Consider the following 57,671-nt stretch of genomic DNA (forward strand, 5'->3'; position numbering starts at 1 on the left):
AGGAGATGATAGGCTGCGAACATATCAAGGGCCGATTATCCGTAAGGACTGGCTGGATGAGCTTGGACTCGATGTACCGACTACGATCGACGAATGGCATACGGTGCTTCAGGCATTTAAGGACAAGCAGGGAGCTGAAGCTCCGCTTACTTTCCTCGGTGTTCCGAATCCGTTGTTTGGTATTGAAGGCGGCGGTTTTATTGGCGCTTTTGGCATAAAAAAGGGGTTTTACGTGGAAGATGGCCAGATTAAGTTTGGGGCACAAGAACCTGAGTATAAGGCCTTTCTCTCTTTATTCCGTGAATGGTATGCGGAAGGACTCATTGACAAAAATCTGGCTGCCGTCGATTCGGAGACTCAGGATACCAACATGACAACAGGACGCAGCGGCGCTGGTATCTGGAATGCAGGTGCGGGGATCGGTACATGGCTGCCTATCTTGCAGGAGACGGATCCTCAGGCCAAACTTGTGCCAGCACCATATCCTGTCATGAACAAAGGAGATCGCCCGAAATTTGGTCAGCTTGCTCCCGCGATCGGTTCCAGTGGAGTGGCTATATCCAGCAACAGTCATCATGTAGAAGAAGCAGCACGAATGCTGGACTACGGATATGGGCCTGAGGGACATTTGCTGTTTAACTTTGGCATTGAAGGTGTCAGTTTTAAGATGAAGGACGGGTATCCGACGTATACCGAGACTATTTTGAAAAACCCTGATAAGTGGTCGCCGGCACAAGCGCTTGCGATGTACACCAGAGCGAGTTATTTCGGGCCATTCGTGCAGGATACGCGATATATGGAACAATACTATACTTTGCCGGAACAAAAAGAGGCGGTACAGCTATGGTCCAGTACGGATGCAGTTCTCCATCAGGTACCGACCCTGCCCAAAACCGAGAAAGAAAGCACGGAGATGTCAGTCATCATGCAGGAAGTAAACAAAGTGGTGGACGAGATGTCGCTTAAAATCATATTTGGCATTGAGCCGGTGGACGCTTTCGATACGTATGTCGAGCAACTTAAGTCATTGCAGATTGATCGTGCGATTGAGATTCAGCAACAGGCGTTAGAGCGATATAATCGCGCCGTATCCTCTGAATAAATCCTTATATTGTATAAAATGGGCATTGAAGTGTCGTTTTTGTTCATATAATTTCGTTCCCTCGTGCTCTACAATCGGTTATGACATGCTGAGTTGGCATGCACTTGACTCTTGCTTGAGCAGGATCGGAGGTGACAATAGGGTTTCTTGAAACCGCTCACATACTCTGGAATCCAAAAGGAGGAGAACGAAAGTATGCGTAGAAAGTGGCCTTTTTTACTGTTGGCATTTACGTTGAGCGTTGGATTGTCTGTACCTGGAACCCAGGAGGTTCGAGCGTCAGAGGGTGACTCACGGTCATCTATTGATCGTGTCGGTGAGAATCTGTCTCTGGGTACGGATGGCAGAAGCAGGCTCTATCCAAACAATTGGTATCCGGGATTTAAAGATGAACAGGGAAGGTTTCTGCATGACTTTTCGTATGCCGGTTATCGGCGCGGGGAAACCCAATTACCGAAAACGGCTAAGAACAAACGTATTGACGTTACCAAATCACCGTATTTTGCCGATCCTTCAGGGAATCGAGATGCAACACAGGCTATTCAGAAGGCAATTGATGCTGCTGCTTCGTTAGGTGGGGGTGTCGTGTATCTTCCTAAGGGTACATATCAGGTTAACCCTCAGGACGGCAAGGATTATTCACTACACATTCCTGCAAGTCGTGTGGTCCTGAAAGGGGACGGGATGAACAAGACTCATATCTATAATGCACAGCAAAATATGAAAAACAAGGATATTATCCGGATCGGTAACGGAGACTGGAAGAAAACCGGAATTTCAACAAAACTTCGAAAATCCGTTACCGATCCAACCGTTCTGCTACCCGTTGAAGACACAAGCGGTTTTGCGGTGAATGATTACGTGGTCATTTCATTCGAAACGACGTCAGGTTTCTTACGTGAACTTGGCATGCAAAACAAGTGGTCGTCACGTCTTGGTAAAGTAGAACCGTTATTCTATCGCCGAATCGTTGGCATAGATCCGGAGAACCAAACGATCACGTTAGATATTCCGACGCGTTATCCAATGAAGCTGCGCGATGATATTACGATTAGTCAGACCGCAGACCCGATTGTCGAGGTAGGGTTGGAAGATTTCTCGATTGCAAACATTCAAAATGCAAAGTCGGGGCTCGGTGAAGATGACTTCAAAGTCGTTGGGACTGCTGGGTATGAAGCCGACAATGCTAAAGCAGTCAATGTGATTGCAGTGGCCAACAGCTGGATTCGAAATATTAACACCTATAAACCAGCTGGCAATGCAGATTATCATCTGTTATCCAAAGGGATTATTCTGGATCGTACGAAGAACGTTACTGTGGATCATGTAACCATGCAGTACCCGCAGTATCGTGGAGCGAATGGGAACGGTTATTTATATCAATTTATAGGCAATGATAATCTCATTAAGAATAGTAAGGCAATTGGAGCTAGACATAGCTTCACCTATGCCAACTTCTCTGCGAACGGGAATGTGCTGCAAGGTTCGTATTCTGAGAAACCTTCACTATTGACTGATTTTCATATGTACTTGAGCATGGCGAACCTGATCGATAACCTGGTCGTTAACGGGGACGGGATCTCTGCCATTACACGGGATTATGGATCATCCGAAACGAATCGTCATGGGGTGGTAACCACTGAAAGTGTGTTCTGGAATACGACCGGTCAGGCGGCACACCCTAGTAAATCCGGCGTTATTGTAGAATCAGAACAATTCGGGAATGGATATGTCATTGGAACAAAAGGAAAGGACACCGGCGTGAACGTCAACATTGTGGGTTCGATTCCGGATGCAAATACGCAGCCATTCGATATGGCGGAAGGTATTGGGGAGGGCGATCGTTTATCCCCGCAAAGTCTATATAAGGATCAGAGCAAGAAGCGAATCAAAGATATTCATCTGGGGCTTCAATCCCTGTTGGTGAATGGCGAAGCTATCGGAGGGATGCAGTTCTTAAGAACGGATTACGTTCATACTTTGCCTTATGGCACAACCAAAACACCGATCATCTCTGCAAAAGCTTATGACAAGGATGCAAAGATTAAAATTAAGCAACCGCAAGAGACTAATGGAACTGGAGAGATCACTGTATCCTATCGGGGTCACAAAAAGAACGTGCGAGTTAAGTTTAAGGTTGCTGAAGCACCCGTACTTCCAGAGAATATCTCCATCATTCCCAATAAAACAGTACCCGGCTGGAGAGTTGCAGGGAATGCGATCAGCGCAGGCGGAAGCGGTGAATTATCTTCGTTTCTAACATTAGATAATGGTGAGATCGTAAACATTGCAGAATTGAATGTTCCTGTGACGTATACATCAAGTGATGATACGATCGGATATATGGAAGGGACTACATTTCATGCGGTAAAAGCGGGAAAGGTCGACATCATCGTGAGCTGCGTCTTTAATGGCGTAACGGTCGAGGCACAGGAGAAATTTGAAGTCAAAGAGGCTATGGCTGAACCGGAAGGACAATTCGCTGTCGTAACCAAGGTTACGGCAAGTGCAGATGATGGCAATCTGCCGATCCATACGATCGACCGTGATCCAGACTCCAGATGGTCTGCAGATGGAAAGGGACAATACTTGCAGTTGGAGCTTGAGCAACAAACCGAAGTAGGGCAGGTAAGCATTCAATTCTATAATGGACATACGCGATCCAATTATTTTGATTTGGAGATATCAACTGATGGTATAAATTACCAGAAAGTATTGAGTAACGTGGCCAGTCAAAAACAGACGGCTTATGAAACATTTGAATTTGAACCGACTCAGGCCAAATTCATTCGTTATGTCGGGCAAGAAAACGAATCCAACACCTGGAACAGCATTATTGAATTTTGGGTGCACGGGGATTAAAAATGACGTAGGATCAAGATGATAAGAATTCGATTCAGATTTAGTCTCAAATATAATATGTGCTTATTTTAAAACTGAAATGAGCGCATATTATATTTGGATAGATTGGATAGCTGAATTGTAAACAGAATCACATATTTATCCATATGAAATTGAAAATTTCTCGGGGGTTATAAATTGAAAAAGCCACATTTATCCATGTTAATTGATCGAACAAACGGTATTAAATGAGTAAAAGACAAAAAGAAAAAGAAGATAATACCGTGAATACATATGTTGATTAGTTAATCTTTAATACTGTTTCACAAAACTCGTATTTTGTACATATGTAAAATGGCATGAATCACATCATCCCAACAAGTTCTTTGACAATTTCTGACGGTGGACAAAAACTTGTACCGTTAAAGGACAAGAACTTCTACCTATTGCCGTTTACGTTCCCCTATTCCTTTTCATTCTCAATTGATCCGGTCCGGGTTAAACACAAAAAACCGGCAATCTTTTCAGATTAACGGCTTCAAAAACTCAATTTTTTCACATATGTCTCGACTGTTTTTTGGAGGATCTTATGTTCATCACTTGGATTACTCATGTTCAGCATCGCAACTTTTTGTGGTGTACACGATATCATTGATTGAATATCTTGTTTAGCGGTTTCATGTTGATTCGGGCAATTGCATTTGTTAGTCAACAACGGTTCTTTGTTTTGCAAATGATAATATTCAATGCTGCTAGATGAGCTGCTCTCATCAAAGTTGTATTTGAAAGCGACATCTGGAAACGAACGATCCCTCATATTTTCAATTTCCTTCCAAGAAGGAACACTAATTTCTTTACTTCTCTTCCCTGCGGTCTCCATCCAAGCACAGAAGAAATTCTCACAGAACTGTAAGACCAGTTTTTCAAGAATCCAGGAAAGCCCCCCCATATCAATACTTCTACGGATTTTCATTTGATAATTGACGACCTGATCAGAGAAATACTCCAGAAGCTCCCTGATTAGAAGTGGCGCTACATCAGAAATCAAGCTCGTTCTCAAAGAATTAAAGCCGTAGAAATGCTCCTCCTTTAAAAGAGATTTTCTCCAAAAAACATAAGCATATGCATAGGGACAAATTTCAGGGAATTCAATCGTTTCATTCGATTTTCTAAGCTCCATCAATTGAGTTATGCAATGTTGATGAGACTTAAGTGAACTCTGAAATAATCGGTCTATAACTTGTTGAACAGCATTAGAAGTAACTTGCAGTAAATCTTTTTGGAAACGGTTAGAGAAGTAATCCTGTCTGTGCACGGATTCTTCCGTATCAAATATTTTTATCTCTTCAGGTTCATCCGTAACTAAACGCTTTAAATTGCAATGTTGTGCATGAATAATCCATTTGGAATGCATATTTGATATCTTCATGTTTGCCTGGTTTGCTTGAACCCAACGAAGGACAGCAGGATTCATTTGATCAGGCCCTCTCCATTCGTTCCAACTGGACATATGAAAAGTAGCAAAGGCATATCCACACTTGCACTGAAATGCATGCTCTAACTGTCTATTCGACAACAAGAACGGTATCGTTGATCTGCAGTTAGGACAAGCATTATTCAATTTGAGATCATGAAATGCGCATTCATCGAGAAGTTTAAACTGATGCAGCCAAGAATGATACCCCCCCTCCATACACTTCGAACACCAATGCAATTCACGATGAAACCAATGCTCCCACGAACTGAATATTCTTAAAATTGTGTTCTTGTAAGTTAAAATCCAGTGTTTGATGAAGCCTTTCGAGGTGGAAACCATTTAACTGTAACAGTTCTCTTTGCTTATCTCCAATGTGATTTTTAATGTTCTTTACATGTGTACTGCCAAAAACTTGTAGAATCTCGTTCCGACCCGTAAGGTTTACCAGAGCCAATTTTTCAAGTACAGACCAGGGCGATTCATATTCATTGATCCATTCTTTCCTCCACACGATATTCATTTATTAATCACCACTACCTGCTAAAGACATATAAATTTCTGACTCAATGTAGCCACTAAGCTTGATGGATTCTAACCAATGTTGAGCAGAGATCCATTCAAGCTGTTCCCCATGTGCCCCGTATATTTTCAGAGCGTTTTCAACAGCATACGTAAAATACTCCATAGGGATCTCAAGTTTTGAATGAACTCCATGTTCGCTGCGAAGATCTTGAAATTGTTGATAAATTAAAGCAGCATCATCTTCCAAGCGGTGCCCTTTCTCATATCCTTTAGGGAAAAAATGTCTAGTGAAGCTCCAGTCACTGTTTTCGGGATATGCAGATATTTCAGACGAATCGTAGCATCGAAGAACAGATTTGATATCGTCCAAGGAAGTAATACCGAAAAAACGATGTTCGTGTGTCATAAAGCGTCCAATGATTTGAGACTTACGTTGTCCTAGAAAGAATGTTCTTCTCGTGAGCAACTCTTCTTGACCGACACAAATCACTGTCATGCTGATTTTCGCACGATCCAGTTGATTGTATATGTCCATTAACCAAATAAAATGTGATTCTGTTAGACGATGTGCCTCATCCATAATTAAGATAACCCTTCTTAATCTAGACAATTCCGCTCTTTCTTTTAGCAAATTGACAATTTGATTCCGCATTTCTTCAGCTTTTCTTCTAGCTATAAACGGAAATTCAAAGTCATGGAGAAGATCTGCATAAAATCTCCCTTCGTTAGGAAACTTGTATGAGTTGCTGTTGGCTATAAAGATTGGTATGGGTGCATTCATAAAATGTGGCAGATTCTCCAAAGCAAATTTTAATGCAGTCGTCTTTCCTAGACGTGGACGACCATAGACAATCATTCCTGGTAATCGGTTCAGTACAATCTTTTTGAGGTTATCCATTAAACGGAGTACCTCTTTGGTCGGGAGTAAATAATGCCCTACTTCAATAGGATGTGTTCCAACAGGTATCAAGTGATTTTCCAATGTCATCTTCTCCTTTTTTAATACATCTTTGTTTTAAATTGTTTTAATAGGCGCTCATAGTTATCCATCTCATTTAGCTTTTCTCTATTCATTTGTTCTTCTCGAACTTTGTCTAATAATTCATGTTGTGCTTTTGCTTCTTCTAATGCTTTTGTTTGTTCTTCCGCTTCGTCTGTAAGCTTGTGTTTGCTAACCTCTTTCACCTGAGTAACTCTATTCGTTGTAGATTTCTTGGAATTTTCTTTACTCAATAAATAGTCAGTGTACACGAAGATAGGGTCGTCCCAAGTCGTGTAATGAATCAGCTTCCGCTGAACTAATGAATTGATCGCTCGTCTCGTTTGCAAGGAATGTGGAGTGAGTGACCACCTCCCACTAGCTGTTAAATAACCGAATTCGCTGCCATCGGGGAGATATGCTTTTATGAGACGCAGATCGTCAACATTCACATGTACAATTAACTCTTGCTTTATTAGATGGGCAGAGTTCGCAAGTTTTTCACTCCGGTATTCTACACCTTCATATTGAATGTAGGGTTTTCTCCCAGTCACTAGAGAGCCTCTTACGGTTCGATTAATTTGGGTTTGCATAAACAACATCTCCGATCGTTTCTCTTCTTCCAGGCGCCTTGGTAATAAGCCTCTTAGTTGTATCCTTTTTTCAAGAAGTTCAAGGGGCGTTTGATGATAAATCCCTCCATGTGGTGTGCCATTGTAATTTGAAATCATTACATCAACGAGTTGCAATAAATGTTCATATGTGATGTTAAAACGAAGAGCAGTCTCTTCAGGATTGTTTCTTCTAGGGTCATCCGGACCACTCCCCGTTGTATTTGGTAACCGATGAAACAGGCTTCCTGCTAAGGTTTTAAAATATCTCTCAATCACTCCTCTTCTCATTGGAAGTGCTACGGGACCAAAGTTCGGTGTGCATCCAATTAAATTTGTGAGTCGATCTTGCACCATTTTAGCGTAATGAGATTTCGCATTATCTAGACACATTACATCCCACACTGCCCACTCCAACTCAGGAAACTTTTCTGATGGAAACCCACCTGGGGGATGATAACTCAGGCCTGGGATTGTCAATTCTAGCCGTTTATGTGGCATAATTGCATTACGAGCACAGTGCATTACGTCACTTCCACCATACTCTCTATTCAGTGAAACAGAATATCCTAAAATGCTGCGAGTACTCACATCAATGATGGTAAGAATCCAGAAACGTTCAAGCGTCAAGGTCATAGGATCTCCATCTGGTGTATCGATATCTACCGTAAAAAAACCGTCAATTCGATGGGCGTCAAACTGAACTTTCTGATACGGGAATAAGTTTGAGAGTTGGTTTTGGTCTTCCTCCCCCGCTCGGTTTGCTCTATGAAATGCATCTTTACCGTATCGCGCCGCAGCCTTTCTAAAATTTTGCTCAGCTATTTGTTTAATGTAACGTTGTAGAGCCTTATACCCCATCCATTTTGTATTTAAAGGGTATTCAGAGAGAGTTATTCCCTTTTCACGGCACTGATCCACAAAGCGCTTGTGGATATGCTTCACCTTCATAACCGGCTCTAGGGAACGATTTTTTCTGCCTAAATATAAATCTTCTACCATGTCTTTAATATCCGGATGCAATTCCAAAAAACGTTTGAATTCCCCAGTTTTTTGATCTTTATTTCTTTTCTGACCTAATAAATCCAACTCGTAATTTTTTACATTTTTCTGAGGAATCAATCCACGGAAACCTAAAACAACGCCATCTAGATCATATTGAATACATCTTTGAACTAATCTTCTCAAGTTTCGAGGCGAGACTCCGGTCGTATGTTGAATACTATCTAAACTGTCTCTCCGGAAATACATTAAGACCGCATTTTTACGTTGTACAAACAATGTATGGGCAGTTTCGTTTAGTACATTCTCATCTACAGAGGGCCAAAGTTCAGGATTAGCTTGGTCGGGTTCTAATCCGTCCTGCTCATAAATTCGCGATCTGCTCATTGTCTCCAAACCTCCATTTCAAATCCGATAAGTTGATCTTCCATATTCGCTTTGATATCCCCCTCATAAAGGAGCCATTTTAGGCATAAAAGTACAGCCTCAATAGGAAGATTAGATAGTCCTCGCACAACTTCTTTAATCTTTATCCCTTCACCTGGAATAACACTAAGCACTTCCTTAGAAAAAACAGGCTTCTTACTATTAACTACTGCCATACATAACGATGTTCTGTTCTCAATTGAGTGACGACCTTTTCTTACATCCTCTTCTGTACGAACAACGTAATGTTTATTATTCATTCGGCACCATTCTCGTTGTGCTTCGATTTGCCGCTGAGTTCTCGCATGTTTTGGATGTTTAGATGTCAGTTCCTTCTTGTATTTGACTTCCACAAAAATTTCCGCCCCATCCTCTTTTAAGATCCACATATCAAAGATAGAAGTACGAAGGCGGCCATTTAAAACGTAGGAAATTTCCAATGGTTGCTCACAATATGTGATAACTTCAGGGTCCGCATCAACCAGAAGCCAATGATCGTATTCCAGATCACTATATAGTTCAACGATCCGCTTATCGACTTTATTTCCACGCGGGGTCCAATAGTTATTTCCATATTTTTTACTTCGAAGTATCTTGATGGGCTGGTACTTCATGAATTCGTTTCTACTCATCACAAGTTACCCCTTTAGATTTGTTTTCCTGTATAAACAAAAATTCAAGTTTTTATACTCATCTATGTATAATATTTGCCTTTCTATGAACATACTAAGAAGTAATAGAATGATAGAAAGGAAGAATTCGATATGTCAGAAGAAGAATTTTATAAGTGGTTAGGTGAGCGACTTCGGGATCTTCGCAAGTTAAAGAAGCAAACTCAAGAAGAGTTATGTCAGAATTATCATCTTGCTCGTTCTTCCCTTGCCAATATTGAGAGGGGAAGGCACGTGATCAGTGCGTATAACTTATATCTCTTATTACAAGTTTTAGATGCCCCTCTCGAATCACTATTGAAAAATCATCTTCAAAACAGTAATTCAACACACAAAATTTCATCTTGAACGTATTAAAGTAATGTTTTTTGGGCACACATCCTGAAAAGAGATCAAGGATGGTGTCTATATATATGAAAGTACAAGAATCCCGAGATTTAGCAATGCTATCAGAGCTCATTGACGAGTTACCTTTAGCCGTAAAATGTTTCATTGAACATAAGCTAGACCACGATCGGTCTCCTTCTTCTTTGTTAGAGTACACCAGAGATTTTCGTCTTTTTTTTAGCTGGATTGGACCCAATCTATGGCCCTATGTTACTGCGGAGAATGAACTTACGCTAGATATGTTCAATGATATAACCCGTGAACATGTGCAACAATTTTCGGATTATTTAACGCAGACAAGAAACTTGCAATATAGTTCCTTGGTTCGCAAAATCCATTCATTACGTTCGTTATTCGCCTACCTCCATATGAGATTTGAGTTTAACGAAACTCCTATTTTGAAGCGTAATGTCTTCGCTACATTCACCTTGGAGAGGCCTAAAAACCATATGGAGGTCGCACGTCATTTACAGAATAAGGTACTACGCGTCCATGAAATCCCTGAATTTGTTAAATTTGTACAGGAAGGCGTAATAGAGCAAAACAATATACAAGCTCAATGGTTCCATAATCAAAATCGCGCACGTGATGTCAGTATCGTCACCTTGCTCTTAGAGTCTGGAATTATGGTCAGTGATATTGTCAATTTGGATTTGGATGATATTAGCCTTCAGGACGGCTACGTTATCGTGACAAGGCAGCAAGCTAGCGTACGAACGAAACACCAAGTTATGTTTGGCGATAATGCCAAAACCTATCTGTACGATTACTTGAAAATTAGAACTGGCACCTATGCTCCTCAAACAGGTGAGCGAGCGTTGTTCCTGGCAAAGCCTAACGGGGAAACACAAGGTAAACGAATATCAAAGACTACGATTCAAGCTATGGTTAAGAAGTACGCTTCAAAATTTGGTGCCTCAGAAGTTACTGTACGCCAGCTCACCCATTCATTTGGAGTTCAATACGCAGCAACGAATACTGTCCGTAATATGAAACAACAATTGGCTCAACGTAATATGGATTCACTAGAGAAGTATCTTATCCTGTCGAGTCTTATTGATTAAATTCACCACCTATTACCTACGTCTTGTTCTCTTTGAACAAGGCTTTTTTTATGTTTTGAAGTGTTTTAGTTAATTTGTTTTGTAATGTTCTTCTTAAGCTGCTTTAGTTGGTTCAATCGATCGTGGTAATCATCCACTTCTTGAATGCTTCTCTTTTCTAATCTCACCAACGTAGCAACACTTACCTCTTGATATTTTAATGAAATGATCAGAATTGCTTCGTGATAGTCTTTGATATGAACGACAGGAATCTTCCATTCTCCTTGATCTCTAGCCACGTCAAACCACTGCTTTTTGATCACTTCTCGATTGGTATACATTCTTCCGTCAAACAAAATTCCTTCTGCCGTTACCGTAGCAATTTCAATACCTGCTTTGAGTTTTTCTTTCATCCTCTCCACCTCCCTTATTATTTATGTCCATTCAAAATGATATATAAACTAATCATTTGTTAAAAATAATCTATATACATTAATGTATCGAGGGTTTCGCATTGTTTAGACTAAATTAGAGGTGTGGCAATGAACGAACCTGTATTAAGATTAGTGGGACAACGTGTCCGTGAATTACGAAAAAAACAAGGATATTCTCAGGAAGAATTAGGTGAAATGGCCGGCTTCCACTTCTCCTATATTGGAGGAGTTGAACGTGCCGAGAAAAACATAACCTTGTTGAACCTTCAAAAGATTGCTGATGCACTCCAAGTTAATGTACACGAACTTTTTCATTACAGTAAGTATGTTAAAGCAGGGAATAATGACAAAGAGAAGTTAGTGAACGAGATCAATGAGAAGCTTTGGCCAATGAAGGCTTCTGATCTAAAAAAGGTTAACCTCCTCTTATCTGAACTTTTCGATAACTAGACCAAAAAAGCCGATGTCTTTGGACGTCGGCTTTTTATTGCAAATTCAATTTAAACTTCCCATCCCTGTTGGCTTCGTAAATTCATCCAGGAATACCGGTTAGATTGTTGAATCATTCTTTCCATCATATTACGTTCACTTGTTAATGTCATGAGAATGTACTTCGTCCTTACATCCAGTATTTCTAAGTGTTTTCGGACCTGAGTCATAGAAAAGTAGCCTTTGGCTGCGAATATCTTTACTTGGTCTATATCAATCTTTCCACAGCGCTGGAGTAGTTCTGATCCTCCCCATTGAAATGCAGCATTAGTATTGACGCACGGATCCGGAATAACCACACTTATCTTTCCTGCAGACAGAGGGATAGTGGATTGGCTGTTATTTAGCATCTCCTTTAGAGCAGTAACACGTAAAGCAGTCCACTGATCAAACAGCCTAGAGTAGATCCATTTTTGTTGCTTCCATTTATCTAATAAGCCGTAAATGTCATAGTTGGCCATATCATTTTTGTAGCTACTGAGTACCTCTTCATTTTGTCCTTGAGCGATCCTTTTGGGAGCAAATCGCAAGTATGGCTTGCTAGCTAAACGGCATTCCTGAAGTGAGTTCTGTTCCAACTCATTTAACCTATTCCATTTAATTCGGATAACCTTAGGAAGCACACCATGACTATCTAGTAGCTCATAAAACTGATAGTTTTCCGTAATGTACTGCTTAGTTGCAACGAATTTGCCGACGACATTTTGCGCTGTCCACTCAAATCGTTGAAATCCAAGAGAAGCCTGATATTCACTGATTAGTTGTCTTAGAATTTTTACTCTAGATCTAGAGCAACACATCTCCTCGTAGTGGGGTGATTGAACAAAATGAATTATATTATCTATGCTCACTAGTTCGTACTCCTTTTTTTAAGATAGTGAGTGGTATTGACGGTTCAAATAAAATTTATTCATCATGAGGATACAGAAAAAACAAAGAAGCTGCCAAACGGCAGCTTCTAAGATTAAACCTTTACATTTAGGAATGGGCTAGACACCATTGCTTAGATTTGTTAGTAGCTCTATGCGTCTAAATGATGTTAAGTCAAGAATGATCTACTTAAGATAAAAAAATAAAGCAAATTGTCAATTCATGAGCTTGATTCAGGAACATTTTTTTTAAAGTGGAAAACAACTTTAATTTAGCATTTTTTTGAATCAACAATCCAAAGGAATTCTCATTCTAAAGTAGTAATGGAGTAATATCAATTAACTTTTTTATTAATAAGATAGATTTCTGCCTCATTACTAGTAGGTTCTAAGGCGTCACCGTTTGGATGTAGCAGGTTCTAGACTCATTCCCTTGTTTTGCTTTGGCTGCCCACACTTGTACCTGAGATTTATTTTGTATATCTAAACGTGTCGCTACTTCACGTATACTCATACGTTCTTAGTTGACCAGCCGGACTGCCTCCAATTTCAATTCCAAGGAATACCTCCGGAATGTTTTTCCTTTTTAGCCATGAAAAAATCCCCTTCGTTTACATGATTAAGTTCATCTTAACAGATGTCTTTCTATTCATGTCTACTAAAAGGGGATAATACCATTTAAGCGCTGGTTTTTATTGAAAGTCGTTTATTTAACTTTGAGGAATGACGGTATACCATATTTCGCCTTTCGCTGGTAAACAACGGTTACTTCTCGATCAGGACCACCATCTGCCGAGGGAGCCATGATTTTCACTTTTGATTGGTCACCAACTTGCTTTTGCTTATTGCATTCTTTATTCGTTTCACTCATTTTAACTTCCCCTCTCCGAGTGATAATTTAAGGTGCAATCGTGGCAACTAGTATTTCACCATGCAAGTTGTCCCATACACTTCAAAAAAATTAGTTTTCTTACATAAGACCCTGGAACATTTTATGCTGATTATTTTGTTCACTCACAATAAGCATGTAGTTTTTTTGTGTTGTTTAGTCACTATCATCATGTAAAAGAAATTGTTGATTACCTAGCAGCAACATTTTTAATTTGATGAAATTTGATCATATATCTTTTACCCATTAAATATTCTAAAGTAACTTTATTTCTATGAAAAGAATTATCAATTTCCTCACTGTTGTGTATTAGAAACAGTTTATTAAGAATATTTACCATTTCAAAAAATTGAGAAATTTTACCTTTTCTTTTCCTTTCTGATATTTGGGTTTTATTATCTACACATTCTTCAAAATTACTTACTAAATGCTCTTGTAAAAAATCTCCACCATGAATAAATGAGCACGCTATCTTGTATTCGTTTATTATCCTATTGTATTCTATTTCGTTTAGTTCTAATTGATTTTGTTCCTTTAAATCTTTAAACGATTGTTTAGTAATATGCGTAATATTTAGTTGGTCTTTTAATATCATTCTCATATAATTTTCAATTATAGACCGCTGATTAAGATAATAATATCTCGTTTCTAATTTCAGATCATTCACTATTAAAGATAAAAAATCTGAAACTATAACTTGAATTGAATAAGTTTTCGGGTAAGCTTTTAGTATAAATTTAAAAAAAATGACTTGTTTTGATATAAACCTATAAAACTCGATTGTCTTTTGATCCATAGAAATATAATTAAAGTTGCCATTATAATTTTCCACATAAGAAATCAAGTTATCAATTTCTTCTTTACAGAGTTCAGTCCCGATATACCTCATATTTTATAACCATCCATCAAAAGTATTCTTTTTATTAGGCTGGGTAATTCTAGAGTCGATATACTTATACAGTTTTCGTTTACAGTTAAGATATTCATTTTCTGATAATTCATCAATAACCCTGACTGTTCGAGCAACAATTAAAGTTCTTGATGCTATGACATATTCTTTGAATTCTGTTTCAATAATATACTTGAGAAAATCAATTATATCTTCATTTTTACGGAATAACTCCGTTGAAAGTATCAATCTGGATATTATCCCTATAACTTTATATCTCGCAGGATTGGAATTTTTAAGTTCATTTTTATAAATAATCAGTTCGTTCATAAAACCTCCTCCCTCAACAATTATTGTATAGCTTCAATTTTCGCTATCATTTCAACCGTTATAGCAGCAATATCCTCTAAAGATGATTTATATCTTGTCGGCAAGGTACCACTATTACCGTATTGTATATGATTTACTACATGACTTACTGAGTCAAAAATATCTAAAGTATTTACAGATTTTTTTGATTCAAAATCATCCTTAATTTTTCTCTGTTTAGAATTAATTTTTTTGTTCATCATAGTATATATAATGCCTAGACACTTTAAGGGTATCATTTCGTCTTCGATTAAACTACTTACAGCTTTCTGTAATGAATCTATGCCAATTATCGAGTATCTATCAATTCTGTTTGGAATTAAATAAAAATCAGAGGCTAATAATGCACTATCTGTATATATTGTTAACGTAGGTGGACAATCAATTAAAATATAGTCGTATTCCTCTCTAAGCTTGTTTATGGTAATAAAGTTCCTAAGCCTCTTGAATAAACTGTGATCACTACTCTTATTTGCTAAGACTAGATTTAAGTCACCACATACTAGATCTAAATTTTCTTTTACATTTATTATTATTTCTTCAGCTTTAGGCAAAATAACTCTATGGGTCACATCTAATTGTGGCTTGAACAATTGGAAAATAGTTTTATTTTCTTTCAGTATCTGACTGTAAAAACTCGGTATCTCTTCAATTTCAGATTCCTCTAGTTCATCCTCAGCCTCTTCTAAAGGTAGTGAAATTTCAACTTGCATATCATCTATGATTTCTACATCATGCGAATTAGACTTGGGGGCAATTTTCTTTTCAATATATGTATCTAATAATGAATGAGTAGCGTTAAACTGAGGATCTATGTCAATCATAAGTACTTTCTTATCAGCATATCTAGCAAGATAATCAGCAATACCAATGCTTAGTGTTGTTTTCCCAACCCCTCCTTTCATATTTATGAACGAAATAACCTTCCCTTGTCTAATCAAAGTTTACCCCTCCTAGTAGTTTTCCTAACTGTTTAATTTGATTGCATGTTAAGCTTCTACTTAGTAGTCCTTAGCTTGTTAAAGTATACATTGTATATCGTATTAATTGAAGTTACTTTTAAGATCAGTTTTCAAATCACTTGTAATCACCATTTACATGTGTAGTTCCTTTGATTGATAATACCCATCTTCTTGAATTCTCCCAAAAACCAATTCATGACAGGAGGACGCAAACGGAAGTAACTCGCTGTACAGCATGTCAGAGAACTTTTGATTTTCTTATTTTAAACTTCCATTCAATGCGCTGATGGATTTTCCTGGATTTTGTGTAATTCTATTAATAACTTTTTGGGATAGGTTAATTCTCTGATAAACAATCTTGTGTTTCTAACAAAAATTTACTGCGTCTAACTTGAGTTATATGTAGTCCTCTGTGTTATTCTTATCTGCTAACACTTTCAACTAACGAAAATCTAAATATATAATTGTGATTTTTCATGCGTTAAGATATAACTGAAATGAGGTGAATAAAACATGGAAAATGTACGCGAGTTGTTCCAAATCATGACCAGACGGTTTGGTCTACTCAATAAGAATTGTTGTACTGTGGGAGGCATTGATGTATCTCCGGCTCAAAGTCACATTTTGTACGAGGTGGATCGCCAGCACAATCCCTCAATGCAGCAAATTGCTGACACTTTAGGAACAGATATTACAACCTTCAGTAGACAGGTCCAATCATTGGTAAAGCTTAAATTGCTTATGAAAACACCTGATTCCACAGACCGACGTGTATATCTACTCTCACTTACAACCGAGGGAAAGTTTGTAGCAACAACCATTGATCAGCAAATGAATGCCTATCTCGATGAAATTTTTTCGCACATGAGTGGATTTGAGAAAGAGATGGTGATTAATTCAATTAAACTATTAAATAATGCTATGCTTCAATCTGACAACTGTTGTCAACCTGTAAACGGATAAACATACACTTTAACTTGTCCTATAGTTACAGTTATTTAAGAAATCTATTATCTGGAATAAATCTATTGTTACATACAACAAAAGACCACCGAGGTCTCTCGGCGGTCTTCGTACATTAATATACTGTGTACTTAGAACGTAAAGCTTTCTCAAGATGTTCATATTCAACCTGTTCGGCAAAACTCATAAGCTCACCATTAATGACAACGGCAGGTGTAGCAAACTCGATGAGCTTATCTGACTGTATATGTGCAAAGCCTCGCTCTTCGAATAGGGATCTTAACTTCCGTTTTGCAAGCGCTCGATCCATGGGTAGGGAATAATCGTATACGTGAATTGTTACCGCATGCTCAAATGTTTCTTTTAACTTTCGCTTAAGTTCATTATATTCACTCAAAGAATCAGAATAGTCTGGAGCAGTACAGCAATCCGTAGATTCTAACTCATTTTCATCGCAACAATCTGTTGTTTGCTGACTATTTATATATGGAAAAAGTTCAATAGAGTTTTTTGTACTCAACATATATTCCTCCTCACTTTAAGATATAACTTTCATCCGATGAGTCGGTTGTGGAGGCAGCGGACTAAAACATTCGTGATACGTTTGTTCCCAGACCGTTCCCAACTCCTGATCAACGGAGGCAATCGCATCTGCCACCACTAAATCCAGTAATCCAGGTGAAGCTTCAATCCTAATGTTGAGAACGACCCGGTACTGGCTACCCTTTTGTGAATAACTATTAGTGTATATAGGGTCTGCGCCTGTTTGAACGACACTTGCCTTGACATAGCCTGTATCATTACCAGCGTGTACTTTCAGATGCGCTACGGCCATCTTTTCTCTAAAAAAGTGTCCGTTTAATTTACATAGAAGTCCATCTACCCACTGCTGAGGATCGAATGCTTTTCCATCCGGATGCTTCACGTCACCCAGCACATTCATCCACGCAAGCTTGGCTTCGCCTTCAGCATATACACTGTAATCAATATCCAAAAGTTTATGACCGCTTGGAATCGTGCTATTCCATAAATCGAGTAGGGTGGCTAAGTGAATACCTGTAGTCGCAGAGATCGGCTGTATGAATGAATTCGGATAGCGTTGATGAAGATAGGTGACCACTCTATCCATCTCTTCTTCCGTGTATTGATCAAGCTTATTTACAGCAATAATATCTGCCTCGGCCAACTGCTTTTCAAAAATATAACTAACCGATTGAGAAAATAGAAGATTCACTCCTTCTTCCTCATTTAATTCAGCTAATAATCTAGCCGGATCAACCACAATAGTCAAGGGTACCGTTGTGAACTCGTTGGCATAATTCTGTTTTAAGGGCTGAATGACCGTTGCAGCGAGATCCGTGCAACTACCAACGGCTTCACAAATGATGTAATCTGGTTTTTTTTCTACAGTAAGTTGGTTTAAATGTTCATACAGGTCTTCAAACCGACAGCAGAAACATCCCCCGGTTACTTCTTTGGTTTCCAGTCCACTGATTTGTGCGAGCTCCGTATCAATTAATTCTTTCCCTTGATCGTTGGTGATGATGGCCACCTGTTTCCCCTGCTCTTGTAACACTTTGGCCATTTGTATCATTGTTGTTGTTTTCCCCGCTCCTAGGAAGCCACCTAACAACACCATTTGGACCTTTTTCATATAAATGCTCCTCCTCTTTCATTTAAAATGGTTATTCGTGAAGCATTCTGTAAACATAAGCAGCCGTGATTGCGCCCATGGTTGTCCATACGATATATATCCATAAAAACTCCAAGTGTCCAGAGGCCAAAGCTGGGCCTAAAGAACGTGCAGGATTCATAGATGCCCCACTTACTGGACCTCCAAACATCGCTTCTAAAGCGACTGTCCCTCCTATAGCGATTCCAGCAAATGATTTTGATGCTTTTGCATGGACTGCAGAACTTAAAATGACCATCATTAAAATAAAGGATAGAATGAATTCCAAAATGGCACTTTGCAACCAGTGCCCTGAAGGAAGCGTTGCCCCCAATCTCCCTACATTACCAAACATAAATAGCAAGGTAAGGCTCGCTGCATAGGCCCCAACACATTGTATAAAAACGTAAGAGAAGGCTTCAATCGCTGTGATTTGTCTTGAGAAATAAAAAGCGAGGGTAACTGCCGGGTTAAAGTGAGCACCTGATACATGTCCAAAAGCATATATCAAAGCCATGACCACAAGCCCAAACGTTATAGCTACCCCGATATGTGTTAAAGTTTTTGTAGTGGTATCTACTACTACGGCACCTGTGCCGGCAAATACTAAGAAGAAGGTTCCAATAAACTCAGCTATCCATTTTTTCCGGAGATCAAGTAGTAAAGAACTGCGACTGGTTTCAAAGCTTAATATTGGAAAACCATCTTTGACTTCTGTCGCACTCAAACGGTTGTCCTCCTCTTAACATTTTAAACAGCAGCGTTTAAAAATACCGTCTTCAGGAACCGTAACGATCTCTTGAAAGAGTTCATCCATATCGGGGTTAGGGTGTTTCCATTCGTAATAGAACTCATGTTCAATCAGTTCAAGCGATTGTATGGAAGCTTGTCTTAATAAAGGAGAACCCTTATACAAATACAGCCTGGTTTCATATTGTATGGGGTCAATGATGCCTTTCAGGTGATTATCATCTACAAAAGAGCGGAAAATCGTTAAATCATCGGTATTGGTCCAGGGGTTGAACATGATGAAGGTTGGATTGAGTGAAATCTCGATGTGGCGGAGATATGCAATAGCCTGTTCGATATCTTGAATAGAGGTGTCCTTGGCTACGGCATCCAGCACAATTTCGGATGGGAATTCCAAAGCTGAGGTAATGAACTTCACACCGAGCGCTTTCATTTCGGCTAACGTTTCCTTGTTTTCAAGAATGTGATCTACCCGGGTAGTAAAGTCATACGTGAGATCCGGAAATTCCTCGTGCAGCTGACGTAATATCTTGATACCGTGGTATTTGGCATTAAAAAAGTCCGCATCAATAAAGGATAAATGTGTCATTCCTCCTGCGACAAGGTTCCTGACATCCTGTAGTACAATCGATTCAGGCACTAAAATCACTTTACCCTCGTAGGCGGCATACACCGAGCAATACAGGCATTTATGATGACAACCACGTGCGATTTCAGTCGAACCCACGATCTGTTCCGAGCCTAATAGCTTGTTGATTTGCTTCTGAGGATACTTGTACAGGGGCGGTAGCATGTGTCGTGTCGGAACATTCAAATGATCTCTCGACATATAAGGATGAATTTCCTTGCCTTGCAGAGCGTCACGTCCAATGAGAATGCCATCCAGGGTACAATCGATATCTCCAGACAAATACTTTGCGAGATGAACCAACGGTCTCTCCCACTCCCCGCAAACACAGGAATCACTATACTTCCCAGCTAGCCTGCTGGCATTAATGGTTGCATGCTGACCAAAGTACGTAATATGAGCCTTTGGATTAACCTTTCGAATGATATGCGTTAGTTCGGTTGCCGCTTGCACAGCATCAAATAATGGAATAGAAATGGCGATAAGCTCTTGATTGAGGAAACGTTCCTCTTCTATCCCTTCAACGTAGGTATCCAGCACAGACACATCGAAACCTCCATGTAATAATGCGGTCAAAGCAGTAGCAATTGTCATTGGTTGATAGCCACCTTCAAAGTTGGAAACCAACAGGACCTTCATGAGCCTTCCTCCCTTTCTTTCAAGGTTCTACTGCGTTTATGCTTTCGTGGCTTTAATCAAGTAATAGCCTACTTTCTCTTCCAGAAAATGATGGGCCTCAGCATGATCCTGCCGAAATTGCAGATATTCTTCTTTATACTCTTGACTGGATTCCATCAGCTCAATGTAACGTTTGTTTTTGTCATCTGTAAAATTGATCACTTCCAAATCGGTATAGCCGGCTTCTTCAATTTGGGCAATGTTTTCGCTTAACTGAATACTCCCAGCGCGACAGCCACTAACTAAAGACAAATCATTCTTGATGGAGGATGGAACGGGTGCATAAGAAACAAAATCCGTGTAGATAAAGGTTCCCCCGGGTGCTAACACACGTGTGATTTCCTGGATGGCTTTGATCCGGTCAGGCACCAAATTGAGGACACACTCACTGTATATCAAATCAAACTGGCCATCCATATACGGAAGCGACTGGACATCAGCAACAAAGAAGCCCATCTTTTTACGAAATCCATCCGGTAATTGCGTGCTTTTTTCCCTGGCACGGGCAATCATCTTCTCACTGAAATCCACGCCGATAAATTGCTTTCCCTGTTTATGCGATTCCACCAAAGAGAGCAGCGTTGTTCCCATACCACAACCGATATCGAGAATTCGCTGTTTATCTGAAGCAAGAACAAACTCTTTGATACGTTCTGTAGGACCAGATGGAGAAAATTTATCCGTTCCTTCCGAATAGTTTCCTTCCCCTTCAGCTACAGCGTTGTAAAAGTCTTTGATCGCTTGCGTTGCGGCATCCATTTCAGCTGGACCAGGTGAGCAGCAGTTTGAAACATTGGAAACAACCAGTTCTTGTTTAGACATTTGTTATTTCTCCCTTCGAGATGCTTTGTATTTTTATTGAACGGACATAGGCAGACCATAATACATAGAAAACAAGGGTGCCTAGAATCCAAAGGAAACCTGAGAAATAAAATGTAGTGTCAATTTGAAATGTGTCCATTAGAATGCCAGACGTCAGTGGACCCACAATCATCCCCAAGCTTGTCGCCGAACCCAGGAAGCCCATCGTTGCCCCCATTCCCGCCTCTCTTCCTAACACAGTGGACAGTGCCGAAGATGCAGCAAGTGTGACTGCAGAAGTTAGTCCGGTCCCAATCATCAGTAAGGCGATCGTCCAAAGCGAATGCATGGAGGGGAACAACATTAATAGAGCCGTGGTTAACATGGCTGAGATTAGAATCAATTTCATTTTGTTGAAACGGTCAACGATCCAACCAAGAGGGACCTGTGTTGCACCTATAATGATATTGTTCAAGGCAATTAAAAAACCGATCATCAGGGCATTAAGACCTCTGCTTTGGGCGTATAGCGTGAAGAAGGAAATCATGAACATGGAGAGAACTGCAACAATAACATTGACGGAGGACAACGCTAGAATCCCAGGATGCCGCCAGGGAGATCCCTTCAGTTCAGTACTCTCTGAAATGGATTCGTTTAGATCAGCTCCATCGGTTTCTCTCTTCGCTCTTGATGATGGTAAGGCAAATACAATAATTAAGGCGATAACCGCAAGACCGAGTAAGGAAAAAAATGCATTCTGTGTCCCGTACTGATCTGAAATATATCCACCGAGCAAGGGCCCCAATCCATTCGCCAAAAAAATAGCAGTGTTATATATTCCCATATATTTGCCTTCTTGCCCTTTAGGGCTAATTTCCCCCATGTAGGCCATAGCCATAGGGAGCATCATGGCTGAAGCTACTCCATGAAGTAACCGTGCCCCTAGAAGACCTGCTATACTACTTGCTAGTCCATAACTTAGCGCAATAAAGGGGTAAAGTATCAGGCTATATATCAGGATGGCTTTCGGCCCTTTCTTGTCAGCCAATCGACCGATCGGTGTGCCGATTACAAGACGAACCACGTAAAACCCGCTGTACAATGTGCCGACCCACAGACCCGTAGCCCCTAAATTTTGCGCATACGGAGCTAGTAACGGTGCTACAATTCCAGTACCTACGACCAATATAAAGACGGATACACATAGGAATATGATATTCTTTTTCATATTACCCCCATATGCTTATCAGTGGACGAGGGCACCTTTCCATCTTGATCCATTGTTATGAAAAAATGCATGGCTTCTTTTGCAGCTTTCATGATTAGAGTTGCATGTTTTCCATCTACACCATGAGCAATCATATAACCCAATCGATTATAATTGCTTTCCGTCATAACGACGTAATCTCCATCTTGAACAGAGCATTCTACTTGTTCAATACCTTCTATCGATTGAGCAGCTTGCTTGTCCAATCGAACATATCCTTTTTGATCTGCAAGCAAAAACTGAATTTGCGCAGAATCTGTTACGGGTGTGTCACGAGGAGCGCTCGCAAAGACTCCACCCGTAACGATATGAAATGCCAATTTACGCAAATCATATCCGGTAACTGCATGAACCAAGCGGTGAATTTGGTCACCGCCTACCCTGGCATTCACTTCAATTATTTTCGGTCCTTGAGGAGACAGCTTAACCTCCGTGTGAGAGACAATATAATCTACGCCTAGAGCCGTCAAGGCTTTAATGACAACCTCCTGAATTGAGGTAGAATCCTGATTTGATAATTGAGCGGGTACCAAGTGTCCTTCTTCAATTAATGCGGATGTATTTTTAGCGGTAATTGCAATGATATGTGTGGCTCCATTGATCGTACATGATTCGACACTGAATTCGGGTCCTTCGATGTATTCCTCGACAAGAATATGCTTCTCCAAAGGTTGCCCAACCCAGTTTTGAACCTTCGTGCTGATCAGTTCTGCAGCAGTCCATGCTTCTTCTAACGTATTGCATTTCTGTACCATATGACTGCCTGCATCATTGGAAGGTTTTACGATCACGGGTAAATTCATTTCGCTAAGAACATGGAGTATTTCTGCAGGTGACTGGATTAATGCGTATTGAATGGGGGATACCTGATGTCGGGTTAAACATGCGCGGGTTTGTGCTTTACTGCGGCAATTTTGAGCGGCCTCTGAAGATAAGTGGTATGGCAGACCCAGGGCCTCAGCTATCTTCGCACCTAGAATGATGCGATATTCATTATTCGTGTAAACAGCAGTAATAGGAAGCCGTTTAGATATCTCAAGCGCTTTAGCGATCACCTCTTCTTCCTGATTCAAGTCCAGTTCGATTGGGAAATCTGCAATGAATGCATCTTCAAGAGGGATCTGGGTATTTAAGAGAATAACCTTATACCCTTGTTCCTTTATAAAAAGGATTTCTTCAACATCATCTCGCCGACCAATAAGCAGAACTGCAGAACGATTAACCATTTGAATCTCCCTCCTTATCTGCAACACTCCGATTGGGAACTTTGTGGCAGGTTAGCTGCAGGATGGGAGCTTTCCACATTGAACAATTTCCTCGTTTGGGTCGCGGCGACGATGCCAGCAACCTGGCCGATTTCTTCGTTCGTTATGAACTCTTGCTTGGCACATATAAGTGCCTTCTTTACCTCTTCTTGATCACCAGCGATCATCGCACTCGTCAGTTCAACTAATGCTCGATCCCTATCTGAAAGGTACTCAGCTTTCAGAACTTCTTCCACAAAATCGGTATACTTTTGATGTAACTCAGGCAGTAATTGGAGCATGTTAAACTCACCTCACATTAGAATGGGTTGCTCATTTATATCAATCCATCTTTATGTAAAGACAGACATGATAGCATTCCTGAAATAGTTGTTTAACGCAAGTATTTACATGTCCTGTTATATATCTGAAACTGAAGTGAATTCGACCCAATCGTTGAAAAACCTTCATAAATCAAGTTTGTTTCACATTATAATAAGGATTAAAAATCCATTTACTTGAATAATTTTCCTTTATTATATTCTGTTAATTTGCAAATAGCAACTTTATTTTTCGTTCTTCAGCATGTAATTCAAGTGTTGATTTCCAAAAGAAGTCATGCTAGAGTTTGTTCATGAATCTATCATTATCTAAATTAGGTAGAATAAAAGTGAGGGATTGTTCTATGCAAAAGGTGTTCATCCGACAAGCTAAAATGAACGATTTACCCCGTATATTGAGCATCTATAATCAAGGCATTGAAGATCGTATTGCAACACTGGAAACGCAAACAAAAGATATGTTATACATACAGAAGTGGTTTAACGAGCATCAAGGAAGACATGTCGTACTGGTGGCTGAGGTGTCAGATCAAGTCATTGGATGGGCGTCGTTGAATCCGTACTCCCACCGATGTGCTTATAGCGGTGTCGCTGATTTGTCGATATATATACATAGAGAGTATCGTGGAAAAGGTATTGGAAATACGCTCCTTCTGGAGTTGGAGAATGAAGCGAGGAAGCATAACTTTCATAAAATTGTGTTGTTCACCTTCCCCTTTAATAAGGCTGGGCAGGGCTTATACCAAAAGTCGGGATATCGTACTGTAGGCGTTTTTGAACAACAAGGTATGATGGATGGAAAGCTGATCGATGTTATGATTATGGAAAAACTCATACAACAAGCTTAAATACATTGAACACTGATAAAAAGAAGAGTTCACCATTCCTCAGTTTTCTCAAGAAAATGATAATAGGACGTTGTCATTGGGTATGACAACGTCCCTTGATAAAGAACGCGGTATTAGCTGTTCTTAGCTTCAAACATATTCTTCAGCACATTACGCATTTCAGGCTTGATTGAAATATCCGGGCGTCTCTCCATTGCCAGTTTTTCAGCTTCTTCAACTGTAGCGGCTTCATCCAGATTCATCAACAGAGCTGTAGCTACTGTTCCAGTACATCTCCATTGTTTTCAACGCGTACACCCCTCTCGAAATTAGAAAAGCCGGGAAATATTCTCCCGGCAGTTTTTATTATTTGCCGGTTTCAACGAACGTTTTAATGCGCTCCCCAATCTGGTCACGAACCGTTTGGAATACAACCCATTTCTCTTCATCTGTACCTTGCGCTTTGGCAGGATCATCGAATCCCCAGTGTTCCCGCTTCACATGTGGTGGTGTCATTGGACATTTATCCGCAGCGTCTCCACACAACGTGACTACAAAATCAGCATTGTTCAACAACTCCGAATCAATAATATCGGAAGTTTGAGTGGAAATATTCAGGCCGACTTCCTTCATGGCTTCCACTGCTTTTGGATTCAGACCGTGTGCCTCGATGCCTGCACTATAAATGTTCCATTCTTCACTCAGATATTTCTTAGCCCAGCCTTCGGCCATTTGGCTCCGGCAAGAATTGCCTGTGCATAGGAAGTACAGTGTTTTTTTACTCATGTTCATCGTCTCCTCGTTGTTTGAATTATAGATTACTTTTATAGAATGCTTAACCACAGATACAGACCCAATAGCGTAATAAGCAGAGTCGGAATTGTGATAATGATACCTGTCTTAAAGTAAGTGCCCCATGAAATTTTTACGCCTTTGGTACTAAGCACATGAAGCCAGAGCAGCGTCGCCAGTGAACCTATCGGAGTAATCTTAGGGCCTAGGTCGGAGCCAATAATATTGGCATAGATGAGAGCCTCCCGAATAGTTCCCGTTGCGGTCGTTGCATCAATGGCAAGTGCGTCAATCAATACGGTGGGCATATTATTCATCAGAGATGAAATGATCGCAGCAATAAAGCCCATGCCAATCGTTGCAGCAAACAAGCCTTGATCGGCCACGGCCTGTATGACTACAGCCAGCAGATCGGTCAGACCCACGTTACGTAGACCATAGACCACGACATACATGCCGATGGAGAAGAATACGATCGCCCACGGCGCTTCCTTAACAACGATTTTGATCGGCACAGCCGAACTACGAGTAGCCATAAATAGGAAGAATATGGCGACCACACCGGCCACGATGGATACTGGAATATTGACAAACTCACTCACAAAGTAACCAATGAGCAGTATACCAAGGACAACCCATGACAACCGAAACATCTTCAGATCTTTGATCGCTGTTGCTGGGGCCTTCAGTTCGCTGGCATCAAAGCGTTTCGGAATACTCTTTTTGAAAAAGAGATACAGCACACCGATACTTGCAGCCAGTGAGAACAAATTTGGAATGAACATCCTTCCTGCATACTCCATAAAGGTAATGCCAAAGAAGTCGGCAGACACAATGTTGACCAAGTTACTTACAACCAGTGGCAAAGAGGTCGTATCCGCAATAAATCCGCTGGCAATAATAAATGGAAACACTTTTTTCTCATCGAAATTCAGTGCGCGTACCATGGCTAGAACAATCGGCGTCAAAATCAATGCGCCTCCGTCATTAGCAAAAAAGGCAGAAACCACAGCTCCCAGGATCGAGACGTAAACAAACATCCGGACACCATTGCCATGAGCCGCCTTGGCCATATGTAAGGCAGCCCATTCGAAAAAGCCGATACGATCCAGAATTAACGAAATCAGAATGATCGCTACAAAAGCAAGCGTCGCATTCCAAACGATTTGCGTCACATCCCATACATCTTCAAGATTGACCACACCCACCAGTAAAGCGAGGATTGCTCCGCCGCAAGCAGACCAACCAATGGACAGGTTTTTAGGCTGCCAGATGACGAGGACTAGCGTAATTAAAAAGATAATGCAGGCTAACAGTGTAAAAAACAAACACATACTCCCCCTTTCAGTACTTCTTCATTTATATTTGTATATAACAATATACTTATATTTCGGTCAAAAATAATTCAACATATAGGTGAAATACCTTCTTTATTTAGCGACTTCAAAATGGTTGCCGCATCAGGCATAAATTCCAAGACAGACTTAATATAGGGTGTATTCTCTACATTCAAAGAGTAATATACCCATTGGCCTCGTTTATTCTCTTTCACCAAGCTTTGATCCTTCAACTTACGTAAATGCTGGCTAACTCCTGGTTGTGACATCTCCAAAATCTCTACCAATTCACACACGCACCATTCACGTTCTTTGAGGAGTGTAAGTATGGTTAGGCGTGTTTTATCGCCAAGGAGTTTTAGCTTTTCAGCTGCTTCTTGTATAGAATCCAATTCACTTCCTCCTTCCGCTAAATATAAGTGCATGCTTATATTATAATACAAAAAACATGAAGTCAATCTCAAATGTGAAGTAAAGAGGAGAAAAGCGTTGGTTCTGAACCAACGCTTCATTTGTTCAACACTCTCTTCAATTCAATTGGAACAAGAAGTACTACAATCACTTGTTTTCTCGGCTGCCTGCACTTGTTGGCGATTCACACTGCATACACCGGTCTCGGGTAGATCTAGCTCTACTTTTACAGCTGCCTCCAGGTCACCTGCTAGAAAAGCAACTACGGATCGAACCTGTTCATAACCAGTAGCCATCAAAAAGGTAGGTGCACGCCCATAACTTTTCATGCCTACAATATACAATCCTTGTTCCATGTGACGCAGCTCTTTCTCTCCATGGGGGCGAACGGTACCGCAACTGTGAACATTGGGATCGATTAACGGAGCAAGAGTCTCCACACTTTCGGTAGTCTGGTCAATGCTGAGTCGCAGTTCTCTCAGGAATGAGAAATCAGGTCGGCTTCCCGCATTCACGATGATCTCATCCACAAGTGCTATTTCCTGAATATCACCACGTTGCTCTCCAATGATGGTAATCCATTTCCCTTCCTGCTTTAATTCCTGAATGTGGAATGGCGTAACAACGTTGACCTTTCCAGAATCAACGAGTTCATGAATTCGACTTCCCAGTTCACCTCTGGCTTCCAGCTGATCATTCGCTTCTCCACCATAGGCTTCCTCCACCCGGTCTCTTCTCATAATCCAAGTCAGTTTTATACCGGAATTCTGTTCTTGTAGACTGGCTAGATCGAGTAATGTATTCAAGGCCGAATGCCCACCCCCAACGACAGCAATATGTTTATCTGTGTAGCGCTCCCGATCTTTCCCTAACACATCCGGAATACCATAGAATATTTGGTCATGAAGAGCTTGCTCCTCTGGAATCCATAGTCCGCTGGAAAGTACAGGGTTAGCATGCCCCCACGTTCCTGAAGCATCAATCACTGCTCTGGCCTCATACCGCTTGGACTTTCCTTCCTGTTCAACGTAGATCATAAAAGGCTGTTTCTCGCGGCCTACGGTTTTCATTTTGTCTGTATTTTTGCGACTAATCCCCACAACACGTGTATTTAAATGAAGCGCCGCCTCGATTTCCGGAAGTTTTGCAAGCGGGAGCAAATATAGATCACGCAGCTCATGCCCTGTCGGTAATTTCTCTGGATCTGGGGCAACCCAACCCTTCTTGGTTAACAATCGTCCTGCCGCTTTATCCACGTTATACTGCCATGGTGAGAACAGACGAACATGGCCCCATTTGGAAATGTTCTCACCTACTTTCGTCCCCGCTTCAAGAACAATAAAGGGTTGACTTGCTTCGATCAGATGTGCTGCTGCTGCCAGTCCAATAGGTCCAGAACCGATGATAGCTACAGGCAAATGATTTAAATCATCCTGGTTTACAGGCTCTCGAAGGGAGATTTGCTTTTTCTCCAACGTGGGAACACAGCAGGACTCAACTTGTTTGAATTCAATGTTTTTCATTTCAAATGACCTCCAGTAATTGGTTTGTATTTATTTGCAAATTACAAGTATATGAGCGATGTAACGGGGTAATGCAGTTCATCACCCCAGCGGTGTACAGCACATTTTCGATTTTAGCATGCTCTCATTCAGTAGCTTAACGGATTGAATAACGATTTCCTTTTCCGTTTCCGTCATAAAAGAAAAAACCTCTTCCAGGTGAGTATTCATGCGATGATCTATAGCCGTCGCTACAAATTTTCCTTCTACCGTTAAACTAAGAATGTACACTCTCCGATCATCCGGAAGAGGTGTTTTTCGAACGAGATTTTTCTTAACCAACGTCTGTATTTGGCGACTAAAGGTCGTAATATCCATCGCAAGTGTTTCGGCGATTTGTTGCATGGACGACTCATGTTGGTGGTCGATTTCATATAGGATATGACTCTGAATCAAAGAGATTTCCTGCTCTCCAACCATGCAACAGTTTTTATCCAACAAGCCGAAGCGACGTACCATGATTTGTAATAACTCTCTTGGACTTTGGTTATCTGGCAATTTGATCACCTCTTGAAATCCATTATATTCAATTTATTTGCATATTGCAACTATTATGTTTAACCTGCTTTTTTAATTTGTTTCGGATATGCTTGACTACATACTCAGCATCAGGTCCTACACCACGAAGTGTGGCTGATGCAAAGGAACGCTGCCCAGACAGTCCTACAAAATAGAGCCCGGATACTGTCTTGCTGATTCCGTTTTTTTGCCGGGGTTCTCCTTGACTATCCAACTCACCGACAGCATCAATATACGAAACATTGGATTGGTAACCCGTTGCAAAAATTACCGTTTGGACCGCTTATTTCGTTCCATCACTGTATATGTACTCATTCATTATAATTATTTATTTGCAAATTGCAAGTATTTAGATGAAAATTATTCTGTGATCTCAACTTACCTAGTGTATAAAACTTTTTTGATTACCAGTGGCAGGAAATCTATTTCTAACTAAAGAGTTCATTAAGTTGTTTTTGCTTCCTACATCCCAGTTTATACTACCTATTTAAAGCTACAAATAGGTGAACAACTCAGCTTTCTCCGGTGAGCATTACTATATTCATTTCACTTCTACGTCAGGCTGTATCAACTGTGATAAGTTTAGAAAACTCAAAAGGAGCCCATATAGTTATCGGCCCTCCCTCTTAAACTCGTAACAATTACCTCATTATAATTTCCTTATCATACTGTTAAAAGATCAGCTCAGCTGGCTAATGATTGTTTTCTACCACTATGAGCGTTATAACACATACTTACTTATCCAGATATCGATACAGCGTTGTTTTGCTGATTCCGGTTTCTTCACGTATTTCAGCAAGACTGTACTCTTTACTTTCATACATTTGCATCGCCTTCATTACATTCCCATCTAATTTACGAGGACGACCTAACTTCGTCCCCTTTTCCTTCGCTTCACCCATCCCTTTTTTGTACTTTCACTACTTAAATCTCCTTGGAAATCAAGTAAAGCCTTCACATGCTCCAGAAAAATACGACCAGAACTGTCTTGGTATTCAAATTTTCATTTAGAGAGTACAGATGGGCCTCCCGTTGTTGAAATTCCTTCAGTAGATCAGCAAGATGTCTTGTAGAGTCAACTAGGGAGAATAACCGCGTAACAACGACGACATCTCCTGCCTCGAGCTCGTTCATCATGGTATCTAGCTGCTTTCTTTGCTTTGCAGATGAATGTTCTTCCTTCAATATTTGATCACAGGATTTACGCTAAATATCTAGCCGCCCGTCTTGACCTTTCATAGTTACAGCTGTTCCATAACAAAGCGGGCACTTTCATGTATTATCGTACTTAATGAGATTTTATGACCACGCGTTCATTATTTAGGTGTACATCTAATCGGTAATCGCTATGTTCTTGTCCTTGGCTTGGGGCAAGAACTTGTACCGATAAAATAAAAAAAGCCGCTAAAAAAGCGACTTCAATAGGAATATGTTCTTATCCCTCGACATAGCGGTGGATCTTTCATTTTCATATGCCCTTTTTTTAATAATTATAGTTTGCAGTTTTCACATTACGGCTGTGATTGTGATCTCACCATTCTTGAAGAGCTCTAAAAATGTTTTTCCGTCTATTTCACTCTCATTTACCATTTGATCATATTTCTCAAATACAGGACCTTGAGTTTTATTTTCACAAACTAATATAAATCCATCTTTACTTGATAAGAAAGCATAGGGTTTATCCTTGTAAACAAATTCTATTTCTCTTTGCTGCCAAATAAACTCAATGATTTGTTCGTAAGTTTCATTCATATTATCACCTAGTATCTCCGACCATTCACCCATTTGTGTCGATGTGGGAATGTGTGTGTTCCATCGCCATTGGAGTGGTCATAGTCAATGTCTTCATCTGCATCTCCATTTTTATCATAATATCTACGTTGTTTCAACCCTTTGGCATCATAAAGGTCCTCAGAAGAGCGGGGTTTTCCTTTAGTATTTAGTTTATTGAACGGTGGGTACTTGTCTGTGTGAGTACCAGCTTTTGTACCGTTTTTCTTTGCGTCTTGATAAGCCTTTTCGGCTGCAACTTCTGCAGCAGCAGCATCTTTTTCTGTAAAATACGCTTTGACTTTGTTATAGATTGCTGATCCTGCGTAATAGGTAGCCCCTCCCACAACAACAGCCCCAGTAGCTAACAATGCCACTTCACCCACACCAGGTATAAAGTATACACCAGCTGCCCATGCAATCTTTGACTCCGCTAATTGATCAGCAGTTAATTGACCATCCGACAGACTATCAACTGGAACTACATAAAAATCTTCATACGTATCGGATGTTACTGTTTTTTGTTCAGAATTTGTTTCGGTAAAAACGAATTGTTCTACTTTAATACCTTCGTCTGAAGCCTCAGCATAAACCTGAACCCCGGCTACACCTGCAAATAATGACAATGATAGTACTGCACCCATAAACTTTCTTAATAACATTCGTTCATCTCCTATTTACTTAAACTAGAGGGTAATCTTACCATCTAATAAAGAGTTAAATCATGATCAATATGTATCAATTTTAATAGATAAAATAAATACATAATGATGCATTTTATTCATATTTCCATCATTCAAAAGTAATCGTTTTTCGACATATTTTTCTTTTATAGTAAAAAAGTCGATTCTCAGTCTACTTCAATCATGAAACTAATACCTAGCCGCCCGTGTTCAACCTCTCATAGTGACAGTTGTTCCATAACAAAGTGATCACATTTATGTATCATGGTACTTAATGATGTTTTAAGACCAAGCGTTAATCATTTAGATGTACGTCTAATCGGTAATCGGACTATGTTCTTGTCCATTCCGGTAATCGGTACAAGTTCTTGTCCTTTGCTCGAGACAAGAACTTGTACCGATAAAATAAAAAAGCCGCTAAAATAGCGACTTTCAATGGGACCATGTTCTTGTCCCTCGACATGATACTATTTTTAGATACTTACCTAATCGGAAATGACACAATGTTCTTGTCCTCAGCAAGGGACAAGAATTTAGTTCCTTAAAGCAAAAAAGCCGCTATATAAGCGACTTTGAATGGAACAATGTTCTTGTCCCGCGACAGTTTGATGTCTTTACCAGGTAGCGACTTTAATGGGACCATGTTCTTGTCCCGCGACAGGTTCCCTACTTCCGGTGCTCAGCTATTGGCCCCATATATAAATATAGCCCGCTTCGCACAATTTACGTGCTACGCAGGCATTTTCATTAACTGTTATATTTATTTACCGAGGCGCGTTCTACGAGCTCTGCAGAAAGCAACACATGCTCTGCAACCGCATCCGAATCATTAATCCTTCGAAGAATAAGCTCAGCAGCACGACACCCAATTTCCAATTTCGGAACGCGAACCGTTGTCAGTCGCGGCTGCATGATTTCGGTTAAGGTGAGATCATCAAAACCAATGACTGATATATTCTCCGGACACGTAATTCCCCACTCACGCATGAAACGCAAAGCCTCAAAAGCCGTGAGGTCGTTCGCGCAGAATAATGCTGTAACGGGATGCTCATTCGTAGTATGCTCCTTGAGCACATTAGGGAATTCCGGGGTCACATACATCCCGTTACCACTTACACCGACGCCTTCAATTTTCAATCCAGATATTTGGAGTCCTTTACTACGATTAAAAGTACGGATTGCTTCCTCAAAACCGCGACTACGCTCACGGAAGCTCCATGAAGTATCTTCGTCCCCTACATAAGCAATTCGAGTATGACCAGCCTCCAGCAGGTGTTTCGTGGCTTGATAGGCTCCAAGGTAGTTATTCGCTAAAACATGATCAACGGATGGATCAAGCAAATTCGCATCGACCATCACAAAAGGAAAATCATTATCCCGCAACTGGTTAATATAACTATCCGGTAAATGCCCCATCACGATCGCTCCATCAACTTTGCCTTCGTGGATGCTAGAGGGAAGCCCCTCCTTCGGGGAAAGCGAAATATCAATTGTAGAAAGGATCATACTAAAGTTATGTTCCATCAATTCCTTTTCGATGCCATGTAGCACTTTACCCCAATATTCCATGTCGTCTAAATACGCTCGAGGCATGAGAACGGCCAGATTTCCTGTGCGCGAGGAAGGTACCGTCTTACGTGAGAGCTTTAAACGGTAGCCCATTTCTTCAGCAGTCCGCCATATCGTCTCTCTCGTTCCTTCATTAACAGCTGAATCGTTAGACAGCGCTTTGGATACTAAAGCTTTCGAAACCTCCAATTTATCTGCAATCATCTGTAGCGTAACTTTCTTCATCACTATGGTCCTCCACGCAAAATGTATACTATAAACATAAGGCTTTTTTAAACTTTTTTCAACTTTTTAAGTTATGCATTGCACAACCTAAAATAAAATGAGAGGCCCAAGGGAAAAGTACAATTATCCCTTGGGCCTTGTGAATGCTGAATGCTTTGCTCCTCAGTTCCACCCACAAACCATCTTATTTTTTTGGAGCTTCGCAAACTTCCCTTCACTATAACGATATTTAGAAAGGCGCTGAATGAATAACTTCCGAATAATCACCTGCCATCCCGGCCACATTAATTGCTTTTACCCGGTAAAACGCCGATGTCGACTGGACGCGTGTCGGGTCGATCCACTGCCTGGAATGGTCGGCAGACCGCTTGTCATAAATCGTCTGCCAGCTGCCCTCCTCTCCTGTCAACGATCTCTCCACCGTATAATAGGCAGCCCCTACTACGCCTCGAAACGTGATGCATCCACGGTCCGCATTGAGGATGACTGGGCGTTCAGGGATCAACTCAGCCGGCAAAGAACGGTCGCTCATCCGGTACGCATGCGTTCGTAACGCCTTTATCCGGTCAAATATTTCATCATTCACGCCGATGCCCGGATAATGAACCGCAAATCCGTCGAAGTGCTGTACATAACCCCCTCGATCATGATGGCCGAACAGCGACCAGAATAAAGTGCCCGACACATGGCTCTGCTCCTCCGCCGCAATCAGGAACGCCTTAAGATCACCGTCCGGCCAGCCGAATTCGCCGGCTATATACACCTTGCCGGCAGCCGCGACCGCTGCCGCGTCATCTAACAATTCCTGTGCTTTCGCAGGATAATAGTGAACATCAAGAATATCGATTTCCTCGATCTGAAGCTTATCAGAATCCAACTTGAATTGCTTACCATGTGCCACTAAATGATTAGAGTCCAGCGACTTTATATGGCGGGTAATTCGCCGAACCCATTCAATGGGAGCATGATTTAGCTCATTGCCTAGCTCCCAAGCCATAATCGTCGGGTCTTCCTTGTAAGCAACCCCGGTATAGCTATTGACTCGGTTCAGCAGTGTAGCGATGTATGCTTCAAAGTCGGCGATTACTTGGTTATTGGTATAGAAGGCGTTCTCATCGTCCAACCTGTGCCAGTTTGTAAATGTCTTTCGGCCGCCATGATAGTAATGCCAATTGCAAACAAAGGGGATAATGAGCTTGAGTCCTCTCACGCCAGCTTCTTTTATCGCAAAGTCAACACGCCGGAAAGCCTCTTCGTTATATTCGCCAAGCGTCGGTGACAACGCCTTCTCACACCCGTGCGATGCGCCAAGCGTATGTGACCGCACAACGGTAGCTCCCATCTCGATTGCCGTATCTAGCGCATTCGTCACACGGAAAGGCGAAGGCCAGTCAATTCCGTTCACATTTTCATCCAGACCAAGCCAATAAATATTCGGCCCCGCGAAACGGAACGGCTGTCCCGAAAGCATAAGCCTTGATCCGACTCTTGTTACAAATTGTTGATTGATCATAGGTATTTTCCCGCCTTATTAAGTTGCTCCTGCTGCCTTGCAGCCGCATGGAAATATGAAAATTCGATCTCCGGCTCCCGGTGCTCGCTTAAGCCAGATGACTCCGTAAACAACTCGTCAGTCTTTCTCTTACAGTGGACCTTTATGTGCCGCTCTTCTCCTGGGAACAATGTAAAGTATGCATGGTCCGCTTTCATCCAATACAAGTCTGTACATTCCGTCGGATACACATGAAGCAACGCTTCACTACCTGTATTGCGAACGGTAAAACTTCGCTCTAACGTCTCTGAGCAACTCAACTGCCAAGTATTCGCTGGCTCAGCTTCAAGCTTGCCGTCACTCAGCTTTAACGAACTTGCGTACACATGTTTGCCTGCGGTCGAGAATATGTACGGATCTGTCTGCTGTTGTACGATCTCGGCGTTTATGCCAATCGATAAGCGTACATAAAACAGCCCGTCAACGGTTTGAGGCACTTGAACGTTTAGCATACCCAGGAAAAGGGATTGATCGGCTTGGGACCTTCCGGAGAAGGTTTGCTGATGAATGAGCTGACCGCGGCTATCGAGTACATCCGCGATTACCGTACAGTCGGCAGACTCTCCGTCAGTGCTAACATATACAGGAAACTCCTGCTTTTCTCCAACTTCCGCATGAAGGGCACTGTAATCTAAGCTGGCTCGCCGCATACGGAAGGTTTCAGACACCCAATAATAGGCCATCTTTGGCTCGTTATAGTAATCGATCAGGTTCGTACAGCTTACGTTGGGCCATGGCTCGTTCAATTGCCAAATGATGCTACCGCTGTTCTCGAATTTCCTTCTCCGGTTCGCTTCGAGAATGTAGCGAAGCCCCTCTGCTTGTATCCACTGGCTGCAATCCACGAAACTTTCTAGCGTATCTAGTTTCCCAAACAGCTCCAAATCCCGGTCGTACGTATCCCACCACTCACCATGATGACGCCACACAATACAGTCTTTCATCGACACCGGCCGCTGGTAGCGGGGGTTCAAAAACTTTCGAATGCTCTTAAGTCCGCTCAATCCGTCGACTCCGAACTCACTGTGGAATAGATGGTCAGCCCCTCCATAGATCCGATAATGGTCCGGATTGTTCATATACTTCCAATGGCCGTGTACGTCGTGACTGACCCCGCGCTCCTCGGTAATATATTGCACAGGGCCGGAGGCCGACGTCGGAAGGAATAGCCGGCCTGGATCGTACTCGGCAACGAGCTTACGCAGCATAGCCAAATTGCTGTCCTCATAATTGGAAGGGACGTTAGGCGCACTCATCAATTCGTTTCCGCCACTCCAGACCGTAAGACATACATGATTGCGACGTTCACGTAGCGCATAGACAGCGTTCCGGGAAAGCAGCTCAAGAAATGTTGGCTTCTTAGACGGTTCGTTATCAATTCCCGAGCTAGATTGGATAAACTCCTGCCAGATTAAAATCCCCATTTCGTCGCAAAGCTCGTATAAGAATGATTTCTCTATTATTCCCCCGCCCCAGATACGAAGCAAATTCAGATTACCTTCCTTTGCCATCTGTACAATCCAGTCATAGCGAGCTTTGTCAACGTTCCCGTACATATGGTCTAGTGGGGTAAGGTTTGCTCCTTTGATATAGATCTTCCGGCCATTAACGACGAATGTGTAAGGCAGCGCATCCACAGGACTGTTCTCGTTTAAGTCGTATGCGAGTTTACGGATACCGGTCCGGAGTTGCCGCGAATCATATACAGTGCCATTTTGCTCTAGCTCGATCTTCATGTTATATAATGGCTGCTCTCCATAACCGTTTGGATACCATAAATCCGGCGATTCAACGACAAATGTATGTGAGAATGATTCCCCTGGTTTGATCCAATTCTGTTTGGATGCCACGATCTTGCCATCAGGCGCAGTCAGTTCTGCCGTTGTCATGACCAATCCGAGGCCTTCACCGTAGGCTTTCACGACGGCGTCAACGCGTACAAGCCCTAGCTCACCTTCTGTATTCGTCGTCACCGAAAGCTCCTCAATGGCATACCGCTGTCTCGCGACCAGCACAATATCGTCCCAGATGCCGACATTGACGAGACGAGTGGAAAAATCCCATTTATAATTGAATCGGCTTTTTTGTGTGAACGTTTCGCTGGTCTTCCCGATTTGCCCCATTTCATCCGGCGCATGCTTGAGCACTATTAAGAGTTCGACAGTTACTTCCGGTCTAAATCCGTCCGTTACATTGAATACAGCCGGCTCGTACATTCCATGATGTTCCCCGAGCAGAATACCATTCCAGTAAACGAGCGCCTCATAATCCAACCCTTTGCATATCAGTTCATAGGCCTCACCTGCAAGCGCCGGCGCAGTGAAAACGGTGCGGTAGACCCACCACCTATTTTCCACCCATTCACAGTGTGTGCTGGCTAAATCCCGGTATGGGTTATCGATCAACCCAGCTTGGAAAAGATCGACATGTACGCCTCCAGGGACGGTTGCCGGGATCCAGTCCGTCACACCCATCAGCTCGTTACCAATCTCCATACTTGTCCCTTTCACCGGAACCCAGGGCCAGAAGCCCTTAAGCTCCCATTGCATCTTGGAGAGAAAACACACGTCCGAAATTTTACCCGTCTCCATCTCTAAGCTCTCCCGCTGTCTAGGAATTCCAGATTTCGGTCAATCAGGTCTATACGCTGCTGCATGCATGCATAGGAGCTAAGCGGATCCTGTGGTGTATGCTTCACATAATCGACCAACCGGTTAACCGTCGTAGTGGCCACATGGCAGCGCGTATCTGAAGAGGCATAATACAGGAACACGTCACCGTTATCCTGGACGACCAAACCATTGCTGAAGACGACATTGGACACATCGCCGATACGCTCTTCCCCTTCAGGTGCAAGCAGATGGCCGCCTGGAGAATAGATTGGTTTCCACGGCTCGTTAAGGTCGGTCATAAATGCGTATAGTACATACCTCAAACCAGCTGCCGTATTACGAACACCATGTGCGATATGAAGCCAGCCCTCGGTTGTTTTAATTGGGGCTGGCCCTTGTCCATTCTTCACTTCCTTAATCGTATGGTACTGGCGCTCATCGATAATGATTTCTTCTTCTATAATCGCTTCCTCGATTGAGGCCGACAGCCCCCAACCAATCCCCCCGCCTGAACCCGTATCGATAAATCCATCTTGCGGTCTCGTATAGAAAGCGTATTTCCCATCGATAAATTCTGGGTGTAGGACAACATTGCGTTGCTGTGCTGAACATGATTTCAGGTCAGGAAGCCGCTCCCATGTTTTCAGATCTTTCGTGCGGGCGATTCCGCACTGTGCAACAGCACTAGACAGATCACTAAGCAGGGCATTCGGATCCTTGCGCTCAGTGCAGAATAGTCCGTAAATATAGCCATCCTCATGCTTGACCAGTCGCATATCATAAACGTTTGTGTCCGGCTCCTCCGTCTCTGGAAGTACAACTGGATGATCCCAGAAAGTGAATCCGTCAATGCCGTTATCGCTCTCTGCAATAGCGAAGAATGATTTCCGGTCCGTTCCTTCTACACGCGCCACCAGAAAGAATTTGCCGTTTAAGAAAATCGCACCCGGATTAAACACGCAATTCACGCCAATTCGCTCCATAAAATACGGATTTCTCTCGGGGTTTAGGTCGTAGCGCCAGAACGGTGGAATATGCTTATTCGTTAGCACTGGGAACATATAGCGTTCGTAAATACCGTTTCCTTCAAGTACTGGCTCATTCTTTCGTTCAACCGTTTGCTTCCATTCGGTATGCACAGCCTCGTAACGTTGTTTGAAAAAAGATTTCTCCATTGTAACTCTCCTCTACGCTTATTTTTTTATTTATAAGTCTGTCACCCTAGTAAAAATCTCGAAGCAAGCTCTGCTATTGTGATACGGGCATTTCCATTCGTTCACTTTCGGAAGCCCGGGATAGGGAACTCCCTGCTCGTTCACCTTCCAATGCCACTCGCCGAATTTTTCATCTCGCAAATAGGTATAGATGAAAGACCATGCGCGCTCTGCCGCATTGAAGTACGCATCATTTCCTGTTAGCTGCCATGCGTTAAAAAAACCGATTACCGCTTCAGCTTGTGGCCACCAATCTTTATCGCGATCGATCAAACCGGCTGGTCCGGATTCATTCCACAACGCTCCGTCTTGATCAACGCCTTCGTGTAGCACAGCATCAGCCATCCGAAGAGCTACTGCCTGTGAATGGGCCAACAACTCCTCATCGCCGAGCACCTCTGCTGCTTCACAAAGAAGCCAGCTGCCTTCAATGTCGTGGCCATAAGATATCCGGTCCGACTTACTCGACCAACGTTCGTCAAAAAACAGTTTGAAATGACCGTCTGAAACAGAAAGAATCCGATTAATCGTCAATTGAATCAAATTTTTCAGTCGGATGCGTACTATGCTGGACGGCCATACCCGGTAGGCATTCGTATATGCCTCCATTATATGAAGATGTGTATTCATTGACTTGCTTTCATTCATGTCGTGCTCGCTTAACCGTAGATCTTCTTCAAGCTTCCAATCGCGAGTAAAAGCTTCATAATACCCGTTATGAATTGGATCAAAGCTTCGCTCAACGACGTCGATTAAAGATGCGATCCTAGGAGACCATATTTGTGATTTCCCGACAGCGAGTGCGTATTCGGAGATTGCATAGAGTACGAATGCTTGTCCGTACACCTGCTTACGCTGATTTAATGGTTTACCGTTACTGTCTACCGTCCAATAGTATCCGCCGTACTCTACATCGCGGAAGTCATTCTCGAGGATTTGCAGTGCCTTTTCGGCGATGACCAAATTTTCAGTCTTACCATCGTGCCGGTATGCGCGTGCAAACGTCCACAAAAGCCGGGCGCTGAGCACCAGCCCGAGCGGCGCTCCTTCCTCAGGGATCGATTCTTCATTGAGTCTTCCATGAAACCGGCCGGATTCAGGATCCAGAATCTTGTCTCTCCAAAAGGTCAAAATCCGGTTAAGCTCCTCACCCATTTCATGCTTTAATCTCGCTTCTTTCGTCATCCCTAACTCCTATCCCTTTACCGCGCCACTGGTGACGCCGGAAAAAATGTGTTTTTGCAAAAACAAATACAACACGACAGTCGGAATCATGATAAGCAAAATCGCCGCGCAAATATTTCCCCATTGCGCTTGGTTATTGCCAGCAAAGCGCATGATCGAGGTCGAGACAACGACCAGCTCTTGCTTAGGCATATATAGAAACGGAATATAGAGCTCGTTATAAATGTTGATCGTTTTCAAGATAACGAGCGTGGCCGTCGCAGGCCCAAGCAGCGGAATAATAACCGAGCGATAAATCCGAAACAAGCTTGCACCGTCCATCATGGCGCTTTCGTCCAACTCGTAGGGGATATTCTTAATGAATTGCAGGTAAATATAAATCTGGATAACATCTGCCCCAATGAATAGCAGAATTGGAGCATAGAGCGTGTTGTATAATCCTAATCCCTGCAGTAGAGAAAACACTACGACCTGGGTCGTAATCGTCGGGATTAGCGTCGCAAATAAAAATCCACCCAGAATGATCTGCTTGCCCCGAAACTCAATTCTCCCAAGCACATAAGCAACCATGGTCCCCAGAACGATGTTACCAGCGAGGGAGGCGATAGTAATAACCAGTGTATTTAGAAAAGCATGGCCTAAGTCAGCCCGTTCGAACACTGCGGCAAAGTTGTCGAAATTCAAAAAACTCGCCGGTAGAGCAAACGGACTCGAACCTTCATCTTCTCCCTTAAAGGCGTTTACTAAAACGATGTAAGGGGGAAACAGCACAATGAAAACAGCGACTAGTAGCAGCACGTATTTGATCAACTGAACAGGGTCAAATCGTTTTCCAGTCATGATTAATTCTCCCCTCTCCGATTGATAACGACGTTTTGAACGGTCAGAATGATGACGGTCAGAAGGAGCAACACGATACTCATGGCCGAAGCCAATCCGAAATTATTGAACTGGAACGCAGTCTCGATCGTTTTAAGCAAGAACGTTTCACTCGCCCCAGCTGGACCGCCTTTGGTCAGCACGAATGGCAAGTCGAAGACGGCAAGCGCTCCGCTGATCGTCAAGAACATGTTGAGTTGAATGATTTTTGTCAGGTTCGGCAGGGTCAGATGCCAAATCGTCTGCAAGCGGTTTGCCCCGTCGATTTTTGCTGCCTCGTACATGTCACCAGGGATGGACTGCAGGGCAGCGAGATAAATGACCATGTTATAGCCCATAAACCGCCAGAATCCGATGGATGCCAGCGAGTAATTGACAATAGATTCATTCCCTAGCCAGCTTTGCTGTAACGATTCAAGACCGATTGCACCAAGCAACCCGTTAAGTGAACCGTTCGTCGTATCAAGCACATATTGGAACATGAAAGCAACGGCGACAGCGTTCATAATAAACGGTAAAAACAATATCACTCGAAAGAAATTTCTTCCTTTTAATTTTGAATTCAGGATTATGGCAAACAATATCGCGATAATGTTTTGAATGATACCTACAAATACGTACGGAATTTGATGAATAAAAACGCCGAACAAATCAGGATTCGTGAAAATTTCTTTATAGTTCTCCCAGCCGATCCATGCGCTCTCCGAACTAATCCCATCCCAGTCGGTGAAGCTCTGCATGAGCAGTTTTACCGCAGGATAATAGGTGAGCATAACGAGCAGGGTTAGCGGAACGGCCAAAAATCCTACCATTACCAGCCATCGTTGCGTGCGATACGAAAGGCCTCCCATAATTCCACTCCATTCCGCTTTCTAGGTCTTTTTATTGAAGGGGTTATCTCTTTATGTTCAGATAACCCGCTTTGCAATAGTATTTTAAAATTGACTATTCATTTTTGTTGCCTTACTTGCTCACAGCTTGTTTTGCTTTGGCCCACGCTTCATTGTATTTATTCAGCACTTCCTGTGGGTCCTTAGCGAGCACGAACTCCTGCACGATCGATTCCTTCACGATCTGTGCCTTATTGACGATAGCGGTGCTTTCATTCGTGTCCGATACCGCTTCAATGTAGGTCGGGCTAAAGCTGTTAAATTCCGTCAGTTGCGATACGCTTGGCTCCTTATCCTTCAATACGGGGATAAATCCTGCAAAATCGTCAAACCCAGACTCTTCAACCATCCATTTCACGAATGCCTTCGCTGTGGCCAGATTCTCGCTGTCCTTATTTACGCCGTATGCCCAGTCGGGCGCGAGTGCAACATTGGTATTACCAGAATTGTCGTACGGCATCGGGAAGAATCCAACATTATCAGACGTTGTACCGCTTTCAATTACCTGCGGAATGACCCAGTTCCCCAGCAAGTACATCGCAAACTTGCCGCTTACAATATCTTTCTTGGATTGCTCCCAGTTTGTGGAATTGATATCGGGTTCCAGGTAGCCTTTCTCATACATTGTACGGATGATCGTCATCGCTTGACCGTAAGGATTGTCCATCGTATACGGCGTATCGGTGTTTACGCGGTCGTTATTCAGATTGGCGTCGCCGGCGATTGAGGACGGTAGCTCGGATGCCCATGGATACAACGTCCATTGATCCTTGAAGTTAGAGGCGAGTGGAACGATGCCCTCTTCTTTCAACTTCTCGCTTGCCGCGTAGAATTCATCAAGCGTCTTCGGAACGGAGGTGATCCCCGCATCGGCAAACGCCTTCTTGTTATAAATGATCCCCGTTGTGCTCCCTCCTGCTGAAATACCATAGACCTTGCCCTCGAAGGCTTTGTAATCTTTAAAATAAATGCGATCGTTAAGCCCTAAATCATCAAGCGGTGCAAAATATTTCGGCAGGTCGCTGTTTGGAATGGTCGGAACCAGCACGACATCCGGAAACTCTCCAGAAGCAATACGGATTTTCGTCGTCTTATCGAGATCCGTTACTGCTTCAAACTTAACCTCAGCATTCGGATACTTTTCCTTGAATCGCGCGGCGTAATCTACATATTCCTTGTCGATCATGTCGGTACGATTGGTCAGGAAGGTAATCGTTCCGCTGATTTCGCTGCCAGTAGCGGTATTCTTCTCTTTGTCCACTATTTCTTTACTCCCGCTGCAACCAGCCAAAAGTCCGCTGAATAAGATTGCGGTAGTGAACAGCAAAGCAACTTTCTTCATTGTAAATCCCCCTCGATGTTTAGATTGGTATCGTTTACATTGTTGATGTTAACATAATTATATATTTAATTCAACGTTTTTTAACATGTTTCATAAAGTTTAATAAACATTATTTCTCTTGTCTAGAAAAACGGTTTCTCTCTTAGTCAAGTTGTGATTTATTTACATTAAAAGAGCAAGCTCTCTAATTGAGGCTTGCTCTTATCTTATTCATAACTATAGTTTTATAAAGAGTCGGTAGGTCATAACTGCTGCTTCGGCTCTCGTTACCGTAGCCTTGGGCATAAATGTACCTTTTGGTAGACCCATGATTAAGCCGGCTTGCTCGGCTGCATGAACAGCTTCTATCGCATAGCCACTAATTTCCGCTTCGTCTGCCAATTCCTTTGTTTGTTGTTGACCTCCTTCAATCTTCATTGATGCCATGGCGCGGTTTAACATAACAGCGGCGTCCTGTCGGGTAATCCGGTCTTTAACCCCGAACTCCGTGCCCCCTATGCCGTTTGTGATGCCAAGCTTCTCGGCGGTGGCTATGGAACGGGTATACCACACTCCCGGCTGAACGTCATTAAACGAGCTGACTGCTGTTTCATCATACAGATCAAGCGCGTTTATGAGCATGTGCATGAATTCGGCTCGTGTCAGTGAATTGTCCGGTTTAAACAGTCCCTTACCATAGCCTTGGATGATGTCCCGTGCTGCAAGCATATTAATAGCATCCACTGCCCACGTTACGCCAGATACATCGGTAAACGATACTATCTTATACGCTGCCGCATATTGACTGAAATCGCTCGCTTTAAAATCAACTTTTCCTGTATTTAAATTATATTTGCCGTTCTTTACGACATGGAGTTTACCCGTTCCGTTCATATTAACGACAACGATTTGATTTGTATGAATATTATCACTTGCCGAATATGGAATAGAGAATACAATCTCCTCGCCATCAAAAGTATGAATTTGCTTCCCATCAACCGTGAAGGTGAAATCAAGCATAGGACCAGGAATGGACATGGCTCCGTTATTTCTCAGCTCTGGACGGAGCGTTGAGATTACAGTCAACACTATTTCCGAAACATCTGCTCCACCTTGCGACTCAAGCAAACTTCGAGGAATCGAAACTGCAGCAAGACCCAGGTCCACTTTGATCTCTTTCATATCTTCACGATGAAGGAAATGCTGCACCGGAAGGACGAGGCTCACTTTAGAAGCACCAGCCGTTGGTATGACTTGGATCGAAATGCCCTGACTCAAAGCCAGATCTATCGCCTTCTTAAGCTCGGCTTCGCTAATTTTTGCAACAGCCACACCTTCCTCTCCCGCTTTGGCAGGAATTTTAATGACACCGCCTTGGCTGTGTTCGTCCAGTTCGTCGGATGAACCGGGCTCACCTGTCGGCACCTGTCCGGATGATTGATTGTGTGGATCACTCGATTCCATTACCGTTACTACAGCTTTCGCCGTAAACCCACCATCCTCTGTTAAAGCAGTGATTTCTGTTTTGCCAACGCTTAACGCGCTGACCATGCCATCGCCACCGACTTTAGCGACTGCTGGGTTGCTGGAGGACCAAGCGACAACCCTATTCGTTGCATCGGCAGGGACTATAGCCGCTGTTAATCGCTCCATATTTCCCTTTTTCAGTTTCAGCTCTGTCTTATTAAGCGTCATACCGGAAACCGGAACCGCTTTTTTAACCAGCTCAATCTGATCGATGAAAATAGATCCTGTAGAGGATGTCGTATCGGCAATCTGTCCGAGATACAAATTAAACTCTGTCATATCTCTTGGATCTAAGGTGCCTGAATTACCTCCGTACCAGGCAGGATATTCAAACTCTGAGAACGGAATATCGATGAACTTTCCTTCTGTTCCGCCATCCAGCTCGACTCTAGCCTCCATGTAGACGCCGGATCCCATCCGCACTTGAACGGTCAAGCTGATCAGCGAACCGTTTGGCTGCACCCACAGCCGGATCTTGTCATAATCCGACCAGTCTAGATGTGGAAGAGACGTAATGACTCCTCCATAGCCGTCGGCTCGGAAATTGTAGTCCATCTGCATGCTATGCTGACCTGAAACCTTCATATCCCGGTCCAAGGATAAGGAAAGATTGCCTGAAGGGTTTGTTTTGTTGTACCTTTGTGTAAATTCTGACTCGTTTTTATACGAATCGAAATCATCGATAATCCGCGTTTGAACAAACTGGATATCATCTAACGTGATGGACCCTTCTGCACTACCTTCGCCTTTACGGACGATTAGCTTGAATGTGCTCAACTTTGTCATGTCAATACTGTTTCCGATCGGCAGATTCACATATACGGCCTTTGTCCCCGAAATAACAGTATCCTTCGACCATATTTGCCCATCCTCGGTCCCCAGCTGAACTGTCAAGTTGCGATTGTCACCATCGGGCTTCACCCAGAATTGAAGGGTATCAAAGGTGCTGCGGTCTGCTTGGCTAAGCTCCTTTGTAATACTGACGAAGCTTTTTTCTCCCATCTGGAAGGTGGTCTTTAATCCGTAGTTTCCAGCAATTTTGATGTTCTGATCCAGTGCTAGACTAACCTCTCCGCCGGCAGGATCTACGTTGTATGCTCGATCTACTAACTGGCTCTCTCCGCCGTAATACTCCCCATTATCGATGATACTTGCTGGGGCTACAGCCGGGAACGAAACGCTTCCATCACCGACACCAATCTGGAGGCGACTAATTTGAGGGAACTGTATTCCTGCAACACCTGATGGATAAACAATCTTTACGAACTTGATCCCAGTCGGCAAATCGGAGATCCCATAGTTCGTTTTATACCACTGTCCACCAAGTGACCGGATTTCAGCTGTCAATTCGGCATATTTAATGCCATCCGCTGAACCGTACAGTTCAAAAAGATCATTGTCCACCGCTTGCTCCGGCTGGTACGTTTCAAGCTTGATGCTGTTCATATCCGCAACGCTGCGGTATACGATATAAGCCTCCTCCTCATCGGTCCGAACTAGGCGCGATGCATCGCCGCCAGCTAGTTCGGCGCTCGTATGGTCGAAAGCCACATTATCACTATGCTGGGACATATTTGACAGATTCTCCATCTCATCGGAGATGACCCCAGAAGTAATCAATGGCTGAACTGGCGTCAGCAGACTACCGTCTCCACGATATTCAATTTGTACGTTTAGCAGTTGTCCAGCTTCCGGATTCCCATTCGGGAAACGGATTTTGAGATGATCGGCATCCGGCAATTGTACGTTCGAGAAGTGATAGCTTTTGCCATCCCAATCTGGCGTTATTTTCGTATACTGAATACCGTCTTTAGACAGATAGAAGGAAAATGCTTCGGATGATGCACGGATTTTAAATGAGAGGACAGATCCCGGCATACGATACACGATAGACTCTTTATCGGTATAATATTGCTTCGACTGGTCCTCCATAACATCGATGAGAAGATGCTTGGTAACTATCGGTCCGATAACGTTCGAATATTCGCTCTCGCCGCTGCTGTTTACGCCCTTCACTCGGTAATAGTACGATTTCCCGGTTTCGGCTGTCCGATCGCTAAACATATTTTCTCCAGGCTGAACATCATCGAGCACCTGATCTCCGACTATCGACCATGGACCTAATGCCTGCTCTGCGCGTTCTACGATGTACGAGCTTGCTCCTGTAGATCCCCGCCAGCTGAGCTTAGATATTGAGTCAGTCGCTAACAACTGGGGCGCTGGTTCGGGCAGTGGCAACTGGGGCACGGTAAGGCCATCAATAGCGTAAGCTTTCTCACGCACAACACGCATGACGTTCGTTTCGTCCTGATAGTCGCCGGACGGCATCCCAGGCCAGTGGTAGGCACTATACACAATCCCGTCACCTGGATCATACTCCGAATGCCGAATGAAGCCGCCATTCATACTATGAGGCCGTAAACTCCAAATCATCGCGCCGGAAGCACCACTATCAATCACTTCATCCAGCATCGCTTCCACCTCTTGCGTCGGCTTAAAGCCGAACTCACCGACGATGAATGGCTTCTTATTGCCGGCCAGCGCTTTGTCTGCTTTTGTTCTGGCAACATAATTCCCGCTGTAGTAATGGCTTTTCACAATATCGTAATTTGGGTCAGTCAGCGCTTCAGTAGTCACGTTCTTGTACCCATGTGAGCTTGAGCCAGACGGGTACTCGATAAGATTTCCCGCCACAAACAACTGGTTCTCATTAATGCTTTTATAGTGAGCGGCAATGTCCGCTTCCCAATCCGGGGCAACCATCAGCTCATTGCCAGTCTCCCAGGCCAGAATTGCAGGGTCATCCTTATATCGGACACCCGTAAGCGTATTGACTCGATTAAGTATCTTATCCATTGTCAGTTTGAAATCATCGCGAAGTTGCTCGTCGGTGTAGAAGGCTTTGCGGGTTGCATCAGTATCGGTAATCCCACGGAAAGCGGCAAAATCGGAAACGCCTCCAGGCGGCCAACTCCAATGGTCGATAAATGGAATGATAACTCGTACGCCATACTGATTGGCCAATTCCAATAGCTTATCCATAGAAAGAAATGCTTCTTCGTTCAGCACGCCTGGACCTACGATATGACGCACCGTATCGTCAGCTTGATCCGGCTGTTTGACCGTTAGTGAGTATGCCCGAAATACTTTCCCGCCCGATTGTTGAATCGTGCGAATTGCATCCTCCTGCTCAAAGGCTGTTGGCATAATACCTCCTGCCTCGTCCTCGTTAAAGAGTGCGCCGGGATAGTTGTAGGAAATGAATCTTAGCTCCCGATCTCCATCCATTATCTTATCGCCATTCGTGGTAATAAAGTTCTTGAGCGGTGAAGGCTTCGTGATACGGGCTTTGTCAAAGCTGTTCATGGCGGCAGCCAAGTTCGACTTTTCGTTTAGCAACACTTCTTCTTCGACCTTAGCCTCATTGGCCAGCGTCTCAGCCTCCTCAATAGCCTTCACCATTGCATTCCAAGCCGATTCAGGATACTGACCGATTCCAGTGCCCTGCTTCGACTCCTCTAACATCTGCTTGGCAAGACTGATCTTGTAAACCAGCTCATGTCGCGCACCAACCTTAGCAATTGGACCGATCGCTTCGCTTTGCACCGCCGCCCCTCTAACACCCTCGTTATCGAGCGGTGTTACCTGGAATTTAATAAACTTGCCGATGTGAGCGTCTGTTAATTTGTAGGTGTTGAGCGTATAGCTGCCTGGAATTTTCGTATACTCGCCATCGACTGTATCCGACATTAGCCAGGTATAAATCGAATGGGCCTCCTCCACATTACTTGGATGAGTGTACGTGTACGAGCCGGTTAGTGTCGACGTTACTTTAGCATCACCTGCGATCATAACGGTGCTCGCTCCAGGCACATCTGGAGCAGCTGCAGGACTTACAGCAAAATCGTCGAAGTACGCCGTGCCCACCATATCGGAAACATAAATGATTATGCTGGAATGCATTCCGCTATTAAAGGGAAGGCTGACCTTCTTCCAATTTGTCGAGGCTGATGTTTGCGATTCTTTAATGGTCAATTCGTCAGCTGCCGATAGGACCTTGAAATAAGAACCTCCTGCTCCTTTAGCATAAAAAGTCAACACATAATCGGTATCTGGCTCTACGGCAACAGTATTTTTTATACCTGTGTAATCCTGGCTCGTCGCCTCAATCTGCAATGCATATTGGCCATTGCGATAAACTGCATTAGTGACCGTAAACTTCGTACTTCCTCCGGTATTCCAGTTGGAAATATCACCAGTTTCAAAGCCGCCATTCGTTACTGTACTTTTCACAGAAGTAGCAGAGTCTAGTTGGGATAGTTCTTGTTTCGATCCAAGGTCTTCCGCCCCTCTGTCCGCTTGGGAGAGAACAATATCGTCGTAGTAAGCGGTTTCAATTGTGTCGGAAATATAGAGCTTCACCAATGTATGTTTCCCACTATTGAAATCAGCCTTATACAAGGTCCAATCCGACTCCGTGAAGGTGTATTGCTCGAGAATCGTCGCTTCATCCGCTCCCGATATAATCTTATACGCCGCTCCACCGGCTCCCTTGCCGTAAAATGATAAGGAGTAATCCGTATTGGGCTCCACCTCTGTCGTGTACTGAATGCCGTTCCAGTTTTGTGGTCCGGAGATTTGAAGTCCGAATGTCCCACTGTACTTTTCTGCCTCCGTGACTACGAATTTGGAGCTGCCGTTTGTGTCCCATCCACTTAAGTCACCACTCTCAAAATTCCCGTTTATGATCAGATTCGCTTTTTCAGCTTGTACCTCTACCGCCCCCCAATATCTTCCGCCAGGCATTATGGACCCGAATAAAAGCATGAAGGCAACTAGAAGCGATGTAATTCTTTTTGCTTGTGCAATTTTGTACATGACTCTCTCCTTTTTTAATCGTATTAGTCTTTCCTATCTCTCGGTTCGTTGAGGAAAACAACATAATACCCATCAGAAAGTGTTACCCTGGCCTCCCTTCCTTGTGAACGAATGTATTGACAATAAATCTCATAATCAATTTAAAGTAATTAACTGTTTAATTCAACAATTTTATTTTTATTTATATTTGTTTACTTATGTTTCTTAGATGTGCTATACTCGCGTTGTTTGAAGCGCTTTCAAAAAAACAGGGAGGCGTGTATTTGCTAGTTTCTTCAGAAAGAGGTGATGGTACGGTTCATAAGAATGAAGAGAATCCATGCCGAAATCCTTATTAAGGAGGACAAAACATGCTACTCAAAGTACTCAAGCGAGCGATGTTAATCTTTACTGCGCTCACTGTATTTCTCACCACTCAATCGCTCCCTCAAGCAAAAGCTGCTCCTGTCAATCTCGCCTATAATAAACCGGTGACGGTTTCCTCGACAGAGAGCACGTATTTCGGGGCTAACGCAACAGATGCGAACGGGAATACGAGGTGGTCTTCCGCATACTCCAATCCACAATATATCATCGTCGACCTCGGCTCCTCGCAAAGCGTCGCAAGCGTCATCCTTCGTTGGGAGGCGGCTTACGCCAGCCAGTTTCAAATTCAAACCTCTACGGACAATTCATCTTGGACGACCGTTTATTCGAATTACAGTGCTAACGGTGGAAATAATACGATAAACTTCACTCCGGTAACTGCGCGCTATGTGAAAGTGTACTGCATCGAGAGGGCTACATCCTATGGTTTCTCGCTATACGAGTTCGAGATCTATGGGGTACAAGCGGTCGGTGTCCTGGACTACATTAAGAACATCAGCGGCTCCCAGACAATTATCGGGATTCATAACCGCGAACCGAATTCATCACCAGCCCAGCAAACGAATACCGTCTATGGTATTACTGGCCGTTATCCGGGACTGTGGAGCGGTGATCTTTTATTCTCCTCCGACGATGTCAACAACCGATGGAACATGATTTATGAGGCCAAACGACAATGGGACAGCGGGTCGATCGTTCAGCTTATGATGCACGTGACGCCGCCCACGCAATCAGATGTTGGAAGTTGGGATGGGGGTGTCGTTAGCGAACTTACCGATGCTCAGTGGACGGATTTGATTACGAACGGCGGAACGCTGAATAAAGCCTGGAAGGCACGCCTGGACAATTACGCCCAATATTTGCAGTATCTCGAGGATAATGGTGTTACAGTACTTTTCCGACCTTTTCACGAAATGAATCAGAGCATCTTCTGGTGGGCAGGCCGTCCCGACACGAATGGAACAGCAGCTTTATACCGACTGACAAAGGATTATTTGGTCAACACGAAAGGGTTAACGAACCTCGTTTGGGTATGGAATATGCAGGATCTGGACTTGAATTGGGGTACCTATAATCCTGGTAATGACTACTGGGATATTTTCTCCGTGGACATTTATAACAGCGATGGTTTCACGACAGCAAAGTATAACAATGCTTTGAGCGTAGCCGGAAGCAAGCCGATTGCCATCGGTGAATGCGCCAAGCTACCTACGGTAAGCCAACTATCCGCTCAGCCTAGATGGACCTTCGTCATGAGTTGGGCAGAACTTACCTTTAACAACAACACCAATGCACAAATTCAAACCTTATACAGCGCATCAAATGTCATTACAAGAGACGAACTGCCGAAATTTAAATAATTCACAATTTGAAGTAAATATTTAGAATTGTATTTTGCATACAAGCTAAACCAATTTTATAAATTTATTAGACCCAGCTAACACTAATAAAACCATTCGTTCTTATGACGAATGGTTTTGTTTCAATTGATTGGGAATGGCGGATTGATCCGATCAGACTTTAGACTTCATTACTCCTTAAATCAGCTCTATGACCGATATCAAATGCCATTGTTTATCGTAGTAGGCGCTTAGATCAAGTGGACGAGGATGGACACATTCATGATGATTACCGGATCGACTATTTCAAATAACACATTCAACAAATGAAAGAGTCCATCTAAGACGGAGTTGATCTAATCGGCTATACAACGTGGAGTGCCATTAACATCGTCAGCTCATCTACTTCTGAAATGTCAAAACGATATGTAATCTGACCATTTTCTTGTCCTTAACAGCTAGTTCCAGAATTAATATTTTGCTTTCTTAATTCGTATCCGCCTGTTTTTATCTCTTATCGGGTCGTTTGTTACATAAGAAATGCGAAAACTGTCCTGGATTATCTTTATTATTAGGTTTTTAACTACATCGCCTTTCATTTAGATACACACCTAATCGGTAATCGGACTATGTTCTTGTCCCTCGACACCATGTTAGTGTACTGCACTTCTCACGGATCACGGTGTAAAGAAGCCAAACGCATATGATCGGCTGCTTTTTAATCTTTGATTGAGCTAACAGTTCTCGTTAGCTTATTCCCATTCCTTCCAAAAGACCCATCCTCCATTTTTAAGCGAAAAAAGTGATTTACACTGCTTACATCTCAGAATCGAACCAGAAGGATATTTTGGATTATCGATATACAGTTTGGGAACACATTTCTCGTACCCACATTTTGGGCATATCTGTCTCATACTTTTCTTTGTTTTCAATTTCTTACCTCAATTTATTCTTATATTTTCTTTATTATAGCATCGTTCATTAAACTAAACTGCCCGTTAACTTTAAATATGGATATTACTTTACAATTAGTTTTTTTGGGGGATCTGTTCTTAGCTCACACGCCCACTATTTTAGCGACTTTTTATGGTAATGTGCTCTTTTCAATCGACATAATTCCTATCATGCAACTGTTGAGATAACATTCTAATCGGGAATGGTACAATGTTCTTGTCCTCAGCTTGGGACAAGAACTTGGTTCCTTAAAACAAAAAAGCCGCTATATTAGAGACTTTGATAGAACAATGTTCTTGTCCTGCGACAGTACATTGATTGACACAAAGTTCCCTACCAAAATGACACAAAGTAAAAAAATGATTCTCTCCAGGGTAGTAGGGAACTTTATGTCAAATTCCAGCCTAGTAGGGAACTTTATGTCACTAAAAATTGACACAAAGTTCCCTACCGAAAAATAAAAAACCTTATTCTATAAGGGATTTCATGGTTGGTAACTTTATGTCATTCTACAAAGGGGTAGTTTTAATTCCCACCCCTCCGTCGTATAATCTACCTAAAACGCCGAACTCATATTCCGAGTTCGGCGTTTTTAAAATTCAATGGACACAATTAATATGTCGGTTTGATCGACTCTCGCATCCTCCAGATTCATGTGCCCTTTGTCTTAATAATGGCAAATGAATGCCTCAAAGAAGAATGAACCGTCAAAGCCGGCTTTCCAAAGGCTGTTGTATATTTCTCAACAAGTTTTTCTATAGAACGTTGTGTTAAACGTCTATTTTTACCTTTGCATCCTACAGGTGCTGCAATAAACGCTTGCTATACTCGGTTCCTCTATGCGTTCTGTTTATCCTGCGAATGGGTCAACATTCGTGAGTGAGTCGTTCTTTCCTTAGTGTGTGCGGTTTTTGTTATTTTGTTATTACTGCGTGCTCTGGTTAGGCTGCGATACGTTTCTCCATGCTGAACCATACCAATGAGAATACGAGCTAGCTTTCCAATAAGTTTAACATAGATTGCATCTTGCCCATCCCCCTTTTTCACATTCTGCTTATGCTTGACGCGCAAGCTGGAGTACCGCCAGAAACAACTACTTTCGCAGCATGCTGTCCTCGCGCAATATTACGGTTGAACGCAAAGACCGCTTCTCTGGCTTTCTCAAAAACTCCATCGCTCTTCCTGCATGATCTCGCTCGATGACCTTGTATACACGGGACGGTGGATAGAAAGAAAGGATGGGATCGTCCTTCCATAAGAACCATCGATGGGCATTCTGGAATGGACACCAACCTCCTTCCAATGCTGTTCTACATCCGCAGGCTTTTGAATGCCTTCCAGCCCTTTGTTTCGGGCTAGATGTTTTTGTTTGTCAGTAAAAAGTATTTTCGTATAACTTCCCCGTTTGCGCATCAAGCACTTCGGGCGTCCGCTCGTGCTCACTACCAATCATTCGATACACTAGTTCGTACGGGGCCTCTTTCGCCCTAGCATTGTGCATCCGTTCCCATTGCAGACGCAGCTTGGCCTGTGCCGTCCATCGGAGGATGGCTGTCTGGTAATCAAATGAAGGCACGGTCTCCAGCTTCTTTAACTGTTCTGGCCTTATGGAGGGGGACATCAAACTTTTGACCCTCCCATTAGAGCGGTCAACAGCTAGTTGATAGCATTCATCCCTGACAGATACGTCTTGAACATACACACCAAAGCGAATGATTTCCAAACGATCTTCGTCGTCGGTCTCTTCAGTTAGAAGCTTGAGATACGGCAACATTTCGGCTGCTAGTCCTCGGACATAGTCCATAGCTACTTCTATACATGCGTCTCGATCCCAGGTTAATGGAGCTAGTTGATCTGGCTTACCATGCGAAACAAAGTCAATCAGTTGTCCGGTTTGGCTGTCTACTCGCGCCTTGACCGCTCCCTCCATCTGATCAGCCCAATAGGCCTTCCAAGACCGGTCATTCTTGGCTGGACGCTCTTCATTCTGTTGCTTCCACACCATCAACTTGGTGTTCGAGCCAATATTGTCGTCTTGTACTAACTGAAATTGGTCGTTGTCTACGCCAATCCACTCTTCTAGGCTTCGTGCGGGCGGGAACTCACCTGGCCACTCGTCCAGAGTTCTTGGGTCAGAGGGGACAGCTTCTGCCCTATAGGCTGTCGGAACTTCCTCCTGTGATGATGCAGTATAGATTAGTCCTCTACTTCGGGGGGCGTAAACAAGATGGACCTGATCGTCACCATCCGTGTACACGGCTTTGTCCAATACGCAATATACCACATGTAGCAAAAAATTGGCCTTCATACACGCCATCAGTTCTTCCTCTGGTGTGATCATGGTTGGGAGTGCTGGCCCTGGAACGGTTCCGTAGTACCTAAATCCGACCACGTGACCGCTGCGGTGAACCATAATCAGGCATCCCGTCTCAGGAAGCGGCAGCCCCATCGCCTTCTGCTGTCGTGTGTACCCAAACATCCCTTCCATCCACTCCATCTCACAATACGGAAAATCACGCAGTGCGCCGGGATAATGATCTTCCAGGAATTGCTCTGCCTGCTGTTTGAGCTCCTCCTCAGATATCCGTGTCTCGTTGTCCAATGAGGCCCAGGAAATGGCATAGTCAAGCAAGTTGCCGTCCCTGGAGAGCGTGGCAGAAACGGCGTCATCACTCCCCGTTTTAACCCATAAGAATCCCGCTTCTCCCTTCCCTGTTCCCCTCATGGTGTTCTCTTGATAGTCATTGACGATCAGATCATAATCCGGTGAAACGGCAAACTGGTGCTCTGCCTGTTGTCTTAACTGCAGGCGTAATGTATCCAGGTCTCGTTCGAGAAAATCTTGAGCCATTTCGTTGCGCAAATGTTCCAGTCCCTTCCGTAATTGTGTTTTTACAGTACCTAATGGCATATCCAGGAGATGGGCGATTTGCTGCTGGGTCAGGTCCTTCTTATATTTTAAGAACAAGAGCTGACGCAGCTTCGGATTCAGACTGGCCAATGCACGCTCCAGATCCAGGGTTTGATCGATATCATTAACGACCAATGGCTCTTGCGCCTGCGGGTCTTCGCTCAGGTGAACACGCTTGGATTTCTCCAAATGATTGAGCGCCCGGTTCACCACAATTCTGGTAAGCCAGCTCTCAAACGCTTCGGCTTGCTGCAGCGTTTGCAGTGACTCATAAGCCTTAACCAGGGCATCCTGAACGATATCCTCCGCATCTTTGGACTCCCGTACATAATGGCGAGCCACTCGGTGCAGCTTATCCGTTCGATCCTTTATAAGAGAAACGAAGGCATCGTGATCTCCGTTTTGTGCGGCGTTGATTTGTTGCTGTGCATCGATCATTGTCGTTCACCTCCTGTTATATAGACAGCTAACTCGGGGGTTTGGATTTAATTAATGTAACATTATTCTTATAGTTGTTCCCAAATAAGTGCATATGCTGATTGTTTAGATATACATCTAATCGGCAATCGGATTATGTTCTTGTCAATTCCGGCAATCGGTACAAGTTCTTGTCCTTAGCTTGGGACAAGAACTTGTACCGATAAAATAAAAAAGCCGCTAAAGTTGCGACTTCAATGGGAATATGTTCTTGTCTCTCGACACAATTTCCCTTCGTGAATCCCGCGATCTTTAGAAATAAAGAATATTCGATGGGAATGGCCATTGCATTTGTACTCATCGCGGTTGGGTTCGGCATTCCATTCCTGACACCGCTTATGTTATCGAATGTTAATGGTCTGTCTCCTGCATTAATCGGATTCATAATGTTGCCTTCAGCCCTTGTTACAGCGTTTCTTGGTCGTAAGGGCGGAAAATTAGCTGATGAGAAAGGGAATCCTTTTCTACTGTATACTGCCTCTACACTGCTTGTTGGTGGTTTCATTATTCTCTCTTCAATCGTGGGGATGTCTCCTACGTACACTCAAATTTTCCTCACACTAGGTGTACTAGGTCAATCTTATATGCAAATTGCTATGTCAAACACCATTTCACGTACTTTGCCTAAGAATGAAATTGGGATCGGTATGGGGTTGTTATCGATGTTTAACTTTATTGCAGCAGCAGGATCTACGGCTGTCATTGGTAAGGTACTTGACGGTGGAACAAGCGCTGTTCAATTAAATCCGTTTGTACATGATAAGGTTGCTTTTGTGTATAGTAACGTTTTGCTGACTCTAGCCGTGATAGTCGTTGTAATGACACTTCTTTATTATTATCAGTTTGGACGTAAATCCAATAATAAATAAAACAACAATATATTTGAAAGGAGGTGAAATCAACGAAAAATATGACCTGCAAATTAGTAAGTTTAGATGGAAAAAATAATTCACGCTAAAGAATAAGAGCCGTCTCTTTAAATATATGGAGGTAAACTATATAAAAATTGCAGCAGTTAGTTGGAAGTTTAAGAAAAGTTTCTTTTAATCTTAAAATCGAAGAATTTATTCAAAAGAAGCACAGGCATGCCTTTTTTCGAAAAGCAAGATATGGTTTTCTTGAAAATACCAAAACAATCATAAAAGTGTACGCCCAATCCGCTAAACCTACTATTAATTCAGTCTAGTAGTCATGTATCGTTCCTCCTATCCAAATAGAATTGGGTCGCTTCATCAATAAAATGTAAAACCTCCTCTTTGACTGGATATAGATTTAAATCTCGGGATTTTTCTGGTGATTTTCGTATTTCGAAAAACTTGTCGCCTAGTTCTTCATTCCCATCAAACAATTCTTTGGATAATTCTAGGGCTTCCTCTGCAATAATTTGCGCTTCTATGGAATCAGGAGTATCTCCACGTTTTAAACATAATTCTACTCTTCTATTTATGTTAATCCAATGTCTAACTTTGGGGTTATCCGTTACCATATTAGGTAGTTTCTCCCTCAAAATTACCTGTTCCTGTTGGTCAAAGTATTCATTCCACTTCATATCTGTATCAATCTT

At 42.7% G+C, this 57,671-nt stretch carries 48 protein-coding genes and 3 pseudogenes (2 of these 51 cut by a window edge); 10 read left to right on the forward strand and 41 right to left on the reverse strand.

Annotated elements, in window-relative coordinates; genetic code table 11:
* Both GUA98_RS06325 and GUA98_RS06330 read left to right on the forward strand, forming a co-directional pair.
* Window positions 1-1,102 carry the 3' portion of an extracellular solute-binding protein gene (locus GUA98_RS06325; RefSeq protein ID WP_193722424.1) on the forward strand. Its footprint begins 548 nt before the window's first position, so 1,102 of the gene's 1,650 nt are visible here — the last part of the coding sequence; the start codon falls outside the window, past its left edge; the stop codon is at window positions 1,100-1,102.
* Between the two features lie 195 nt (window positions 1,103-1,297).
* Window positions 1,298-3,964: a discoidin domain-containing protein gene (locus tag GUA98_RS06330; RefSeq protein ID WP_193722425.1), complete on the forward strand. Its 2,667-nt coding sequence runs from the start codon at window positions 1,298-1,300 to the stop codon at window positions 3,962-3,964.
* A 517-nt stretch (window positions 3,965-4,481) separates the two neighbouring features.
* On the opposite strand, the gene GUA98_RS06335 is transcribed toward GUA98_RS06330, so the two are convergent.
* The 4 genes from GUA98_RS06335 to GUA98_RS06350 form a co-directional block, all read right to left on the reverse strand.
* A complete protein-coding gene (locus GUA98_RS06335; RefSeq protein WP_227779446.1) occupies window positions 4,482-5,453 on the reverse strand; it encodes a hypothetical protein in 972 nt (323 codons plus the stop codon).
* A 490-nt stretch (window positions 5,454-5,943) separates the two neighbouring features.
* Window positions 5,944-6,924 (reverse strand): ATP-binding protein, encoded by a 981-nt coding sequence (locus tag GUA98_RS06340; protein WP_193722427.1) that lies wholly within the window; start codon window positions 6,922-6,924, stop codon window positions 5,944-5,946.
* A gap of 17 nt (window positions 6,925-6,941) precedes the next feature.
* Window positions 6,942-8,921, reverse strand: coding sequence for a hypothetical protein (locus GUA98_RS06345; protein ID WP_193722428.1), 1,980 nt, complete (start codon window positions 8,919-8,921; stop codon window positions 6,942-6,944).
* Window positions 8,918-9,592, reverse strand: a complete 675-nt coding sequence (locus GUA98_RS06350; RefSeq protein ID WP_193722429.1) for a TnsA endonuclease N-terminal domain-containing protein — start codon at window positions 9,590-9,592, stop codon at window positions 8,918-8,920. Before GUA98_RS06350 ends, GUA98_RS06345 begins: the two co-directional genes overlap by 4 nt.
* Window positions 9,593-9,724: 132 nt before the next feature.
* Between GUA98_RS06350 and GUA98_RS06355 the strand changes: the two genes are divergently transcribed.
* Together GUA98_RS06355 and GUA98_RS06360 are read left to right on the forward strand one after the other, a co-directional pair.
* A complete protein-coding gene (locus GUA98_RS06355; RefSeq protein ID WP_193722430.1) occupies window positions 9,725-9,979 on the forward strand; it encodes a helix-turn-helix domain-containing protein in 255 nt (84 codons plus the stop codon).
* Between the two features lie 65 nt (window positions 9,980-10,044).
* Window positions 10,045-11,082, forward strand: coding sequence for a tyrosine-type recombinase/integrase (locus GUA98_RS06360; protein WP_193722431.1), 1,038 nt, complete (start codon window positions 10,045-10,047; stop codon window positions 11,080-11,082).
* Between the two features lie 65 nt (window positions 11,083-11,147).
* Here GUA98_RS06360 and GUA98_RS06365 read toward each other — a convergent pair whose 3' ends face one another.
* On the reverse strand, window positions 11,148-11,474 hold the full coding sequence (locus GUA98_RS06365; protein ID WP_193722432.1) for a hypothetical protein: 327 nt from the start codon (window positions 11,472-11,474) through the stop codon (window positions 11,148-11,150).
* Window positions 11,475-11,603: 129 nt separating this feature from the next.
* Between GUA98_RS06365 and GUA98_RS06370 the strand changes: the two genes are divergently transcribed.
* Window positions 11,604-11,945 carry a helix-turn-helix domain-containing protein gene (locus GUA98_RS06370; RefSeq protein WP_133385075.1) on the forward strand — a complete coding sequence of 114 codons (342 nt, stop codon included), beginning with the start codon at window positions 11,604-11,606 and terminating at the stop codon, window positions 11,943-11,945.
* A gap of 50 nt (window positions 11,946-11,995) precedes the next feature.
* Here the strand turns inward: GUA98_RS06370 and GUA98_RS06375 are convergent, their stop codons facing one another.
* The 5 genes from GUA98_RS06375 to GUA98_RS06395 all read right to left on the reverse strand — a co-directional run bounded on the left by GUA98_RS06375 (window position 11,996) and on the right by GUA98_RS06395 (window position 15,941).
* A complete protein-coding gene (locus GUA98_RS06375; RefSeq protein ID WP_193722433.1) occupies window positions 11,996-12,835 on the reverse strand; it encodes a hypothetical protein in 840 nt (279 codons plus the stop codon).
* 724 nt (window positions 12,836-13,559) lie between these two features.
* Entirely contained in the window at window positions 13,560-13,724 is a 165-nt protein-coding gene (locus GUA98_RS06380) for a hypothetical protein (RefSeq protein WP_193722434.1), read from the reverse strand.
* Between the two features lie 208 nt (window positions 13,725-13,932).
* On the reverse strand, window positions 13,933-14,574 hold the full coding sequence (locus GUA98_RS06385) for a hypothetical protein (RefSeq protein ID WP_227779447.1): 642 nt from the start codon (window positions 14,572-14,574) through the stop codon (window positions 13,933-13,935).
* 60 nt (window positions 14,575-14,634) lie between these two features.
* Window positions 14,635-14,961 (reverse strand): hypothetical protein, encoded by a 327-nt coding sequence (locus GUA98_RS06390; RefSeq protein WP_193722436.1) that lies wholly within the window; start codon window positions 14,959-14,961, stop codon window positions 14,635-14,637.
* A gap of 20 nt (window positions 14,962-14,981) precedes the next feature.
* Window positions 14,982-15,941 (reverse strand): ParA family protein, encoded by a 960-nt coding sequence (locus GUA98_RS06395; protein ID WP_193722437.1) that lies wholly within the window; start codon window positions 15,939-15,941, stop codon window positions 14,982-14,984.
* Window positions 15,942-16,475: 534 nt separating this feature from the next.
* Between GUA98_RS06395 and GUA98_RS06400 the strand changes: the two genes are divergently transcribed.
* Entirely contained in the window at window positions 16,476-16,925 is a 450-nt protein-coding gene (locus GUA98_RS06400) for a MarR family winged helix-turn-helix transcriptional regulator (protein WP_193722438.1), read from the forward strand.
* A gap of 115 nt (window positions 16,926-17,040) precedes the next feature.
* Here the strand turns inward: GUA98_RS06400 and vcpD are convergent, their stop codons facing one another.
* From vcpD to GUA98_RS06440, 8 genes are read right to left on the reverse strand one after another with little or no spacing between them, the layout of a single operon-like run.
* A complete protein-coding gene (gene vcpD / locus GUA98_RS06405; protein WP_415752998.1) occupies window positions 17,041-17,448 on the reverse strand; it encodes an ArsD-related vicinal cysteine protein VcpD in 408 nt (135 codons plus the stop codon).
* 15 nt (window positions 17,449-17,463) lie between these two features.
* Window positions 17,464-18,579 (reverse strand): GTP-binding protein, encoded by a 1,116-nt coding sequence (locus GUA98_RS06410; protein WP_193722440.1) that lies wholly within the window; start codon window positions 18,577-18,579, stop codon window positions 17,464-17,466.
* A 31-nt stretch (window positions 18,580-18,610) separates the two neighbouring features.
* Window positions 18,611-19,324: an MIP/aquaporin family protein gene (locus GUA98_RS06415; protein WP_227779448.1), complete on the reverse strand. Its 714-nt coding sequence runs from the start codon at window positions 19,322-19,324 to the stop codon at window positions 18,611-18,613.
* 15 nt (window positions 19,325-19,339) lie between these two features.
* Window positions 19,340-20,614 (reverse strand): arsinothricin biosynthesis radical SAM protein ArsL, encoded by a 1,275-nt coding sequence (gene arsL / locus GUA98_RS06420; RefSeq protein ID WP_193722441.1) that lies wholly within the window; start codon window positions 20,612-20,614, stop codon window positions 19,340-19,342.
* A gap of 36 nt (window positions 20,615-20,650) precedes the next feature.
* Window positions 20,651-21,475: a putative arsinothricin biosynthesis methyltransferase ArsM gene (gene arsM, locus GUA98_RS06425; RefSeq protein ID WP_193722442.1), complete on the reverse strand. Its 825-nt coding sequence runs from the start codon at window positions 21,473-21,475 to the stop codon at window positions 20,651-20,653.
* On the reverse strand, window positions 21,468-22,682 hold the full coding sequence (locus GUA98_RS06430; protein WP_193722443.1) for an MFS transporter: 1,215 nt from the start codon (window positions 22,680-22,682) through the stop codon (window positions 21,468-21,470). Before GUA98_RS06430 ends, arsM begins: the two co-directional genes overlap by 8 nt.
* Window positions 22,679-23,947 carry an ATP-grasp domain-containing protein gene (locus tag GUA98_RS06435; RefSeq protein WP_193722444.1) on the reverse strand — a complete coding sequence of 423 codons (1,269 nt, stop codon included), beginning with the start codon at window positions 23,945-23,947 and terminating at the stop codon, window positions 22,679-22,681. Before GUA98_RS06435 ends, GUA98_RS06430 begins: the two co-directional genes overlap by 4 nt.
* A 14-nt stretch (window positions 23,948-23,961) precedes the next feature.
* Window positions 23,962-24,267 (reverse strand): carboxymuconolactone decarboxylase family protein, encoded by a 306-nt coding sequence (locus GUA98_RS06440; protein WP_193722445.1) that lies wholly within the window; start codon window positions 24,265-24,267, stop codon window positions 23,962-23,964.
* 383 nt (window positions 24,268-24,650) lie between these two features.
* On the opposite strand from GUA98_RS06440, the gene GUA98_RS06445 reads away from it, so the two are divergent.
* Window positions 24,651-25,154: an arsinothricin resistance N-acetyltransferase ArsN1 family A gene (locus GUA98_RS06445; RefSeq protein ID WP_193722446.1), complete on the forward strand. Its 504-nt coding sequence runs from the start codon at window positions 24,651-24,653 to the stop codon at window positions 25,152-25,154.
* A 113-nt stretch (window positions 25,155-25,267) separates the two neighbouring features.
* Here GUA98_RS06445 and GUA98_RS29940 read toward each other — a convergent pair whose 3' ends face one another.
* From GUA98_RS29940 to GUA98_RS06530, 19 genes are all read right to left on the reverse strand, one after another.
* Window positions 25,268-25,396, reverse strand: coding sequence for a hypothetical protein (locus tag GUA98_RS29940; RefSeq protein WP_265333574.1), 129 nt, complete (start codon window positions 25,394-25,396; stop codon window positions 25,268-25,270).
* Between the two features lie 103 nt (window positions 25,397-25,499).
* Window positions 25,500-25,919: an arsenate reductase (thioredoxin) gene (gene arsC, locus GUA98_RS06450; protein ID WP_193722447.1), complete on the reverse strand. Its 420-nt coding sequence runs from the start codon at window positions 25,917-25,919 to the stop codon at window positions 25,500-25,502.
* 38 nt (window positions 25,920-25,957) lie between these two features.
* A complete protein-coding gene (locus GUA98_RS06455; protein ID WP_415752999.1) occupies window positions 25,958-27,253 on the reverse strand; it encodes an arsenic transporter in 1,296 nt (431 codons plus the stop codon).
* A 77-nt stretch (window positions 27,254-27,330) separates the two neighbouring features.
* Window positions 27,331-27,654 carry an ArsR/SmtB family transcription factor gene (locus tag GUA98_RS06460; protein ID WP_227779449.1) on the reverse strand — a complete coding sequence of 108 codons (324 nt, stop codon included), beginning with the start codon at window positions 27,652-27,654 and terminating at the stop codon, window positions 27,331-27,333.
* A 141-nt stretch (window positions 27,655-27,795) separates the two neighbouring features.
* Entirely contained in the window at window positions 27,796-29,196 is a 1,401-nt protein-coding gene (locus GUA98_RS06465; RefSeq protein ID WP_193722449.1) for an NAD(P)-binding domain-containing protein, read from the reverse strand.
* 81 nt (window positions 29,197-29,277) lie between these two features.
* Window positions 29,278-29,694, reverse strand: a complete 417-nt coding sequence (locus tag GUA98_RS06470) for a MarR family winged helix-turn-helix transcriptional regulator (RefSeq protein WP_193722853.1) — start codon at window positions 29,692-29,694, stop codon at window positions 29,278-29,280.
* Between the two features lie 794 nt (window positions 29,695-30,488).
* Window positions 30,489-30,656: a helix-turn-helix domain-containing protein gene (locus tag GUA98_RS29385; RefSeq protein WP_227779450.1), complete on the reverse strand. Its 168-nt coding sequence runs from the start codon at window positions 30,654-30,656 to the stop codon at window positions 30,489-30,491.
* A 52-nt stretch (window positions 30,657-30,708) separates the two neighbouring features.
* Complete coding sequence (locus GUA98_RS29390) at window positions 30,709-30,939, reverse strand: recombinase family protein (protein WP_227779451.1); 231 nt, start codon at window positions 30,937-30,939, stop codon at window positions 30,709-30,711.
* 321 nt (window positions 30,940-31,260) lie between these two features.
* Window positions 31,261-31,506 carry a hypothetical protein gene (locus GUA98_RS06480; RefSeq protein WP_193722450.1) on the reverse strand — a complete coding sequence of 82 codons (246 nt, stop codon included), beginning with the start codon at window positions 31,504-31,506 and terminating at the stop codon, window positions 31,261-31,263.
* Between the two features lie 8 nt (window positions 31,507-31,514).
* Window positions 31,515-32,186, reverse strand: a complete 672-nt coding sequence (locus GUA98_RS06485) for a hypothetical protein (protein WP_193722888.1) — start codon at window positions 32,184-32,186, stop codon at window positions 31,515-31,517.
* Between the two features lie 768 nt (window positions 32,187-32,954).
* On the reverse strand, window positions 32,955-34,001 hold the full coding sequence (locus tag GUA98_RS06490) for a LacI family DNA-binding transcriptional regulator (RefSeq protein ID WP_193722451.1): 1,047 nt from the start codon (window positions 33,999-34,001) through the stop codon (window positions 32,955-32,957).
* Between the two features lie 229 nt (window positions 34,002-34,230).
* Window positions 34,231-35,514: a cellulase family glycosylhydrolase gene (locus GUA98_RS06495; RefSeq protein ID WP_193722452.1), complete on the reverse strand. Its 1,284-nt coding sequence runs from the start codon at window positions 35,512-35,514 to the stop codon at window positions 34,231-34,233.
* On the reverse strand, window positions 35,511-38,144 hold the full coding sequence (locus GUA98_RS06500) for a glycoside hydrolase family 2 protein (protein WP_193722453.1): 2,634 nt from the start codon (window positions 38,142-38,144) through the stop codon (window positions 35,511-35,513). Before GUA98_RS06500 ends, GUA98_RS06495 begins: the two co-directional genes overlap by 4 nt.
* A gap of 2 nt (window positions 38,145-38,146) precedes the next feature.
* A complete protein-coding gene (locus GUA98_RS06505; protein WP_193722454.1) occupies window positions 38,147-39,340 on the reverse strand; it encodes a glycosidase in 1,194 nt (397 codons plus the stop codon).
* A 30-nt stretch (window positions 39,341-39,370) separates the two neighbouring features.
* Complete coding sequence (locus GUA98_RS06510; protein ID WP_193722455.1) at window positions 39,371-40,564, reverse strand: AGE family epimerase/isomerase; 1,194 nt, start codon at window positions 40,562-40,564, stop codon at window positions 39,371-39,373.
* A gap of 9 nt (window positions 40,565-40,573) precedes the next feature.
* Window positions 40,574-41,404: a carbohydrate ABC transporter permease gene (locus tag GUA98_RS06515; protein WP_193722456.1), complete on the reverse strand. Its 831-nt coding sequence runs from the start codon at window positions 41,402-41,404 to the stop codon at window positions 40,574-40,576.
* A 2-nt stretch (window positions 41,405-41,406) separates the two neighbouring features.
* Window positions 41,407-42,294 (reverse strand): carbohydrate ABC transporter permease, encoded by an 888-nt coding sequence (locus GUA98_RS06520; protein WP_193722457.1) that lies wholly within the window; start codon window positions 42,292-42,294, stop codon window positions 41,407-41,409.
* Window positions 42,295-42,406: 112 nt separating this feature from the next.
* Entirely contained in the window at window positions 42,407-43,675 is a 1,269-nt protein-coding gene (locus GUA98_RS06525; RefSeq protein WP_193722458.1) for an ABC transporter substrate-binding protein, read from the reverse strand.
* A 216-nt stretch (window positions 43,676-43,891) separates the two neighbouring features.
* Entirely contained in the window at window positions 43,892-50,059 is a 6,168-nt protein-coding gene (locus GUA98_RS06530) for an S-layer homology domain-containing protein (RefSeq protein ID WP_193722459.1), read from the reverse strand.
* Between the two features lie 350 nt (window positions 50,060-50,409).
* Here GUA98_RS06530 and GUA98_RS06535 point away from each other — a divergent pair, with 350 nt between their 5' ends.
* The gene (locus tag GUA98_RS06535; RefSeq protein ID WP_193722460.1) at window positions 50,410-51,786 is read left to right on the forward strand and encodes a glycosyl hydrolase; all 1,377 of its coding nucleotides are present in this window, start codon (window positions 50,410-50,412) and stop codon (window positions 51,784-51,786) included.
* Between the two features lie 128 nt (window positions 51,787-51,914).
* Window positions 51,915-52,193, forward strand: a pseudogene (locus GUA98_RS29395) (family 1 glycosylhydrolase); the annotation flags it as partial.
* A 1,201-nt stretch (window positions 52,194-53,394) separates the two neighbouring features.
* Here the strand turns inward: GUA98_RS29395 and GUA98_RS29400 are convergent.
* From GUA98_RS29400 to GUA98_RS06540, 3 genes and pseudogenes are all read right to left on the reverse strand, one after another.
* Window positions 53,395-53,535, reverse strand: a pseudogene (locus tag GUA98_RS29400) (tyrosine recombinase XerS); the annotation flags it as partial.
* A 302-nt stretch (window positions 53,536-53,837) separates the two neighbouring features.
* Window positions 53,838-54,054 (reverse strand): annotated as a pseudogene (locus tag GUA98_RS29405) (DsbA family protein); the annotation flags it as partial.
* Window positions 54,055-54,091: 37 nt separating this feature from the next.
* Window positions 54,092-56,068: a sigma-70 family RNA polymerase sigma factor gene (locus GUA98_RS06540; protein ID WP_193722461.1), complete on the reverse strand. Its 1,977-nt coding sequence runs from the start codon at window positions 56,066-56,068 to the stop codon at window positions 54,092-54,094.
* Between the two features lie 275 nt (window positions 56,069-56,343).
* Between GUA98_RS06540 and GUA98_RS06545 the strand changes: the two genes are divergently transcribed.
* A complete protein-coding gene (locus GUA98_RS06545) occupies window positions 56,344-56,976 on the forward strand; it encodes an MFS transporter (RefSeq protein ID WP_321573838.1) in 633 nt (210 codons plus the stop codon).
* A gap of 320 nt (window positions 56,977-57,296) precedes the next feature.
* On the opposite strand, the gene GUA98_RS06550 is transcribed toward GUA98_RS06545, so the two are convergent.
* Window positions 57,297-57,671, reverse strand: partial view of a MerR family transcriptional regulator gene (locus GUA98_RS06550; protein WP_193722463.1) — the 3' portion only. The gene runs 381 nt beyond the window's last position; only the last 375 of its 756 coding nucleotides appear in the window; its start codon lies off the right edge, out of view; its stop codon occupies window positions 57,297-57,299.

Source organism: Paenibacillus sp. P13VS (assembly GCF_015143645.1).
In the GTDB taxonomy this organism is placed as follows: Bacteria; Bacillota; Bacilli; order Paenibacillales; family Paenibacillaceae; genus Paenibacillus; species Paenibacillus xylanilyticus_A.

Bases quoted from the DNA above. Each gene is read 5' to 3' on its own strand.
- GUA98_RS06410 (WP_193722440.1), bottom strand. From the start codon at position 18,579: ATGAAAAAGGTCCAAATGGTGTTGTTAGGTGGCTTCCTAGGAGCGGGG.
- GUA98_RS06390 (WP_193722436.1), bottom strand. From the start codon at position 14,961: ATGAACGAACTGATTATTTATAAAAATGAACTTAAAAATTCCAATCCT.
- arsL (WP_193722441.1), bottom strand. From the start codon at position 20,614: ATGAAGGTCCTGTTGGTTTCCAACTTTGAAGGTGGCTATCAACCAATG.
- GUA98_RS06535 (WP_193722460.1), top strand. From the start codon at position 50,410: ATGCTACTCAAAGTACTCAAGCGAGCGATGTTAATCTTTACTGCGCTC.
- GUA98_RS06445 (WP_193722446.1), top strand. From the start codon at position 24,651: ATGCAAAAGGTGTTCATCCGACAAGCTAAAATGAACGATTTACCCCGT.
- GUA98_RS06400 (WP_193722438.1), top strand. From the start codon at position 16,476: ATGGAAAATGTACGCGAGTTGTTCCAAATCATGACCAGACGGTTTGGT.
- GUA98_RS06380 (WP_193722434.1), bottom strand. From the start codon at position 13,724: ATGAGTGAAACGAATAAAGAATGCAATAAGCAAAAGCAAGTTGGTGAC.
- GUA98_RS06350 (WP_193722429.1), bottom strand. From the start codon at position 9,592: ATGAGTAGAAACGAATTCATGAAGTACCAGCCCATCAAGATACTTCGA.
- GUA98_RS06480 (WP_193722450.1), bottom strand. From the start codon at position 31,506: ATGAATGAAACTTACGAACAAATCATTGAGTTTATTTGGCAGCAAAGA.
- GUA98_RS06470 (WP_193722853.1), bottom strand. From the start codon at position 29,694: ATGGTACGTCGCTTCGGCTTGTTGGATAAAAACTGTTGCATGGTTGGA.
- GUA98_RS29940 (WP_265333574.1), bottom strand. From the start codon at position 25,396: ATGAATCTGGATGAAGCCGCTACAGTTGAAGAAGCTGAAAAACTGGCA.
- GUA98_RS06505 (WP_193722454.1), bottom strand. From the start codon at position 39,340: ATGGAGAAATCTTTTTTCAAACAACGTTACGAGGCTGTGCATACCGAA.
- GUA98_RS06515 (WP_193722456.1), bottom strand. From the start codon at position 41,404: ATGACTGGAAAACGATTTGACCCTGTTCAGTTGATCAAATACGTGCTG.
- GUA98_RS06440 (WP_193722445.1), bottom strand. From the start codon at position 24,267: ATGCTCCAATTACTGCCTGAGTTACATCAAAAGTATACCGATTTTGTG.
- vcpD (WP_415752998.1), bottom strand. From the start codon at position 17,448: ATGTTGAGTACAAAAAACTCTATTGAACTTTTTCCATATATAAATAGT.
- GUA98_RS06525 (WP_193722458.1), bottom strand. From the start codon at position 43,675: ATGAAGAAAGTTGCTTTGCTGTTCACTACCGCAATCTTATTCAGCGGA.
- GUA98_RS06530 (WP_193722459.1), bottom strand. From the start codon at position 50,059: ATGTACAAAATTGCACAAGCAAAAAGAATTACATCGCTTCTAGTTGCC.
- GUA98_RS06345 (WP_193722428.1), bottom strand. From the start codon at position 8,921: ATGAGCAGATCGCGAATTTATGAGCAGGACGGATTAGAACCCGACCAA.
- GUA98_RS06430 (WP_193722443.1), bottom strand. From the start codon at position 22,682: ATGAAAAAGAATATCATATTCCTATGTGTATCCGTCTTTATATTGGTC.
- GUA98_RS06465 (WP_193722449.1), bottom strand. From the start codon at position 29,196: ATGAAAAACATTGAATTCAAACAAGTTGAGTCCTGCTGTGTTCCCACG.
- GUA98_RS06500 (WP_193722453.1), bottom strand. From the start codon at position 38,144: ATGGAGACGGGTAAAATTTCGGACGTGTGTTTTCTCTCCAAGATGCAA.
- GUA98_RS06520 (WP_193722457.1), bottom strand. From the start codon at position 42,294: ATGGGAGGCCTTTCGTATCGCACGCAACGATGGCTGGTAATGGTAGGA.
- GUA98_RS06540 (WP_193722461.1), bottom strand. From the start codon at position 56,068: ATGATCGATGCACAGCAACAAATCAACGCCGCACAAAACGGAGATCAC.
- arsC (WP_193722447.1), bottom strand. From the start codon at position 25,919: ATGAGTAAAAAAACACTGTACTTCCTATGCACAGGCAATTCTTGCCGG.
- GUA98_RS06360 (WP_193722431.1), top strand. From the start codon at position 10,045: ATGAAAGTACAAGAATCCCGAGATTTAGCAATGCTATCAGAGCTCATT.
- GUA98_RS29385 (WP_227779450.1), bottom strand. From the start codon at position 30,656: ATGGGTGAAGCGAAGGAAAAGGGGACGAAGTTAGGTCGTCCTCGTAAA.
- GUA98_RS06365 (WP_193722432.1), bottom strand. From the start codon at position 11,474: ATGAAAGAAAAACTCAAAGCAGGTATTGAAATTGCTACGGTAACGGCA.
- arsM (WP_193722442.1), bottom strand. From the start codon at position 21,475: ATGTCTAAACAAGAACTGGTTGTTTCCAATGTTTCAAACTGCTGCTCA.
- GUA98_RS06355 (WP_193722430.1), top strand. From the start codon at position 9,725: ATGTCAGAAGAAGAATTTTATAAGTGGTTAGGTGAGCGACTTCGGGAT.
- GUA98_RS06335 (WP_227779446.1), bottom strand. From the start codon at position 5,453: ATGTCCAGTTGGAACGAATGGAGAGGGCCTGATCAAATGAATCCTGCT.
- GUA98_RS06485 (WP_193722888.1), bottom strand. From the start codon at position 32,186: ATGTTATTAAGAAAGTTTATGGGTGCAGTACTATCATTGTCATTATTT.
- GUA98_RS06370 (WP_133385075.1), top strand. From the start codon at position 11,604: ATGAACGAACCTGTATTAAGATTAGTGGGACAACGTGTCCGTGAATTA.
- GUA98_RS06495 (WP_193722452.1), bottom strand. From the start codon at position 35,514: ATGATCAATCAACAATTTGTAACAAGAGTCGGATCAAGGCTTATGCTT.
- GUA98_RS06435 (WP_193722444.1), bottom strand. From the start codon at position 23,947: ATGGTTAATCGTTCTGCAGTTCTGCTTATTGGTCGGCGAGATGATGTT.
- GUA98_RS06330 (WP_193722425.1), top strand. From the start codon at position 1,298: ATGCGTAGAAAGTGGCCTTTTTTACTGTTGGCATTTACGTTGAGCGTT.
- GUA98_RS06490 (WP_193722451.1), bottom strand. From the start codon at position 34,001: ATGAAGAAAGTTACGCTACAGATGATTGCAGATAAATTGGAGGTTTCG.
- GUA98_RS06510 (WP_193722455.1), bottom strand. From the start codon at position 40,564: ATGACGAAAGAAGCGAGATTAAAGCATGAAATGGGTGAGGAGCTTAAC.